56 protein-coding genes and 1 pseudogene (2 of these 57 running past the window's edge) are annotated in these 55,500 nt (G+C 71.0%); 31 read left to right on the top strand and 26 right to left on the bottom strand.

All coding sequences use genetic code 11. From position 1 onward, the window contains the following. Positions 1–1,816, bottom strand: partial view of a phosphoenolpyruvate carboxykinase (GTP) gene (locus OHS57_RS24545; RefSeq protein ID WP_443042957.1) — the 5' portion only. It extends 56 nt beyond the left edge of the window; only the first 1,816 of its 1,872 coding nucleotides appear in the window; the start codon lies at positions 1,814–1,816; its stop codon lies off the left edge, out of view. Positions 1,817–2,015: 199 nt separating this feature from the next. Between OHS57_RS24545 and trhA the strand changes: the two genes are divergently transcribed. The 3 genes from trhA (at position 2,016) to OHS57_RS24530 (ending at position 5,115) form a co-directional block, all read left to right on the top strand. Then, entirely contained in the window at positions 2,016–2,729 is a 714-nt protein-coding gene (trhA, locus tag OHS57_RS24540) for a PAQR family membrane homeostasis protein TrhA (protein WP_041985126.1), read from the top strand. A gap of 128 nt (positions 2,730–2,857) precedes the next feature. Next, on the top strand, positions 2,858–4,480 hold the full coding sequence (locus OHS57_RS24535; RefSeq protein ID WP_328583358.1) for a DHA2 family efflux MFS transporter permease subunit: 1,623 nt from the start codon (positions 2,858–2,860) through the stop codon (positions 4,478–4,480). A gap of 5 nt (positions 4,481–4,485) precedes the next feature. Then, complete coding sequence (locus OHS57_RS24530) at positions 4,486–5,115, top strand: TetR/AcrR family transcriptional regulator (protein ID WP_328583357.1); 630 nt, start codon at positions 4,486–4,488, stop codon at positions 5,113–5,115. 69 nt (positions 5,116–5,184) lie between these two features. On the opposite strand, the gene OHS57_RS24525 is transcribed toward OHS57_RS24530, so the two are convergent. Further along, a complete protein-coding gene (locus tag OHS57_RS24525) occupies positions 5,185–7,224 on the bottom strand; it encodes a thioredoxin domain-containing protein (RefSeq protein WP_328583356.1) in 2,040 nt (679 codons plus the stop codon). Between the two features lie 49 nt (positions 7,225–7,273). Here OHS57_RS24525 and OHS57_RS24520 point away from each other — a divergent pair. Beyond that, positions 7,274–7,420 (top strand): annotated as a pseudogene (locus tag OHS57_RS24520) (Uma2 family endonuclease); the annotation flags it as partial. 139 nt (positions 7,421–7,559) lie between these two features. After that, the gene (locus tag OHS57_RS24515) at positions 7,560–8,582 is read left to right on the top strand and encodes a sodium:calcium antiporter (protein ID WP_328583355.1); all 1,023 of its coding nucleotides are present in this window, start codon (positions 7,560–7,562) and stop codon (positions 8,580–8,582) included. Between the two features lie 5 nt (positions 8,583–8,587). On the opposite strand, the gene OHS57_RS24510 is transcribed toward OHS57_RS24515, so the two are convergent. Then, positions 8,588–9,070 (bottom strand): MarR family winged helix-turn-helix transcriptional regulator, encoded by a 483-nt coding sequence (locus OHS57_RS24510; RefSeq protein ID WP_328583354.1) that lies wholly within the window; start codon positions 9,068–9,070, stop codon positions 8,588–8,590. A gap of 113 nt (positions 9,071–9,183) precedes the next feature. Between OHS57_RS24510 and OHS57_RS24505 the strand changes: the two genes are divergently transcribed. The 3 genes from OHS57_RS24505 to OHS57_RS24495 all read left to right on the top strand — a co-directional run bounded on the left by OHS57_RS24505 (position 9,184) and on the right by OHS57_RS24495 (position 14,292). Beyond that, positions 9,184–10,281: an epoxide hydrolase family protein gene (locus OHS57_RS24505; protein ID WP_328583353.1), complete on the top strand. Its 1,098-nt coding sequence runs from the start codon at positions 9,184–9,186 to the stop codon at positions 10,279–10,281. A gap of 84 nt (positions 10,282–10,365) precedes the next feature. Then, positions 10,366–10,902 (top strand): hypothetical protein, encoded by a 537-nt coding sequence (locus OHS57_RS24500; RefSeq protein WP_328583352.1) that lies wholly within the window; start codon positions 10,366–10,368, stop codon positions 10,900–10,902. A gap of 147 nt (positions 10,903–11,049) precedes the next feature. Then, entirely contained in the window at positions 11,050–14,292 is a 3,243-nt protein-coding gene (locus OHS57_RS24495; RefSeq protein ID WP_328583351.1) for a tetratricopeptide repeat protein, read from the top strand. Positions 14,293–14,433: 141 nt separating this feature from the next. On the opposite strand, the gene OHS57_RS24490 is transcribed toward OHS57_RS24495, so the two are convergent. Together OHS57_RS24490 and mca are read right to left on the bottom strand one after the other, a co-directional pair. Then, positions 14,434–14,706 (bottom strand): hypothetical protein, encoded by a 273-nt coding sequence (locus tag OHS57_RS24490; protein ID WP_328583350.1) that lies wholly within the window; start codon positions 14,704–14,706, stop codon positions 14,434–14,436. A 1-nt stretch (position 14,707) separates the two neighbouring features. Beyond that, positions 14,708–15,589: a mycothiol conjugate amidase Mca gene (gene mca, locus OHS57_RS24485; protein WP_041985153.1), complete on the bottom strand. Its 882-nt coding sequence runs from the start codon at positions 15,587–15,589 to the stop codon at positions 14,708–14,710. A gap of 98 nt (positions 15,590–15,687) precedes the next feature. On the opposite strand from mca, the gene OHS57_RS24480 reads away from it, so the two are divergent. Continuing rightward, positions 15,688–16,107 (top strand): DUF4307 domain-containing protein, encoded by a 420-nt coding sequence (locus OHS57_RS24480; protein ID WP_041985156.1) that lies wholly within the window; start codon positions 15,688–15,690, stop codon positions 16,105–16,107. A 188-nt stretch (positions 16,108–16,295) separates the two neighbouring features. Further along, positions 16,296–16,793 carry a transcription elongation factor GreA gene (gene greA, locus OHS57_RS24475; RefSeq protein WP_041985159.1) on the top strand — a complete coding sequence of 166 codons (498 nt, stop codon included), beginning with the start codon at positions 16,296–16,298 and terminating at the stop codon, positions 16,791–16,793. A 167-nt stretch (positions 16,794–16,960) separates the two neighbouring features. Here the strand turns inward: greA and OHS57_RS24470 are convergent, their stop codons facing one another. From OHS57_RS24470 to ilvA, 3 genes are all read right to left on the bottom strand, one after another. Continuing rightward, complete coding sequence (locus OHS57_RS24470) at positions 16,961–17,812, bottom strand: ABC transporter permease (RefSeq protein ID WP_041985162.1); 852 nt, start codon at positions 17,810–17,812, stop codon at positions 16,961–16,963. Then, positions 17,809–18,900: an ATP-binding cassette domain-containing protein gene (locus tag OHS57_RS24465; protein WP_328583349.1), complete on the bottom strand. Its 1,092-nt coding sequence runs from the start codon at positions 18,898–18,900 to the stop codon at positions 17,809–17,811. The genes OHS57_RS24470 and OHS57_RS24465 overlap by 4 nt, the downstream gene beginning before the upstream one ends. A gap of 226 nt (positions 18,901–19,126) precedes the next feature. Then, complete coding sequence (gene ilvA, locus OHS57_RS24460; RefSeq protein ID WP_328583348.1) at positions 19,127–20,356, bottom strand: threonine ammonia-lyase; 1,230 nt, start codon at positions 20,354–20,356, stop codon at positions 19,127–19,129. A gap of 270 nt (positions 20,357–20,626) precedes the next feature. Between ilvA and OHS57_RS24455 the strand changes: the two genes are divergently transcribed. From OHS57_RS24455 to OHS57_RS24445, 3 genes are read left to right on the top strand one after another with little or no spacing between them, the layout of a single operon-like run. Beyond that, complete coding sequence (locus tag OHS57_RS24455) at positions 20,627–21,268, top strand: MarR family winged helix-turn-helix transcriptional regulator (protein WP_078863445.1); 642 nt, start codon at positions 20,627–20,629, stop codon at positions 21,266–21,268. A gap of 50 nt (positions 21,269–21,318) precedes the next feature. After that, positions 21,319–21,849 carry a sigma factor-like helix-turn-helix DNA-binding protein gene (locus tag OHS57_RS24450; RefSeq protein WP_328583347.1) on the top strand — a complete coding sequence of 177 codons (531 nt, stop codon included), beginning with the start codon at positions 21,319–21,321 and terminating at the stop codon, positions 21,847–21,849. Continuing rightward, on the top strand, positions 21,846–22,097 hold the full coding sequence (locus tag OHS57_RS24445) for a hypothetical protein (protein WP_198533218.1): 252 nt from the start codon (positions 21,846–21,848) through the stop codon (positions 22,095–22,097). Before OHS57_RS24450 ends, OHS57_RS24445 begins: the two co-directional genes overlap by 4 nt. Before the next feature lie 84 nt (positions 22,098–22,181). Here the strand turns inward: OHS57_RS24445 and OHS57_RS24440 are convergent, their stop codons facing one another. Next, a complete protein-coding gene (locus OHS57_RS24440) occupies positions 22,182–23,345 on the bottom strand; it encodes a cystathionine gamma-synthase (RefSeq protein WP_041985173.1) in 1,164 nt (387 codons plus the stop codon). A 131-nt stretch (positions 23,346–23,476) separates the two neighbouring features. Here OHS57_RS24440 and OHS57_RS24435 point away from each other — a divergent pair, with 131 nt between their 5' ends. The 3 genes from OHS57_RS24435 (at position 23,477) to OHS57_RS24425 (ending at position 26,570) form a co-directional block, all read left to right on the top strand. Beyond that, positions 23,477–24,592 carry a hypothetical protein gene (locus tag OHS57_RS24435; protein ID WP_328583346.1) on the top strand — a complete coding sequence of 372 codons (1,116 nt, stop codon included), beginning with the start codon at positions 23,477–23,479 and terminating at the stop codon, positions 24,590–24,592. 68 nt (positions 24,593–24,660) lie between these two features. Further along, a complete protein-coding gene (locus tag OHS57_RS24430; RefSeq protein WP_328583345.1) occupies positions 24,661–25,596 on the top strand; it encodes a hypothetical protein in 936 nt (311 codons plus the stop codon). 5 nt (positions 25,597–25,601) lie between these two features. Continuing rightward, positions 25,602–26,570, top strand: coding sequence for a phosphotransferase family protein (locus tag OHS57_RS24425; protein ID WP_328583344.1), 969 nt, complete (start codon positions 25,602–25,604; stop codon positions 26,568–26,570). Positions 26,571–26,597: 27 nt separating this feature from the next. Here the strand turns inward: OHS57_RS24425 and OHS57_RS24420 are convergent, their stop codons facing one another. After that, positions 26,598–26,786 (bottom strand): hypothetical protein, encoded by a 189-nt coding sequence (locus OHS57_RS24420; RefSeq protein WP_328585157.1) that lies wholly within the window; start codon positions 26,784–26,786, stop codon positions 26,598–26,600. Between the two features lie 123 nt (positions 26,787–26,909). On the opposite strand from OHS57_RS24420, the gene OHS57_RS24415 reads away from it, so the two are divergent. After that, complete coding sequence (locus OHS57_RS24415; protein ID WP_328583343.1) at positions 26,910–27,833, top strand: phosphotransferase enzyme family protein; 924 nt, start codon at positions 26,910–26,912, stop codon at positions 27,831–27,833. A gap of 9 nt (positions 27,834–27,842) precedes the next feature. On the opposite strand, the gene OHS57_RS24410 is transcribed toward OHS57_RS24415, so the two are convergent. Beyond that, positions 27,843–29,216, bottom strand: a complete 1,374-nt coding sequence (locus OHS57_RS24410; protein WP_328583342.1) for a sporulation protein — start codon at positions 29,214–29,216, stop codon at positions 27,843–27,845. Positions 29,217–29,431: 215 nt separating this feature from the next. On the opposite strand from OHS57_RS24410, the gene OHS57_RS24405 reads away from it, so the two are divergent. Together OHS57_RS24405 and OHS57_RS24400 are read left to right on the top strand one after the other, a co-directional pair. Continuing rightward, entirely contained in the window at positions 29,432–30,013 is a 582-nt protein-coding gene (locus tag OHS57_RS24405) for an ATP-binding protein (protein ID WP_328583341.1), read from the top strand. 75 nt (positions 30,014–30,088) lie between these two features. Continuing rightward, complete coding sequence (locus tag OHS57_RS24400; protein WP_328583340.1) at positions 30,089–30,442, top strand: hypothetical protein; 354 nt, start codon at positions 30,089–30,091, stop codon at positions 30,440–30,442. On the opposite strand, the gene OHS57_RS24395 is transcribed toward OHS57_RS24400, so the two are convergent. Further along, positions 30,435–31,364, bottom strand: a complete 930-nt coding sequence (locus OHS57_RS24395; protein ID WP_328583339.1) for a zinc-binding dehydrogenase — start codon at positions 31,362–31,364, stop codon at positions 30,435–30,437. The genes OHS57_RS24400 and OHS57_RS24395 overlap by 8 nt on opposite strands. A gap of 97 nt (positions 31,365–31,461) precedes the next feature. Between OHS57_RS24395 and OHS57_RS24390 the strand changes: the two genes are divergently transcribed. The 3 genes from OHS57_RS24390 (at position 31,462) to OHS57_RS24380 (ending at position 33,461) form a co-directional block, all read left to right on the top strand. Then, on the top strand, positions 31,462–32,151 hold the full coding sequence (locus OHS57_RS24390) for a TetR/AcrR family transcriptional regulator (RefSeq protein ID WP_328583338.1): 690 nt from the start codon (positions 31,462–31,464) through the stop codon (positions 32,149–32,151). A 79-nt stretch (positions 32,152–32,230) separates the two neighbouring features. Further along, on the top strand, positions 32,231–32,854 hold the full coding sequence (locus tag OHS57_RS24385; RefSeq protein ID WP_041985183.1) for a ClpP family protease: 624 nt from the start codon (positions 32,231–32,233) through the stop codon (positions 32,852–32,854). A gap of 1 nt (position 32,855) precedes the next feature. After that, complete coding sequence (locus OHS57_RS24380; RefSeq protein ID WP_041985185.1) at positions 32,856–33,461, top strand: ClpP family protease; 606 nt, start codon at positions 32,856–32,858, stop codon at positions 33,459–33,461. Here the strand turns inward: OHS57_RS24380 and OHS57_RS24375 are convergent. Beyond that, positions 33,450–33,905, bottom strand: a complete 456-nt coding sequence (locus tag OHS57_RS24375) for a helix-turn-helix domain-containing protein (RefSeq protein WP_328583337.1) — start codon at positions 33,903–33,905, stop codon at positions 33,450–33,452. The two genes, OHS57_RS24380 and OHS57_RS24375, sit on opposite strands and share 12 nt — an antisense overlap. A gap of 316 nt (positions 33,906–34,221) precedes the next feature. Here OHS57_RS24375 and OHS57_RS24370 point away from each other — a divergent pair, with 316 nt between their 5' ends. Then, entirely contained in the window at positions 34,222–35,892 is a 1,671-nt protein-coding gene (locus tag OHS57_RS24370; protein ID WP_328585156.1) for a hypothetical protein, read from the top strand. A gap of 27 nt (positions 35,893–35,919) precedes the next feature. Here the strand turns inward: OHS57_RS24370 and OHS57_RS24365 are convergent, their stop codons facing one another. After that, on the bottom strand, positions 35,920–36,285 hold the full coding sequence (locus tag OHS57_RS24365) for a MerR family transcriptional regulator (protein WP_328583336.1): 366 nt from the start codon (positions 36,283–36,285) through the stop codon (positions 35,920–35,922). Positions 36,286–36,443: 158 nt separating this feature from the next. Here OHS57_RS24365 and OHS57_RS24360 point away from each other — a divergent pair, with 158 nt between their 5' ends. Beyond that, positions 36,444–37,349: an NADP-dependent oxidoreductase gene (locus OHS57_RS24360; protein ID WP_328583335.1), complete on the top strand. Its 906-nt coding sequence runs from the start codon at positions 36,444–36,446 to the stop codon at positions 37,347–37,349. Positions 37,350–37,413: 64 nt separating this feature from the next. On the opposite strand, the gene OHS57_RS24355 is transcribed toward OHS57_RS24360, so the two are convergent. The 5 genes from OHS57_RS24355 to OHS57_RS24335 form a co-directional block, all read right to left on the bottom strand. Next, entirely contained in the window at positions 37,414–38,397 is a 984-nt protein-coding gene (locus tag OHS57_RS24355; protein WP_052457026.1) for a GNAT family N-acetyltransferase, read from the bottom strand. 177 nt (positions 38,398–38,574) lie between these two features. After that, on the bottom strand, positions 38,575–39,258 hold the full coding sequence (locus OHS57_RS24350) for an ABC transporter ATP-binding protein (protein WP_328583334.1): 684 nt from the start codon (positions 39,256–39,258) through the stop codon (positions 38,575–38,577). Positions 39,259–39,319: 61 nt separating this feature from the next. After that, positions 39,320–40,810: an ABC transporter permease gene (locus tag OHS57_RS24345; RefSeq protein WP_328583333.1), complete on the bottom strand. Its 1,491-nt coding sequence runs from the start codon at positions 40,808–40,810 to the stop codon at positions 39,320–39,322. A gap of 129 nt (positions 40,811–40,939) precedes the next feature. Further along, positions 40,940–42,217: a L,D-transpeptidase gene (locus OHS57_RS24340; protein WP_041985194.1), complete on the bottom strand. Its 1,278-nt coding sequence runs from the start codon at positions 42,215–42,217 to the stop codon at positions 40,940–40,942. Between the two features lie 165 nt (positions 42,218–42,382). Beyond that, positions 42,383–42,715 carry a hypothetical protein gene (locus tag OHS57_RS24335; RefSeq protein ID WP_041985196.1) on the bottom strand — a complete coding sequence of 111 codons (333 nt, stop codon included), beginning with the start codon at positions 42,713–42,715 and terminating at the stop codon, positions 42,383–42,385. 109 nt (positions 42,716–42,824) lie between these two features. On the opposite strand from OHS57_RS24335, the gene OHS57_RS24330 reads away from it, so the two are divergent. Beyond that, a complete protein-coding gene (locus OHS57_RS24330; RefSeq protein ID WP_041985199.1) occupies positions 42,825–43,097 on the top strand; it encodes a hypothetical protein in 273 nt (90 codons plus the stop codon). Between the two features lie 17 nt (positions 43,098–43,114). Here OHS57_RS24330 and hutH read toward each other — a convergent pair whose 3' ends face one another. From hutH to OHS57_RS24305, 5 genes are all read right to left on the bottom strand, one after another. Next, positions 43,115–44,662: a histidine ammonia-lyase gene (gene hutH, locus OHS57_RS24325; protein ID WP_328583332.1), complete on the bottom strand. Its 1,548-nt coding sequence runs from the start codon at positions 44,660–44,662 to the stop codon at positions 43,115–43,117. A gap of 589 nt (positions 44,663–45,251) precedes the next feature. Next, a complete protein-coding gene (locus OHS57_RS24320) occupies positions 45,252–46,388 on the bottom strand; it encodes a diguanylate cyclase domain-containing protein (protein ID WP_443042954.1) in 1,137 nt (378 codons plus the stop codon). Between the two features lie 62 nt (positions 46,389–46,450). Continuing rightward, positions 46,451–47,260: an enoyl-CoA hydratase/isomerase family protein gene (locus OHS57_RS24315; protein ID WP_328583330.1), complete on the bottom strand. Its 810-nt coding sequence runs from the start codon at positions 47,258–47,260 to the stop codon at positions 46,451–46,453. Positions 47,261–47,315: 55 nt separating this feature from the next. Then, complete coding sequence (locus tag OHS57_RS24310; RefSeq protein ID WP_328583329.1) at positions 47,316–48,470, bottom strand: adenylate/guanylate cyclase domain-containing protein; 1,155 nt, start codon at positions 48,468–48,470, stop codon at positions 47,316–47,318. Between the two features lie 250 nt (positions 48,471–48,720). Beyond that, positions 48,721–49,581, bottom strand: coding sequence for a biotin--[acetyl-CoA-carboxylase] ligase (locus tag OHS57_RS24305; RefSeq protein WP_041985209.1), 861 nt, complete (start codon positions 49,579–49,581; stop codon positions 48,721–48,723). A 128-nt stretch (positions 49,582–49,709) separates the two neighbouring features. On the opposite strand from OHS57_RS24305, the gene OHS57_RS24300 reads away from it, so the two are divergent. From OHS57_RS24300 to OHS57_RS24285, 4 genes are all read left to right on the top strand, one after another. Then, a complete protein-coding gene (locus tag OHS57_RS24300) occupies positions 49,710–51,323 on the top strand; it encodes an acyl-CoA carboxylase subunit beta (RefSeq protein WP_328583328.1) in 1,614 nt (537 codons plus the stop codon). 14 nt (positions 51,324–51,337) lie between these two features. After that, a complete protein-coding gene (locus tag OHS57_RS24295) occupies positions 51,338–51,541 on the top strand; it encodes an acyl-CoA carboxylase epsilon subunit (protein ID WP_041985212.1) in 204 nt (67 codons plus the stop codon). 94 nt (positions 51,542–51,635) lie between these two features. Further along, positions 51,636–51,764, top strand: coding sequence for a morphogenic membrane protein MmpB (mmpB, locus tag OHS57_RS24290; protein ID WP_277816749.1), 129 nt, complete (start codon positions 51,636–51,638; stop codon positions 51,762–51,764). A gap of 41 nt (positions 51,765–51,805) precedes the next feature. Then, entirely contained in the window at positions 51,806–52,408 is a 603-nt protein-coding gene (locus OHS57_RS24285; protein WP_328583327.1) for a Maf family protein, read from the top strand. 10 nt (positions 52,409–52,418) lie between these two features. Here OHS57_RS24285 and OHS57_RS24280 read toward each other — a convergent pair whose 3' ends face one another. Then, on the bottom strand, positions 52,419–52,841 hold the full coding sequence (locus tag OHS57_RS24280; RefSeq protein ID WP_041985214.1) for a hypothetical protein: 423 nt from the start codon (positions 52,839–52,841) through the stop codon (positions 52,419–52,421). A gap of 349 nt (positions 52,842–53,190) precedes the next feature. Between OHS57_RS24280 and OHS57_RS24275 the strand changes: the two genes are divergently transcribed. Continuing rightward, positions 53,191–54,945, top strand: coding sequence for an acetyl/propionyl/methylcrotonyl-CoA carboxylase subunit alpha (locus OHS57_RS24275; protein WP_328583326.1), 1,755 nt, complete (start codon positions 53,191–53,193; stop codon positions 54,943–54,945). Here OHS57_RS24275 and OHS57_RS24270 read toward each other — a convergent pair. Further along, positions 54,935–55,348, bottom strand: a complete 414-nt coding sequence (locus tag OHS57_RS24270) for a hypothetical protein (RefSeq protein WP_328583325.1) — start codon at positions 55,346–55,348, stop codon at positions 54,935–54,937. The genes OHS57_RS24275 and OHS57_RS24270 overlap by 11 nt on opposite strands. A gap of 70 nt (positions 55,349–55,418) precedes the next feature. Between OHS57_RS24270 and OHS57_RS24265 the strand changes: the two genes are divergently transcribed. Beyond that, positions 55,419–55,500, top strand: partial view of a hypothetical protein gene (locus OHS57_RS24265; RefSeq protein WP_328583324.1) — the beginning only. Its footprint extends 101 nt past the window's final position; only the first 82 of its 183 coding nucleotides appear in the window; it begins with the start codon at positions 55,419–55,421; the stop codon falls past the right edge of the window.

Here is a 55,500-nt window from a genome sequence, read left to right as displayed (position 1 = left end):
GGTCACCGAAGGTGTTGAGGTGCTCGGGGATCAGTGAAGCCTCCTCGCGCCAGACCTCCTTGTCGACGGAGAGCAGGAAGTCCAGCTCGCCGTCGGAGAGTCCGAGCCCTTCGGTGTCGAGGGACGCGCGGGTCGGCAGGATGCCGATGGGCGTCTCGACGCCGTCGGCCGTGCCGTCGAGCCGTTCCACGATCCACTTCAGGACGCGGCTGTTCTCGCCGAAGCCCGGCCACACGAACGTGCCCGCCTCGTCCTTGCGGAACCAGTTCACGTAGTAGATCTTCGGCAGCTTGCTCTGGTCCTTGTCGGCGCCGACACCGACCCAATGGCCCATGTAGTCGCCCATGTTGTAGCCGCAGAACGGCAGCATGGCGAACGGGTCGCGGCGCAGCTCACCGACCTTGCCCTCGGCCGCCGCGGTCTTCTCGGAGGCGACGTTGGCCCCCAGGAAGACGCCGTGCTGCCAGGTGAAGGACTCGGTGACCAGCGGTACGGCCGAGGCGCGCCGGCCGCCGAAGAGGATCGCCGAGATCGGCACCCCCTTGGGGTCCTCCCACTCGGGGGCGATGATCGGGCACTGTCCGGCGGGCACGGTGAAGCGGGCGTTGGGGTGGGCGGCGGGCGTACCGGACTGCGGTGTCCAGTCGTTGCCCTTCCAGTCGGTGAGGTGCGCGGGCGGCTCCTCCGTCATGCCCTCCCACCAGACGTCGTTGTCGTCGGTGAGCGCGACGTTCGTGAAGACGGAGTTGCCCCACATGGTCTTCATTGCGTTGGCGTTGGTGTGCTCGCCCGTACCGGGCGCGACACCGAAGAAACCGGCCTCGGGGTTGATCGCGTAGAGCCGGCCGTCCTCGCCGAACCGCATCCAGGCGATGTCGTCGCCGATGGTCTCGACGCTCCATCCCGCGACGGTGGGCTCCAGCATGGCGAGGTTGGTCTTGCCGCAGGCCGAGGGGAAGGCGGCGGCGACGTACCTCGACTCGCCGCGCGGCGGGGTGAGTTTGAGGATCAGCATGTGCTCGGCGAGCCAGCCCTCGTCGCGCGCCATCACCGAGGCGATGCGCAGCGCGTAGCACTTCTTGCCGAGCAGGGCGTTGCCGCCGTACCCGGATCCGTACGACCAGATCTCCCGGTCCTCGGGGAAGTGCGAGATGTACTTGGTGGAGTTGCAGGGCCACGGCACGTCCGCCTGGCCGGTGGCGAGCGGCGCGCCGAGGGTGTGGACGGCCTTGACGAAGAAGCCGTCCTCGCCCAGCTCGTCCAGGACGGGCTGTCCCATCCGGGTCATGGTGCGCATCGACGCCGCGACGTACGCGGAGTCGGTGATCTCGACGCCGATCGCGGACAGCGGTGAGCCGAGGGGGCCCATGCAGAACGGGACGACGTACATGGTCCTGCCGCGCATCGCACCGCGGAAGACGCCCTGGTCGCCGGTGAAGATGTCACGCATCTCCGCCGGTGCCTTCCAGTGGTTGGTGGGGCCGGCGTCCTCCTCCCGCTCGGAGCAGATGAAGGTGCGGTCCTCGACGCGCGCCACGTCGGACGGGTCGGAGGCGGCGTAGTACGAATTCGGCCGGGTGACCGGGTCCAGTTTCTTGAACGTGCCCTTGGCGACGAGCTCCTCGCACAGGCGCTCGTACTCGCTCTCCGAACCGTCGCACCAGACGACCCGGTCGGGCAGGGTCAGGGCCGCGATCTCGTCGACCCAGGCGGCCAGCCGGCGGTGCCGGGTGGGGGCGGTGGTGGTCTCGGTAGGGGTATCGAAGATGGTCTCGATGGTGGTTTCGGTGGTGGGAGCCGCGATGTCGCGCGCCACGATCGCTCCTTGATGAGGGGTTTTGTTGGGTTGTGCCCCTTGGGGGCTGCGACCCGGACGCTTCGTAGCCCGCTCATCCGGTGCCGCCCGCACTCATTTGATGATCCGATGCTCGCGCCCATATGTCCAGGGGGCCTCACACGTGAGCATGGCCACTGCGTTTCAGCCGAGGGCGGCACGGCGTCGGTAGCATGAACGCATGAATCGCCCCGGGCCCGAAGCGACCGAGATTTCCCCGTCACCCGAAGGGGGGCCGGTCGAGATCGACTTGCCGAGCCCGGTCAAGCCGAAGATGCGCGGCTGGCTGCACGCGGGGATGTTTCCCGCCGTCCTGATCGCCGGAGTGGCGCTCATCGCCCTCACCGACTCCACCCGCGCCCGGGTCGCCTGCTCGATCTACGTAGTGACGGCCTGCCTGCTCTTCGGGGTCAGCGCCATTTACCACCGGGGCACCTGGGGCCCGCGCGGCGAAGCCATCCTGCGCAGGCTCGATCACGCCAACATCTTCCTGATCATCGCCGGTACCTACACCCCACTGACCCTGCTCCTGCTGCCCGACTCGACGAGCGAGACCCTGCTCTGGGCCGTGTGGGCGGCGGCCGCAGCCGGTATCGCCTTCCGGGTCTTCTGGGTCGGCGCGCCGCGCTGGCTCTACACGCCGTGCTACATCGCGATGGGCTGGGCCGCGGTCTTCTACCTGCCGGACTTCATGCGCACCGGCGGCATCGCCGTGCTCGTACTCGTCGTGGTCGGCGGCCTGCTCTACAGCGCGGGCGGCGTGATCTACGGACTGAAGCGCCCCAACCCGTCACCGCGCTGGTTCGGCTTCCACGAGGTGTTCCACTCCTTCACGCTCGCCGCCTTCGTAGCGCACTTCGTCGGCATCTCGCTGGTGGCGTACCAGTACTCGTAGCGGTACCGACCGCTGCCCGTAGCGCCACCGACCACCCCCACGACCCGTAGGGCCACAACCGAAAACTTGACGCCCCCAATCTTTTGAGAGTTACTGTCATTTGACATTAACTCTCGAAGGAGATCGTGATGACCCGTCGATGGTGGGCGCTGGGCGCCTTGGTCGCGAGCATGCTCGTGCTGGGCTTCGACACGACGATCCTGAACGTGGCACTGCCGTCCATGGCCGCGCAGCTCGGTGCGACCACCGGCGAACAGCAGTGGATGGCGGACATCTACATCGTCGTCTTCGCCGCCCTGATGCTCCCCGCCGGACTCCTCGGCGACCGGTTCGGCCGCCGCCGGATGCTCGTCGCCGGGCTCGGGATCTTTCTCGCGGGCTCGGTCGTCGGCTCGCTCGTCCACAGCGTCGACCTGGTCATCACGGCCCGCGCGATCATGGGTGTGGGCGCCGCGCTGATCATGCCGCTCGCCATGTCCGTACTGCCGTCCCTCTTCGGCGCGCCCGAGGACCGGGTGAAGGCCGTCGGCATCATCTCGGCGGCGTCGGCGCTCGGGCTGCCGCTCGGCCCGATCATCGGCGGCTGGCTGCTCGAACACTTCTGGTGGGGTTCGATCTTCGTCCTCAACATCCCGATGGTCGCGATCGGGATAGCCGCCTGTGTCTTCCTGCTGCCGGAGACGGCCGACCCCTCGTCGCCCCGGGTCGACCCGCTCTCCACGGCGCTCACCGCGCTCGGTCTCGGCGCGCTCGTCTACGGCGTCATCGAGGCGCCCGAGCGCGGCTGGGGCAGTCCGCTGGTCATCGGCATGCTGGTGGGCGGGGCCGTCCTGCTCGCCGCTCTCGTGCTGCGCGAGCGGCGCATGGCGCGCCCCATGCTCGATCTGACGCTGCTGCACCACCGGGGCTTCCTGCTCAACACGCTGGCGGCGACGCTGGTGATGTTCGTCCTGTCCGGGCTGCTGTTCCTGCTGCCCGGCTATCTCCAGGCCGTACGCGGCAACGACGCGCTCGGCACCGGGGTGCGGATGCTGCCGATGATGGGCGGCCTGATGGTGACGTCCCGGCTCAGCGGCCCGCTCGGCCGGCGGTTCGGCCCCCGCGCGGTGATCTGCGCCGGCCTGGTCGTGCTCGCCTTCGCCGCGCTGCTCGGCAGCCGTACCACCGTGGACAGCGAATACTGGTTCACCGCGCTGTGGCTGACGATCACCGGCGCCGGCTTCGGACTCGCGGTCGTCCCCGCCATGGACGGCGCGCTCGGCGCGCTGCCCGCCGACCGGGCGGGCAGCGGCTCCGGGCTGCTGCTGACCGTGCGGCAGACGGGCGGCGCCATCGGCATCGCCCTGCTGGGCTCGCTGCTCGCCGCCGCCTACACCGACAGGCTCGACACGTCGGGGCTGCCCGCGAGCGCCGCGGACACGGCGGGCGACTCGGTGGTCGGCGCGCATGTCGTCGCGGCGAAGCTCGGCCTGCCGGACCTCGCCCACTCGGCGGACGTCGCGTACCTGCACGGACTGAGCCTGGCCCTGGTGGTCTGCGCGGTGACGGCGCTGGTGTCGGCGGCACTGGTGGCGGCGCTGCTGCCGAACCCGAAGCCCGAGCCGAAGCGCGAGCCGGCCGACGGGGCGGCCGGCGGGACGGCCGGCGGTGACAGCGCCCGGGAAGCCGAGGCCGTTGCCGAGGGTGCCGAAGCGGGCGCGGACGGCGACGGCAGCGAGGTGGCCCCGGCTGCGGCGGATGCCCGACAATAGCCAGCATGGCCGCCTCCCCACAGCCCTCCGCACTCGAACAGCAGCCCCACCTCGGCCTGCGCGAACGCAAGAAGCTCAAGACCCGCATCGCGATCCGCCGGGCCACCTACCGGCTGATCGACGAACAGGGCTACGAGGCGACCACCATCGAGCAGATCGCGGAGGCGGCGGAGGTCTCGGCCTCCACCGTCTTCCGCTACTTCCCCACCAAAGAGGACATCGTCCTCACCGACGAGTACGACCCGCTCATGGCCGAGGTGCTGCGCGGCAGGCCGGCCGACGAGCCGCCGCTGGAGTCGATCCGCTTCATCGTGATGCACCAACTGGGCGGCGTCTTCGCGAACGAGGACGAACTCGCCGAGATGAGGCAGCGGACCCGGCTCATGGTCGAGATCCCGGCCGTTCGCGCCCGGATGAGCGAGTCCATGTCGGTGACGTCGAAGCTGCTCACCGGCGTCCTCGCGGAGCGCACCGGCCGCGAGGAGAACGACCTCCAGCTGCGGATCTTCACCGCGGCCGTGATGGGCGCGCTGCGCGAGGTGACCCTCTACTGGGGCGAGCACGGCAACAAGGACGACCTGTTCGCCCTGATCGACGGCGCGCTCAACTCCCTTGCGGGCGGCCTGCGCCTGTAGGGTCTGTCGTTTGGATCTTGCCGGGCTCGCGGGCGCTGGTGCCGCGCCTCGCGGCGGCCGCCCCGGGGATCACTCGGCGACCCCCAACTCGGCGGCCAACTGGTCGACTTCGGTGGTGGGCGCGGCACACACGAAGTGCCGGCAGACGTACGCGGCCGCCTTCCCCTCGACCAGCGGCCGGTCCCGCAGCAGCGGGAACTCCTCGCCGCCCGCCGCCCCTGCGGCGACCACAGCGCCGGGCGCGGTGCCGAGCAGCGCCGTACGGTGCAGGGCGCGCGTCGCCGCGTCGCCCACGGCCCCGACGACCGCCACCTCGCGCGGCCCGTCGAGCAGCGCCTCCGACACCGCGAGCCCCCAGCCGATGAACCGGGGCGCCCGCGGACCGAGCGTCCGCACCACGCCCAACGCCCCCTCGGCAGCGGTCCGGTGGGCCTCGGAACCGGTGTGCGCCGCGTACGACAGCAGCGCGCCGGCCGCGGCCGACCAGCCGGAAGGCGCGGCGTTGTCCGTCGGGTCCTGCGGGCGGCGGATCAACTGCTCGGCGTCGTCGGCCGTGTCGTACAGCGCGCCGTCCTCGCCCTCGGCGACGAACTGGTCGAGCACGGTGTCCAGCAGCAGCCCGGCGAACTCCAGCCAGGCACCTTCGCCGGTCACCGCGGCGAGCGCCAGGAACCCCTCGGCGACATCGGCGTAGTCCTCCAGCACCCCCGCGTTGGCCCCGGCCCTGCCGTCCTTGGAGGTACGGGCGAGCCGCCCCACGTCGTCCATGTGCAGCCGTACCAGCAGATCGGCGGCCTCCGTGGCCCGTTCGACCAGGTCGGGCCGGTCGAAGTACGCGCCGGTCTCGGCCAGCGCGGCGACGGCCAGCCCGTTCCACGCGGCGACCACCTTGTCGTCCCGCCCCGGCCTGTGCCGCGTCTCGCGCGCCGCGAACAGCCTGCCCCGTACGGACTCGACGCGCGCCGCGTCCACATCCCCGCCGTGGTCGGGGAGTTGGAGCACCGACGCACCCTTCTCGAAGGTGCCGTCGAGCGTGACCCCGAAGTGCCGGGCAGCGAACTCCCCGTCGTCGTCGCCCAGCAGCTCCCGCAGCTGCGCCGGCGTCCACGCGTAGAACGCGCCCTCGACGTGCTTGCCCGTACCGTCGTCACTGTCCGCGTCCAGGGCCGAGGCGAACCCGCCCTCGGCCGTGCGCAGTTCACGCACGAGGAAGTCGGCGGTCTCCACCGCGACCCGCCGGGCGAGCTCCGATCCCGTGGCCCGCCACAGATGCGCGTACACCCGGCAGAGCAGGGCGTTGTCGTACAGCATCTTCTCGAAGTGCGGCACGACCCAGGCCCGGTCCACCGAATACCGCGCGAACCCGCCGCCCAACTGGTCGTAGATCCCGCCGCGCGCCATCGCCACACACGTGTCGGCCGCCATCTGCAGCGCACCCTCGGCGCCGGTACGGGCGTGGTGGCGCAGCAGGAACTCCAGCACCATCGACGGCGGAAACTTCGGCGCACCCCCGAACCCGCCGTGCCGCTCGTCGTACTCCCTGGTCAGCCCGAGCAGCGCCTGCGCCAGCTCCTCCTCGGCCGGCACGCCCTCGCCCCCACCGTGCGCGAGCGACCGCCCGGCCAGCTCCCCCACAATCCGCCCGGCCACCTCGGCGACCTCGTCCCGCCGATCGGTCCAGGCGGAGGTGACCCCCTCCAGCACCTGCGGAAAGGACGCCATGCCGTGCCGGGGCGCGGGCGGAAAGTACGTACCGAAGTAGAACGGCTCGCCGTCGGCGGTCAGAAACACCGTCATCGGCCACCCACCCTGCCCGGTGGCAGCCTGCACGGCCTCCATATAAACGGCGTCCACATCCGGCCGCTCCTCGCGGTCGACCTTGATGTTGACGAAGTGCGCGTTCATGTACGCGGCGGTCGTCGCGTCCTCGAAACTCTCCGACGCCATGACATGACACCAGTGACACGCGGAGTAGCCGACAGAGAGCAGAACGGGTACGTCGCGCCGCCGTGCCTCTTCGAAAGCTTCCGGCTCCCAGGGCCACCAATCGACCGGGTTGTCAGCATGCTGAAGCAAGTAAGGCGAGGTCACACCAGCCAGCCGGTTCATGCGCCCCAGCCTCTCACAATGCCCGCCCCCGCCCCGAGAGGCCACCGTAATCGAACCGGCCGTCACCGGTGTCCCCATCGTCTACACCTACGTCCTCGACCCCGCCACCAAGGCCTACAGGGACGGCGAGATGTTCACCGGCACGATCAAGGCTGCCGCACCCTTCTCCGTCACCGTGGACCTGGGTTCCATCTGACAGCGCTGGAATGTCCTGACCTCCATCTCTTTTCCTCTCTTTGCCGACCGGGCGATTGTCGGTGTGGCTACGGCTCGGGGCGGGGGCGCGCGGGCAGAATCTGGCGGGCGGGTGGGGCCTTCGGTGCTGGGCGGTCGGTGTGATCCATTACGTTTTGCTGCTCGTGTGCGCGGTGGCGATCTATCTCTCGTGCGAGTGGTTCGTCAACGCCGTCGAATGGCTCGGCCTGCGGCTGAACGTCGGGAAGATGGCCGTCGGCACGATCCTCGCCGCTTTCGGCACCGCGCTGCCCGAGTCCGTGGTGACCCTCGTCGCGGTGACCACCGGCAGCACCGAGAAGGCCAAGGACATCGGTGTCGGCGCCGCGATGGGCGGGCCGCTGGCGCTGTCGACCATCGCTTACGGGGTCACCGGCGCCATACTGCTGCGCAAGCGACGTAGGGAGCGGGCCGAGGACGGCGGGCCGGCCGGTGAGGCGCTGGGCGATGCGAAGGACATGCGGCGCCTCGCCAAGGACCAGAAGTGGTTCCTGCCGATCTTCGTCGTCAAGGTCGCCCTGGGTCTGGTCGCCTTCGCCTACAAACCGGTCCTGGGGCTGCTGTTCTTCGCCGCCTACGGCGTCTACTTCTGGCGGGAGATCCGCGGCGGGGGCGACGGGGACGCGGACGACGAGGAGTTGGAGCCGCTGAAGCTCCAGCCCAGAGCGGCCTCCCCGGCCACCTGGGCCGTCGTGGTGCAGACGCTGGCCACGCTGCTGGTGATCTTCTTCGCCTCCCAGCTCTTCGTGAAGCAACTCGACGCCATCGGGCCGATGCTGGGCCTGCCCACGGCCGTCACCGCCCTGCTCCTGTCACCGGTCGCGACCGAGCTGCCCGAGGTCATGAACGCGATCATCTGGGTGCGCCAGGGCAAGACGAAACTCGCCCTCGCCAACATCTCCGGCGCCATGATGATCCAGGCCACCGTCCCCAGCGGCCTCGGACTGCTCTTCACCACCTGGAAGTTCGACAGCGCCCTCATCTGGGCCGGGCTCATCACCATGGCCGCGATCGTCTACCTGCTGCTGACCATGCGCGCGCACCGGCTCACCCCCGCCCGCCTCACCGTCACGGCCGGGTTCTACGTCGTCTTCGGCATCGGGCTGGTCCCGATCCTGAGCTGAGCCGGTCAGTGCTGCGGCGCCTCGGGCGTGCCCGTGCGCCCGTTGTGGTGGTCCAGCAGCCTGGACAGCAGCTCGGTGAACCGCCGGCGCTCCTCCGCCGACAGCGGGGCCAGCAGCGCCTCCTGGCTCTCGGCCAACGGCTTCTCCAGCCGCCGCAGTTGCCGCTTGCCGGCGGCGGTGAGCGTGACGATGTTGCGCCGCCGGTCGTCGGGGTCGGGGGCGCGCTCGACCAGTCCCCGTTCGGCTAGTTCGTTGACCGTCGCCACCATGTCGCTGACATGGATGCCGCTGCGGCGGCCGAGCGTGGCCTGACTGGCGGGTCCCGAGTCCTCCAGCGTCGCCAGCAGCCGGTAGTGGTAGCCGCGGGCACCGGCGGACGCGAACCCGTCGGCCACCAGACGCGCCGCGTGGTGGGCGGTCTGGCTGAGCAGCCAGCTGGGCATCCGCTCCCACCTGGCGGGCTGCGTCTCCTCGTACGGGTTCTCCATGGGGCGAGTCTACCGAATCGTTGGCCGCACCTATGATTATGCTATCGTTGGTGCATCAAACGTTTACATGGCAAACGTTAATCGCTCGAACGAATTCCCATGGAGTCGAGACCATGATCAAGCCGTTCCGCGTCGACATCCCCCAGGCCGACCTCGACGACCTCACCGACCGGCTCACCCGCACCCGTTGGCCCAACGAGGTCGCCGACGCCGGCTGGGACTACGGATTCCCGCTGGCGCGCCTCAAGGAGCTGGCCGAGTACTGGCGTACCGGCTACGACTGGCGCGAGCACGAAGCCGCGCTCAACAAACTCCCGCACTTCACCACCGAGATCGACGGCCAGAACATCCACTTCGTACACGTCCGGTCGGCCAAACCGGACGCGCTCGCGCTGGTCCTCACCCACGGCTGGCCCGGCTCGTTCCTGGAGTTTCTCGACGTGATCGAGCCGTTGTCGCGCGACTTCCACCTGGTGATCCCGTCCATCCCCGGCTACGGCTTCTCCGGGGCGACCCATGAGCGCGGTTGGGACATCACCCGGATCGCCCGCGCCTGGGCCGAGTTGATGCGCCGGCTCGGGTACGAGCGGTACGGCGCCCAGGGCGGCGACTTCGGCTCCGGCATCTCGACCGCGCTCGGCGCGGCGGCCCCCGAACGGGTCGTCGGCGTGCACGTCAACTACCTGCCGACCAGGCCGGATCCGGACGCCGGCCTCGAACTGTCCGCGACGGACGAGGCCCGGCTCGACAAGATCAGGCACCTGATGGCGAACCGCCCGCCGTACCAGGCACTGCAGGCGGCGACCCCGCAGACCCTCGGCTACGCGCTCACCGACTCACCCGTCGGCCAACTGGCCTGGATAGCCGAGCGGTTCGCCCGGTGGACCGACCCGCAGTCACCCGTCAGCGACGAGCGGATCCTCACCGACGTGTCGCTGTACTGGCTGACCGCCACCGCCGCCTCCTCCGCACGGCTGCACCACGACACCCCGCGCCGGACCGAGCCGTGCCCGGTACCGCTCGGCGTCGCCGTCTTCGCGTACGACATCACGCAGTCGGTACGGCCGCTGGCCGAGCGCCTGTACGACATCAGGCACTGGTCGGAGTTCGAACGCGGCGGCCACTTCGCGGCGATGGAGGTCCCCGAACTGCTCGCCGGGGACGTCCGGGACTTCTTCACCCACCTCGCGGGGTCGGCACAGGAAAGGTGATAAACCGGCGGTCGTCATCTCATGGGCCGTTTACTGTACGGACACGCCGCGCCTGCCCGTGGCAGCCGTCCGAGGAGGAACCCCGTGTCATCGCCCTACGGCCCCCAGCACTCCCCCGTCGGCGACGTGGGCGCGGCCCTCATGATGATCGACTCCCGGCTCAAAGGCATTCACGACGGCAGGACCGAGGCCGACCCCGAACAACAGTCGCTGATCGACCAGTTCACCGCGTCGCTGGGCCCCAAGGGCGCCAACGACCTCTTGGACGGCGCCTGCATGCTCATCTACATGTTCATGACCTGGCTGCGGAAGGCCCACGAGGACCACGACAAGGACGTCATCGAGTACGTGGTGCCTTCCCTGGTCGCCTCACTGCGCATGATGCCCAAGAGCATCCGCCCCGAGGCCATCCCCACGATGGCCGGCCTGGTCATCGCAGCGGGCACAGGGCTGAGCCCCAACCTGTGGCGCAAACAGTACGGAAGCTGGATCGAGGAGGAGATGACTCCCCTGGAGGCGACCACCTTCCTGCTGGCGGAACACATCAACCGCATCACGGAGGACCCCGACTTCGCCACCCGCCTGATCAGCGAGGCCCTGACGAACGCGGACGAAGACTGACGACCCGCGCACTTCGGCGCCGATCCCGGCACCGGCCGGCGCCTCCGCGCTGGTCTCGGCGTCTCCTCGTCCGGCGAGCGGTCTCGCGCTTGTGGCCTTCACGAAGGACACTGTTCGCTCACCCAAGGCTCTCGGAGGGGGACTTACATGCGAGACAGCCACCGGGCCGATGCGGAGCGGCTGTTGGTTCGCGCGGTGGAGGAAGAGGTTCGGCGCAGCGGGGGGCGCAGTGACGGGGGTGCTCTGCTGGCGCGTGGGCGGGGTGCTCTGGACGCGCTCGCCGAGGGGGCCGGGGAGGAGTACGCCGCGTATGTCGCCGCGCTGGACGCGGCGCAGGCCGAGGAGCGGCCGCTGGGCGAGCGGTTCAGCCGGCAGGCGATCGGAACGCCCGTGCTGGTCACGGCCGTTGCCGCCGTCGCCGCCGTGTGCGCCGACGCCGCCTTCGGAACGGCCGCCGGCACGGCGCTCGGCGCGGGGGCCGTGGTGGCCGTCGCCGGTGCGGCGGCGACCGTCGGGAAGGTGACCGCTTCCCACTGGCCGGCCGCGCACCGCAGGGCGGGCGCCGCGGGGCAGCCCGGCGGCGTCGAGCAGCTGCGGTTGCAGTGGCTGACGGCCCTGGACGTACGGGGCATCCGGCCCTTCCTCGACCAGCAGCGGGTACTGACGTCAGCGACCCAGCGCCGTACGAAGAAGCCGGCGACGACCCCGCAGCTGCGCGGCGGCGACCGCAGCGCGGCGGCGCGCAGGCGCTCCGTACTGGAGCAGTCTTTCGGCCATCTTCCGCAGCCGGAGGGGCCGTTCGCCGGGCGGCGCGGCGAACTCGCGCAGATCGCGCAGTGGGTGCACGCGGCGCGGGCCTCGACGGAGACGAAGCCGACGGTGGTGGTGCTGTACGGCGAGCCCGGCTCGGGCCGGACCACCCTCGCCGTACGGGCGGCGCACCAGTTGCGGGACCAGTTCCGGGGCGCGTGCGTCGTGGACATGCGGGGCGGCGGCGCGCTCGGCGAGGCGCCGCTGTCGACGCGCGACGCGCTGCTGCATCTGCTGAACCGGCTCGGCGCTCCGCGCGAGCAACTCCTGTTCCGTGAAGGGTCGTCGACCGATCAGCAGGTACGGCGGCTCGGCGAGCTGTACCACAAGCATCTGACCGGCCTGCCGGTCACGGTCGTCTTGGACGACGCGGCCGACGCCGAGCAGGTGCGCACCCTCGTACCCGAACGATCCGACAGTCTCGTGCTGGTGACGGCACGTCAGCGAATCGATCTGCCGGCCGACATCCCGGCCTGGGTGCACCAACTGCCGGTGGACGCCCTGGACGCGGCCGGCGCAGAGGAGCTGCTGCGGGAGGCGGCCGAGACGCCCGTGCAGGGCGCCGACGGGCCGTACGACGCGCAGTCCGTCGACCGGGTGGCCGAGCTGTGCGGCGGGCTGCCGCTGGCGCTGCGCGTCGCCGGGTCCTCGCTCGGTGCCCGCAGCGCGCACCAACTCGCCGCCGATCTCGCGGCGTACGGCCCGGTCGAGCCGGTGGAGCGCGCGCTGTGGCTGCGCTACACCGACCAGAGTGACCAGAGCCGCCGGCTGCTGCGCAGACTGGCGCTGGCGGGCCGTGCCTCGCTGGGCGTCGCCGCCGCGGCGGCGCTGCTCGCCACGGACGAGCAGGAGGCGGGGCGGCTGCTGACGGCCCTGTCCCGGGCGGGCCTCATCGATCACGTACGGGGCAGGCGCTACCGACTGCACGACGTCGTCCGCACGTTCGCGCTCGCGCGGCTGCTCGACGAGGAGCCGACGGCGGAGCGTACGGCGGCGCAGGAGCGGCTGATCCGTAACTACGGCGAACTGGCCGACTCCGTGATCCGGCTCGTCGACGGCAACACCTCGACCCGCGCCGACCTGTTCAGGACGGCGGCAGGCGCGCACGGCTTCAACTCGCCCGACGCGGCCCTGCGTTGGCTGGACGAGGAGTCCAGCTTCATCACGGCCGCCCTGCGCCACGCCGAGGGCGTCGACCAGGAGACCGTACTCAACCTGCTGGGCGCGCTGTGCGACTACTGCCTGCTGCGTGGGGACCTCTACCGGCTCGGTGAGATAAGCGAGTTGTCCCAGGCCGTCGGGCAGGGACTGCTGGCCCGCTCCGTCCAGTGGCGTACCGGTATCGCGGCCCGTCAGCTCGGCGAGCTGGACAAGGCCCGTACGACACTGACGTCAGTGGTCGACCTGTACCGCGAGGCACAGCACGAGGCGGGCACCGCACGCGCGCTCTGCTCCCTCGGCATCACCCTGCACCACCAGGGCAATCTGACCGAGGCATCGGCCAAGCTCCGCGAGGCGATGGCGCTCCAGTCCGGTTTCGAGCTGTCGGCCGACCGCGCCTGGACCCTGCACGCCCTGGCGGCGGTCGAGCGGGACCGCGGCCAGATCGCCGAGGCACTCACCCTGCTCGCCGACGCGCTGGACCTGCACCGTACGAGCGGGTCCGTGCACGGCGAGGCCTGGTCGCACTTCCAGCTCGGCCAGGTGTGCCTGCGGATGGGCGACGTGCCGCGCGCCGAGGACGAACTGCGGGCCGCGCTGGCCCTGTACGACACGACGCGCGACAACCGCGGCGAGGCGTGGGCGCTGACCCAGCTGGCGCGGGCCCGGCTGGTGGCGGGCGACCCGGAGCCCGCCGTCGACCAGCTCCGGCAGGCGCTGGCCAGGCACCGGGAGAACGAGGACGCGCGCGGCGAGGCCTGGACACGCTACTACCTCGGCCAGGCCCTGGAGGAGGGCGGCGACCGCGACCAGGCGGTACGCGAACTGGAGCGCGCCCGCACGATGTTCTCCCGGATGCGCGACGTGTACGGCCTGGCCTGCGCCCGGCACCACTCGGGCCGGGTCACCCGCGACCAGCGGGCGGCCCAGACGGGCAATCTGCGCAACTCCGGTTTCGCCCGTCAGCTGCTGGTCGACGCCCGCGCCGACTTCCACCGGATCGGGGTGTCGCACGGCGAGGGCTGGACGTGTCTGGAACTCGCCATCATCGACGCGGGCAACAGCCGGGCCGCGCAGGCGCTGCGGCTGTGCGACGAGGCGACGGCGCTGTTCCTGTCGTACGACGACCTGCGCGGCGCCGACTGGGCCCGCTTCCTGCGCTGCACGCTGCTGCCGTACGCCTCGCCCGGCGGTACGGAGGTGGGCGCCGTGGTCGCGGAACAGGAACTGGCGGAGCTGGTCAGGGCCGGGCACGGCACCCGGGACGGCAAGGTGGCCGACTGCGCCGAGACGCTGACCGTGATCCTCCAGCGCGGCGTCACGCTGGAGGACGGCTGGCAGGCGTGGCGGCTCGGCCTGGTGCCGGACCGGCACGCGCGCGAGGTGATGGGCGTACCGGTGGCGGCGACCTCGGCGTAAGCGCCCGGGAGGCCGTCACCGGCCCGAGAGCCGTCAGCCGGCCGCGACCAACGCGTAACCACGCAGCCAACAGCGCCGCCGACAGCGCCACCCCAGGACCCCGCCGTGCGGGCTCCTGGGGTCAGGCGCGACGCGTCCGCGCTACTCGCCGTGCGGCGTCCTGACCGGCTCCTGCTGCGCGGGAATCGCGGAGGCGGACTCCGACGACTCCCCACGCGCGGACGACTCCCCGCGCGCGGGCGCTTCCTTGAAGTCCACCTTGCCCATGTGCCGGTTCATCGACTTCATCAGCATCCACACGCCCACCGCCATCACCGCGAAGACGACGAAGCCGAGGACGCCGGGCGTCACCTTGTTCTCGTCGAGATCGGCGGCGAGAGGAACGAGATGCGTCACTGCCTGGTTCGCATACATATCAGGCATTGTCGCGGATGCCCGCGAAGAGGTCGCTCTCGGGGATGGATGTATCGACGAGCGACTTGCTGAGCTCGTACTCCTCCGTCGGCCAGACCTCCCGCTGGACGTCCATCGGCACGCGGAACCAGCCGCCGTCCGGGTCGATCTGCGTGGCGTGCGCGAGCAGCGCCTTGTCGCGGATCTCGTAGAAGTCGGCGCACGGCACGTGCGTGGTCAGCGTCCGCTCCTCGCGCTCGGACTCCTTCCAGCGCTCCAGCCACTCCGCGTACGGCGACTCCAGCCCCCGGGCGAGCAGCGCCTCGTGCAGCGCGACCGTGCGCTGCCGGTTGAAGCCCTGGTTGTAGTAGAGCTTCAGCGGCTGCCAGACGGGCCCGAACTCGTCCTCGGGGTACTTCTCCTTGTCGGCGGCTCCGTCGAAGGCGACCACCGAGATCTTGTGGGTCATGATGTGGTCCGGGTGCGGGTAGCCGCCGTTCTCGTCGTACGTCGTGACGACCTGCGGCCGGAACGCCCGGATCGACCGGACGAGCCGGCCTGCCGCCTCGTCCACGTCGGCGAGGGCGAAGCAGCCCTCGGGCAGCGGCGGCAGCGGGTCGCCCTCGGGCAGCCCCGAGTCGACGTAGCCGAGCCACTCCTGCTTGACGCCGAGGATCTCGCGCGCCTCGTCCATCTCTTTTCTACGGACCTCGTGGATGTTCGCCTCGATGTAGGCGTCACCCTGGAGTTTGGGGTTGAGGATGGAGCCGCGCTCGCCCCCCGTGCAGGTCACGACCACCACGTCCACCCCCTCGGACACGTACTTGGCCATCGTGGCCGCACCCTTGCTCGACTCGTCGTCGGGGTGGGCATGTACGGCCATCAGTCGCAGCTGGTCAGTCAAGACTCGGTCCTCAGTGATTCGTCGCATCGGGCGGCTTCTATAGTGACGGATATCGGGGGCGGTAAAATTCCGGCTGCCCGACTCCGAGAGGAACGATCATGGCTGTGGCGCGTGCGGAGGCCCCCCGGGCCCCTCAGCCCCCCCAGGGCCGCTACGGTCGCTCGCCGGACGCGCGGGCCGACCGCAAGCTCAAGATCGCGGGTGCGGTGCTCGGTGCCGTCGCCCTCGCCGTGATCGCCTGGTTCGGGTACCACTCCCTGGCAGATCAGAGTGTCGCCGGGGAAATCATCAAGTACAAGCGCGTTTCGGCCGCCGAGATCCAGATCCACCTCGAAGTGCGCAAGGGCGCGGACACCACCGGCTCCTGCACCGTGCGCGCCCTGGACGTCGACCACGAAGAGGTCGGCCGTAAGGACGTCCGTTTCGAGGGGAAGAAGACCCGGATCGACGAGATCGTCGAGCTGCGGACCACGGGTGAGGCGACGGCGACCGAGCTGGTGGGCTGCTCAAACGACTGAACCCCGGCCGACCCACGGCTGAACCCGCCGTAGGGCACCGCGCTGACCTGCGCCGACGTAGTTCTGACGGCATTCGTCCTCCCTCTTGCGCCACGAAATTGTTAGGCTCGTGGTTTCGCCCACCCGAGAAGGCACAATCTTCTGGGTAGGGCGTTGCTTTGTATTCCCAGTACCTACGAGGAGCACCTGTGACCCAGACCAGCGAGAACGTCACCTGGCTCACCCAGGAGTCGTACAACCAGCTGAAGGCCGAGCTGGATCACCTGTCTGGTCCCGCCCGCACCGAGATCGCGAAGAAGATCGAGGCGGCTCGCGAGGAGGGCGACCTGCGCGAGAACGGCGGGTACCACGCGGCCAAGGAGGAACAGGGCAAGCAGGAGCTCCGGGTCCGTCAGCTGACCCAGCTCCTGGAGAACGCGAAGGTCGGCGAGGCCCCCGCGGACACCGGCGTGGTCGGCCCCGGCATGGTCGTCACGATCGCGTTCGACGGTGACGAGGACGACACCCTGTCCTTCCTGATGGCGTCGCGCGAATACGCGAGCACGGACATCGAGACGTACTCCCCGCAGTCGCCGCTCGGCTCGGGCGTGAACGGCAAGAAGGTCGGCGAGAACGCGGAGTACGAGCTGCCGAACGGCAACAAGGCCTCGGTGAAGATCCTTGCGGCCAAGCCGTACACGGCCTGACCCTCCGGATCCGCAGCAGACGGCGAGACCGCGGCAAACGGCGCGTCTGCGGCAGACAGCGAACAGGGGCCGTACCGCGCCAGGATGCGACTGACGCGGTACGACCCCTGTCGTACGTTCGTACGGTGCGGCCTACGTTCAGGCGTTTGTACGGTCCCGCCGTGGCGTCAGGCTGTCGCCGAGCGGTACTTGCGCACCGCCAGCGTCCGGAACACCGTGATGATCACGACGGACCAGATCACCGACGCCCACACCGGATGCTCCATCGGCCAGGCGCTGGACTGCGAGACCCCCGGATTGCCGAACAGCACCCTGCTGGCCTGCACCGTCGCACTGAACGGATTCCACTCGGCGACCGGCTGCAGCCAGCCCGGCAGATTGCTGGAGTCCACGAAGGCGTTCGAGATGAACGTGACGGGGAACAGCCAGATCAGCCCGCCCGACGTGGCGGCCTCCGGGGTCCGTACGGACAACCCGATCAGCGCGCCGATCCAGGAGAACGCGTAGCCGAGGAAGAGCAGCAGCGCGAAGGCGCCGAGCGCCTTCGGCACACCGTTGTGGATGCGCCAGCCGACGAGCAGTGCCACGCCCGCGAGGACGATGACGGTGAGTGTCGTCTGGACGAGGTCGGCGAGGGTACGTCCGGTCAGGACGGCGCCCCGGGCCATCGGCAGTGAACGGAACCTGTCGATCAGGCCCTTGTGCATGTCGTCGGCGATGCCGGCGCCGGCGCCGGCGGTGGCGAAGGTGACCGTCTGGGCGAAGATGCCGGCCATCAGGAAGTTGCGGTAGACGGTCGGGCTGATGGTGTTGCCGACCTGGAGCGAGCCGCCGAAGACGTAGCTGAACAGCACGACGAACATGATCGGCTGGATCAGCCCGAAGAGGATGATCTCCGGGATCCTGGTCATCCGGATCAGATTGCGCTGGGCGACGACCAGCGAGTCCCTGACGGACTGGAAGATCCGGCCGCGCTGGGCGGGGGGTGCGAGCCGTGGGGTGTCGGTGGTGGCGCTCATTCCCCGCCCTCCTTGCTGTCGTTGCTGTCGTTCCTGTCGTTGCTGTCGTTCCTGGTTTCGTCCGAGCCGGACTTCGCCGTGCCCGCCCCGGCGGTCTCTTCCCGCTTCCGCTCCTCGGCTTCTTCTTTGTCCCGCTCCTCCTCGGCCGCATGGCCCGTCAGCGAGATGAAGACGTCGTCCAGGGTCGGCCTGCGCAGCCCGATGTCGTCGATCTCGACGCCACGCGTGTCGAGTTCCCTGATCACCTCGGCCAGCAGCTTCGCGCCGCCGGAGACCGGGACCGTCAGCTTGCGGGTGTGCTCGGACACGGCGACCGACTCCACACCGCCCTTGCCGAAGCCGCCCAGCACCGTACGGGCCGTCTCGACCCTGTCGCGGTCGTGGACGACGACCTCGACGCGCTCGCCGCCGGTCTGCGCCTTCAACTGGTCGGCGGTGCCACGGGCGATGACCTTGCCCCGGTCGACGACGCAGATGTCGTGGGCGAGATGGTCGGCCTCTTCCAGGTACTGCGTGGTCAGCAGCAGGGTCGTACCGCCCGCGACCAGCTCCTGGATGATCCCCCAGAGCTGCTGCCGGTTGCGCGGGTCGAGCCCCGTCGTCGGCTCGTCCATGAACATCACCGGCGGTGAGACGACCAGTGCCGCCGCCAGGTCGAGCCTGCGGCGCATACCGCCGGAGTACGTCTTGGCGGGGCGGTCGGCCGCGTCGGTGAGATGGAACCGCTCCAGCAGCTCCACCGCGCGCGCCTTCGCGTCCCGCGCCTTCATCTGGTAGAGCTGGCCGACCATCTTGAGGTTCTCGCGGCCGGTCAGATACTCGTCGACCGCCGCGAACTGCCCGGAGAGGCCGATCGAGCGGCGGACCTCGTTGGGGTACTTCAGTACGTCGATCCCCGCGACGACGGCCTTGCCGCTGTCGGGCTGGAGCAGGGTCGTCAGTACGCGTACGGCTGTCGTCTTGCCCGCCCCGTTGGGACCGAGAAGCCCCAGGACCGTTCCTTCTGGGACATCTAGATCAACGCCGTCCAGAGCCCTTACGTCGCCGAAGGTCTTCACCAGACCCTCGGCGTAGATGGCGCCCGGCATGTGGGTTCTCCCGTTATTGGCGATTTTGGCGAATTCGTCTCAAGCCACTTACGCAGAGCTTAGATTCGGCGGTTCTTCCCGCGTCACTCATTTCCCCCGACAACTCGCACCAGGGGCCGGAGAGGACGGCACAGTATCGCGATACATCGCGACCTACAAGCGGTTAACGCGTGAGCGGCCGGCCGCCGGTTGACCCGGGCTGCCAACCGCCGGTTGACCCGGGTGGCTACCCGAGGATCGTGTAGCCCGCCGTCCGCAGCGCCGTGGCGACCTCCGTGCAGTGCTCGGGGCCCTTCGTCTCCAGATGGACCTCGACGTCGGCCTCGCCGAGACCCAGCCGCGGATCGGTCCGTACGTGACTGACGTCCAGGACGTTCGCGTCGGCCACCGACAGCACCCCGAGCATCGTCGCGAGCGCGCCCGGCCGGTCGGTCACGCGCAGCCGCAAGCTCAGATAGCGGCCGGCCGCCGCCATGCCGTGCCGCAGGATCCGCTGCATCAGCAGGGGGTCGACGTTGCCGCCCGACAGCACGGCGACCACCGGGCCCTTGAACGCCTTCGGGTCGCTCAGCAGCGCGGCCACCGGGCTGGCGCCCGCCGGTTCCACCACGAGTTTCATCCGTTCGAGACAGAGCAGCAGCGCCCGCGACAGCGCGTCCTCGGAGACCGTACGGACCTCGTCGACCAGCTCCTGGACGATCTGGAACGGTACGTCCCCCGGCCGGCCCACCTTGATGCCGTCCGCCATCGTCTGCGGCGCGTCGATCGCCATCGGCCGGCCCGCCCTGAGCGACGGCGGATAGGCGGCGGCGCCCTGCGCCTGCACGCCGATCAGCTTCACATCGGGGCGCAGCGCCTTCAGCGCGACCGCGATGCCCGCGGCGAGACCACCGCCGCCGATCCCGACGACCACGGTCTTCACCTCCGGGCACTGCTCCAGGATCTCCAGTCCGACAGTGCCCTGACCTGCGATGATGTCCAGGTGGTCGAAGGGGTGGATAAAGACGGCGCCGGTGTCGCGCGCGTACTCCTGCGCCGCCGCCAGGGTCTCGTCCACCACCTGACCCGCCAGCCGCACCTCGGCGCCGTACTCACGGGTCGCGGCCACCTTGGGCAGCGGCGCGCCCATCGGCATGAACACCGTGGACCGGACGCCGAGGAGGGTGGAGGCGAGCGCCACCCCCTGCGCGTGGTTGCCCGCGCTCGCCGCGACGACGCCCGCCGCGCGCTCCTCGGGCGAAAGCCCGGCGATACGCACGTAGGCGCCGCGCAGCTTGAACGAACCGGTGCGCTGAAGGTTCTCGCACTTCAGATGGACGGGGGCACCGACGAGCGCGGTCAGGTGCCGGCTCCCCTCCATGGCGGTCATCCGGGCCACGCCGGAGAGCATCTTCTGCGCCCCCCTGATGTCATCGAGGATCAAGGGACTGGCGTGGCTGGACGTACCGAAGCTCATGACGGCCAGTCTCGCAGCTCGCCGCGGGGTCGGCCGCTTGTCGGCCTCCCGTAGCCCGCTTGTCGGAAAGGCGGCTGGTCCGACATCGGACAAGAGACTGGTCGGACATCAGGTAAAGAGATTGATCTCCTGTCGGGAAAGAGACTGATCCGATGTCGGAAAGTAGGGTGGTCCGAACTTCGCGGGTTTGTCCCGGGCCGGTACGCCCACGGCCCGCGCCGCGTACTCTGTCCCCCACCAGTCGACCACCGGACGAGAGAGCCCCCAGCCATGCCCCCCATTCAGGACATGACTTCCGCTGCTTCGGCCTCCGACGAGGCCGCAGCGGGACCCTCTGGCGCACCGGGTGAAGACGGCCTCCTCGATGCCCTCCAGCATCAGGTCGCCGTATTCGCGCGCCGCGCAGAACAGACCCGGCTAGGCGGGATCGGCCAGCTCCGCAACTCGATGGACCGGGCGGCCTATCTGCTGCTCAACCGCCTCGACAACGAAGGCCCCATGGGCGTCAAGGCCCTCGCCGCCGGCATGGGCATCGACTCGTCGACCGTCACACGCCAGGTCGCCCCGCTCGTGGACACCGGCCTGGTGAAGCGCACCTCGCACCCGGAGGACGGCCGTGCCGTCGTGCTCCAGCTGTCGGAGCGCGGTCACGTCCGGCTCGACGAGGTACGGGCGTCGCGGCGCGAGCTGATGGCGCAGGTCACCAACGGCTGGGCGGAGGAGGAGCGGGAGGCGTTCACGGCCCTGCTCACCAAGTTCAACGGGGCGCTGTCGGCCCGGCAGGCGCGGCTCAGCCCCGCCGAGGGCGGCCCCGAGCCGGTCGATCCGGCCGCCGGTCCCGCGGGCGAACCGACCGGTGGGGCCGACGCGTCCGACGACACCCGCACCACCTCGGGCGCCTCGGACGAGTGACAGAGGTACGCCCTCTTGACCCCGGCCCGTAGCGGGCCTCATATGAAGGCGTGGGAGAGCGTCGGACGGCCCTGGACAGCCGTCGCGCCCGGGAGTTCGAATCGTTCCTGGCGGGTGCGGCCGGCCGGCTGCTGCATGCGGCGCATCTGCTCACCGGTGAGCCGCCCGACGCCGCGCCGCACGCCCAGCGGCTGCTGACGGCCGCGCTGGCCGCCACGTACGCGGACTGGGACCGGCTGCGCGGCGAGGACCCGTACGTACGGGCCCGGCAGGAGCTCGCCACCCGCTTCGCCCGCAGCCTATGGCCCGTACGGTCCGGCCGGTCGGGCCGCGCCGGGGTGCTGGGGCCGCTCGGCCGGCAGGAGCGGGTCGTCCTGGTGCTCCGGGTCTACGAGGGCATCGGCGAGGAGCAGACGGCGGCGATGATCGGGCTGTCGGTGGAGCGGGTGCGGGTCATCTGCGCGCGGGCCGTGGCCACGATGCGCAAGGCGGCACGCGACGGGTCGCAGAACGCGGCCCGGCAGGGCGTGCAGCCCGCCCCCGGGGCTGCGGGGGCCGGGGCTGCGGGGGCCGTCTCGTGATCAACTCCGAGCGCAAAGAGGCCGAGGTCCGCCGGATGCTGGACCTGCCGCATCCGGCCGTCCCCACCGATCTGCTCCTGCGCGCCACCGCGCGCGGCGCCCGGATGCTGCACAGGCGCCGTACGCTGCGCCGGGTGCTGTGGACGCTGCTGCTGGCGGCGGCGGTGGTCTTCGTCGTCTGGGCGGCGGCCACGTATCCGTGGGAGCCGCAGCCGACGGAGATGACTCCGCCGCCGTTCGGCTTCTGACGGGACGCCTTCCGGCGACAGCGCGACGACATGACGGCGCGGGCCGCACCGGCCCGCACCACCACCACCACCGAACAGAACGGACTACTTGCCGAGGGCCTGCGTCAGGTCCGCGAGCAGGTCGTCGCCCGACTCGATCCCGACCGACAGCCTGATCAGGTCGGACGGCACCTCCAGCAGCGAACCCGCCGTCGAGGCGTGCGTCATCCGGCCGGGGTGCTCGATCAGGGACTCGACGCCGCCCAGGGACTCCCCGAGCGTGAACAGCTTCGCGCGGTTGCAGACCTCGACCGCCGCCGTCTCACCGTCGGCGATCTGGAACGACACCATGCCGCCGAAGCCCGTCATCTGCTTGGCGGCGACCTCGTGGCCCGGGTGCTCGGGCAGACCCGGGTAGAGGACCTTCGAGACCCGGGGGTGGGTGGTGAGCATCTCGGCGATGCGGGCGGCGTTGGCGCTGTGCCGGTCCATCCGCACGGCGAGCGTCTTCACGCCGCGCAGCACGAGCCAGGAGTCGAAGGGGCCGGCGATCGCGCCCATCGCGTTCTGGTGGTAGGCCAGTTCGTCGGCCAGCGCGTCGTCGTTGACGACGAGCGCGCCGCCGACGACGTCCGAGTGCCCGCCCATGTACTTCGTCGTCGAGTGGACGACGACGTCCGCGCCCAGCTCCAGCGGCTGCTGGAGGTACGGGCTGGCGAAGGTGTTGTCGACGACCAGCGTCACCCCCGCGGCGTGCGCGACGCCGGACAGGGCGGCGATGTCGGTGATGCTCAGCAGCGGGTTCGAGGGGGTCTCGACCCAGATCGCCTTCGTGCGCGGCGTGATGGCGTCCCGCACGGCGGCGGGGTCGGAGGTGTCGGCGACCGACCATTCGACGCCCCACCGGGAGACGACCTTCGCGAACAGCCGGAAGGTGCCGCCGTAGGCGTCGTTCGGGATGACGACGTGGTCGCCGGGCGACAGCAGCGTACGCAGCAGGCAGTCCTCGGCCGCGAGACCCGAGGCGAAGGCGAGTCCGCGCCTGCCGCCTTCCAGGGCCGCCAGGTTCTCCTCGAGCGCGGTGCGGGTCGGGTTGGCGCTGCGGCTGTACTCGTAACCGCCGCGCAGACCGCCGACGCCGTCCTGCTTGTACGTGGACACCTGGTAGATCGGGGGGACGACAGCGCCGGTGACGGGGTCGGCCGTGTTGCCCGCGTGGATGGCACGGGTCTCGAAGTTGTACTGACCGGTGGGGTGCTGGTGGCTCATGAGCCCCGAGCGTAGTCCCGGACGGGCCCTGCTTGTCGCCGGTGACCGCGGCGCGGGCGGCGATCAGGGGGCGGTACGGCACACACGGTGACGACTTCGTGGCCGCGGCGGGCGTCCGGGACAATGGAGCCATGGAGATTCTCTGGTTCCTGATGGCGATGGCCCTGCTGGCCGCGATCATCGTCCCGTACGTACGCCGCAGGCGCGGCGGAATCGCCGGCGGCTTCCGCCAGGTCGCGCCCGGTTCGCCGTACGCCGCCGACCCGGCGGCGTACGGGTTCCTGCGGCAGGAGGAGCTGGACATCCGGCTGCCGGGGCCGGACCAGGACCTCCTCGACGTACTGGACGTCGTCCAGCACACCCAGGACTGGCACGCGGCGTCCCAGCTGCTCGCCGCCACCGGCAAGGACGACGAGATCCGCTGGCAGCGGGTGCAGGCGTTCGCGGGCGCGGCCTCGCTGGAGTTGCAGCAGCGGCCCGGCGTGGGCGGTTCGTGGCTACGGTCCTGGCGGGCGCAGTCGCCGAAGGACGCGGGCGGGGCCGCCGTGCACGCCGAGTTCCTGGTGCAGCAGGCGTGGCGTTCGTCGGCGGCCGGCAGCGACGACTTCCGGATCATCCTGGAGGAGGCGCGTACGGTCTGCGGCGACGCGGCCCTGCTGGCGCCGGGTGACCCCGTGCCGTACATCGTGGAGCTGGCCGTGGCGCGCGGGCTCGGCTATCCGCACGAGCAGTTCGACGAGCTGTGGGCGAAGGTCATCGACCGGGCGCCCGCGCACATGGGCGCGCATCTGGCGGCGCTGCACTACTGGTGCGAGAAGTGGCACGGCTCACGCGAGGAGGCGGACCACTTCGCGACGACGGCGGCCGCGCGCGCCCCGCGTGGCTCGCTGCTGGCGGCGCTGCCGCTGTTCGCGGTGTACGAGCACCTGCCGGAGGTCAATCTGGTGCGGAGCTTCTACCAGAGCGAAGTGGTGACGAAGGCGATGGGCGGCGCGCTCCACGCGGTGCACGCGGCGCGCGAGAACGACCCGCTGCTGCCGCACGTACGGCACCTGCTGATTCTCTTTCTCGTACGCTCGGAGCGGTGGTCGGAGGCGATGAACCAGCTGGTACGGGTCGACGGCCACGTCGGGGCGCTGCCGTGGACGTACGGCGGGGACCCGGCGGCGGCGTACGCCGTGTACCGGGCGCTGGCGGTGGCGGGCTACGAGGCGAGCGGCGGAAGCCCGGCGAGCCTGCCGAGATGACGGCGAAAGCCCCCTTCGAGTCCCCCGCCCCCCTCCCCCCTCGCCCCCTCCCAGGAACCCAGGTAACCGTGTCCCGCATCATCCCGCTGATCCTGATAGTGATCTGTGTCTTCCTCTGGTACCGGTCGCGGCGCAGCACCGACCGGGTGCTCGCCTCGATGGTCCCGGCGGCGCCGGGCGAGCAGTCGGCGCGCTCGCGCGAACTCGGCCTGCTGCCGCCGGACGAGCTGGACACCACTCGCGCCGCCCCGCAGGCACCGGAACTGTCGCAGGCCCTGACCGCGGCGGGAACGGGCGACTGGCACCAGGCCGCCGCGCTGCTCGGTTCGACGGCGGCCGACCATGAGCTGCGCTGGCTGTACGTCCAGGAGCTGGCCACGGCAGCCGCCGCTGACGACGCCTGGCTGAGCGCCTGGGAGAAGGCCGAGGACAAGAGCGCGGACGCGGCGGTCGTCCGTGCGGCGACGACCCGCGCGGACGCGGACATCGCCCGCGCCAAGGAACTGGACCCGGCCGACCCCACGCCGTACGTCGTGGAACTGGGCACGGCGGACGCGGACGTGGACGGCATCTGGCCGGAGCTACGAGCCCGCGCCCCGCACCACTTCGGCGCCCACCTGGCCGCGCCGGGCTACACACCGGCCGCCCACGAGGCGGCGCAGGCCCCGCCCGGCACGCTGATGTCGGCGTTCCCGCTGCTCGCCTGGTACGAGGAACACCAGGACGCACCGGCGGACACCGAGGAGCTGCGCTCCCTCACGGACCACGCCCTGATGGACGCGGCAGCGGCCCCCACCACCCACCCACACCTGCCCGAACTGCGCCACCTGCTGGCGTACTTCCTCTACCGCCAGTCCAGGTACGACGCGGCGCTGGAACAGTTCCGCCTGGTCGACGGCCACGTGAACGCCCTCCCCTGGAACAACGGCAACACCCTCCGCCGCTACCTGACGGCCCGAGAGGAAACGGTCCAGAAGGCCCACACGACATCCCCGGCCGCCTGACGGTCATGGGTTCCGACGAGGGCGACGGGAGCGACGGCTGGAGCGCCACGCGTGCCTGGGTAGAGAAGCGGCAGCTCAGCTCCGCCTCGGAACGTATCGACAACGTGAGCCGGTTGTCCGGCGGGTGGACGTCCGTGATGCGACGTCTGGACATCACCGGGCCGGACGGCAGCCGCTCGGTGGTACTCCGATCCTTCGTCAGGCCGTTCTTCGTGCGGCATGCGGAGGGTCTGCTGACACGGGAGGCCGACGTGCTGCGGCTGCTCGCCGACACGGATGTCCCCGCCGCCGTGCTCCTGGACGTGGACGCGACGGCGGAGTTCTGCGACCGCCCCTCGCTGCTGATGTCGCTGCTCCCGGGAAGCGTTCGCCTGGACGACGACGACGCTGATCGACGCGGCGACCTGCTGGCACGCCAACTGGCTGCCGTCCACCGAGTACGGGTGGCCTCGGAAGGCCGGCCGCGTAGCTATCAGGCGTGGACCGCGCCCGACCGGGTCAGCCCGCCGGCGGCCACGGAGCGGCCGGAGTTGTGGCAGTGGGCCGTGGACGTCATCCGCCGTGAGCCACCGAGCTATGTGCCGTGCTTTCTGCACAGGGACTACCACCCCGGCAACGTCCTCTTCGAAGGCGCGGGCACCGATCTGCGGATCGGCGGGGTCGTCGACTGGGTGGAGACCTCCTGGGGCCCGGCCGACCTGGACGTCGCCCATTGCTCAACTGCTCTGGCTCTGCTGCACGGTGTCCCGACGGGTATGCGCTTCGCCGACCAATACATCGTCGCGGGCGGCAGCTTGACGAACGACCCGGCAGCGCACCTGTACTGGCGATTGCTGGACGCACTCGCTTTCGCCCCGGACGCCGAAAAGGTAGCCGTCCCCTGGCGGGACCTGGGCCGCACCGACCTGACCCCCGCCGTCCTGGCGAACAGGTTGGAGGACTACATTGAGGCCCTCCTCACCCGCTACGCGTGACACCGGCCACAGCGGCACCGGCCGCGCCTATCGCTTGCGCGCTCTGCAGCGCTTCATCAACGCGGTGATCCGCGCCGGGTCGGCGTGGCCGTTGAGTTCGCCGAGAAGATCGTCGGGACACAACTCGTACAGATCGCCCCACCAACGGCGCCCACGGTTGTCCCAAATCCAGTAGCCACCGGGGACACCCCGGGCGACGTAGCGTCTACGGCTCAGTGCCCCCACCCCCGCCAACACTGTGTCATGCGTGACCATACGTATGGCGGGGGCGTCAGGCGAGGCAATACTGCGGCTGCACACACGTCTGCAGTTCCATGAGCCTTGGGGAGTGGTTGCGGTATGCCGTCGTCGGAGACTGCGCATGGGGGACCCGAGCGGTTCACGTCGGTCCGTGCGTACGAGGTGATGGCCGAGGCGTGCCGTGCGGCCGGGCTGGAAGACGACGGGGCGCGGCTGCTCAGGCTCGGTGAGAACGCGCTCTTCCGGCTTGGGCGGCATCCGATGGTCGTGCGGATCGCCCGGTCGGCGGAATACCTGGACGCCGCACGGACGGAGGTGCGCGTCTCGCGGTGGCTGGAGACGGAGGGCTTTCCCGCCTCGCGGGTGGTTGCGGACATCGAGCAGGCGCTCCTGGTATCCGGCCACCCGGTGACTTTCTGGCATCTGATCGAGGAGAGCGACAGGAAGCCGACGTACGGCGAACTCGGCGGCGTACTGCACGACTTGCACGCGCTCCACCTGCCGGCGGGGCTGGACCTCCCTCCGTACGACGCTCTTCGACGGTCGGACCTGCGCATCGAGAAGGCCAAGGGCATACCGGACGACGACCGCGAATTCCTGCGCAAGCGTGGCCGTGAACTGCGGGAGCGAATCGCGGAGTTGCGGTTCGAGTCGCCGCGCGGCCCGGTCCACGGGGACGCGCACGTGCAGAACCTCATGGTGAACCGCCGCGATCAGGCCGTCCTGATCGACTTCGAGGTCTTCTGTCATGACCACCCCGAGTGGGACCTGATGGTCACGGCGACCGAACACGACAGCCTGGGGTGGCAGACGGCCGAGCAGTACGCCGCGTTCACGCGCGCGTACGGCCGCGATCTGCGCGACTGGCACGGCTTTCCGACACTGCGCGCGACGCAGGAGTTCAAGATGACCACCTGGCTGATGCAGAACATCGGCGAGAGCGACGAGATCGCCCGCGAGTACGCCCGGCGGATTGCGTCGCTCCGCGACGACAGGGCGCCTCGCGACTGGCAGCCGGGCTGACCGAATCCGCTACTCGTCGTCGAGACCGGCGAGGGCAACCCGCACGAGTTCGTTGAACTGCCGCACGGCTGGGTTCGTCGCATGCGGAGCGACCTCGCGCCGAAAGTCCGTGACATAGCGCTGGAAGCGCGCCGACTGGAGTGCGTCCCCCTGCGCCATCGCCGACCCGGCGGTCGTGACAGCAGCCTCCAGCTGGCCGTCGCGGAGCAGGCTCTGCGCGAGCACCAACCGGCAGAAGCCCAGGGTGCGGGCGTACTTGGGGTCGGTCAGCCTGACGGCCCGCTCGGCGTACGAGACGGCGAGCGCCGATTCGCCGAGGTCGCGGAAACAGTGGCTGAACTCGCCGGCCAGTTCGGCCTCGTCCACGTACGCCAACCAGGCGGGATCGTCGGCTGTCTCCGCGCGGTCGAAGTAGCTCTCTGCCTCGCGCATCGCCCGCCGGGCGCCTCCGGGGTTCAGTCCTGTGGCCAGCGCGCGGGCCTCGTGCGCGGCGAACAGCGCCATGGCACGGGGCGTCGCGCGGCCGTGTCCACCACCTTCGACCGCGGCGCGAGCCAATCGTGTGGCCCTCGGCGCTTGGCCCAGGTAGTTGGCCTGGTGACTCATGTTGGCGAGGATGCGCGAGCCCGTCATGCGGTCGCCCGTGACCTGCGTGAGCCGGAGCGTGGACAACAGGTATCGGGCCGCGAGGTGGTGGTTACCGCTGTCGTAGGCGGTCCATGCGAGCAGTTGTGCGCTCTCGGCGGCAGCACTGAAAAGAGCCGTGCCGACACGCTCGCTGTAACCACCGCTGAGCAGGGGCAGTACCTCATGCCGGAAGTAGTGGCGCAGCGCCCTGTGCCCGTGGCCACCGCCGTAGAGGAAGTCCAGCCGCATGAACATCTCGGCGGCCGTGCGGACCGCGGCGACGTCGCGCATACCGACACGCCGGGAGCCGCCGCCGTCGGCCGGTAAGCCGTCCGGGCGCGAGACGAGCCACGACAGTACGGCCGTGTTGATCTCGCCGTCGTGCGGCAACTCGGTGACGGACGAGGAGTCCTCCGGTCGAAGCTGCGTCAGACCGTCGAGTACACCGAGGGCTTCGGCGAGCGACGTGGCATAGCTGGCCCCGGTGGCGGCGGGGCGGACGGTCGCTTCAGGGAAGCCGAGATCGCGCGGTGTGATCCGGCGTCCCAGCTTCTCGGCCAGCGCCTCGGCCAGGTACGCCGCTGTCTCCGCCTGAATGCCGCTGCCGTCGAGCCACCGCTGCACGGCCACATGCGTCGTTCCGACATGCGCGCCGTGACGCGAGGCCACCCCCTGCACCCGTCGGGCCAGGCCCTTGTTGGAGGCTCCGGCCTCGGCCATGAGCGCGGCCAGTCGGTGATTCGGCTCCCTGCCCACGATCCCCCCTGTTACGGGTCGATTACGGCAAGTGTTCATCGTGCCACGCCATTTCGGCCATGTACCGGGGGTTCACGAACGAACCCCCCCGACTCGTCGTGAACCCCCGTGGTCACACGGACCCCGCTGTGGACGCTGCCGGTCGGTCACAACTCGCCGTTGACTTGCCCGCACACGGCGGCGCTCCTGGCTGCCGACGAACGGAGGACAATGCGATGACTTCGCGAGAGAACCATCGCCGGCCCTTGCGTACGGCGCATCTCGCGGCTCTGGAGCCGGCCGACATCGCCGGATCGGAACGCAGCCGCGCGGTGACCCTAGACGCGGAAGCCCCCGATACGGGGGCAGTGGTCCGCCGCCTGGCCTTCGATGCCCTGCATGACTGGGATCTCCACCGACTGGTGGACGACGTCAGTCTGTGTCTGTCCGAACTCGTCGGCAACGCCGTGCATCACGCCGTCCCGGACGGGTGGCAGACAGCGGCGGTCAGCGGTGAGAGCAGCGGCGGCCGAAAGATCGCCGTGACCGTCCGGGCCTGGCCCACGTGCCTGTTCCTGGAGGTCGCCGACGAGGACTCGACACCCCCGATGCTTCCGGCAGGTGACCTGCTCGCCGGTGACGACCCGGACATGCCTTCGGACGCGCTGCTCGCCGACAACGGCCGGGGCCTGCTGATCATCCAGTCGCTGTCCGACGCGGCATGGTGGGCACCACGCGAAGAAGGTGGCAAGAGCGTCTTCTGCCGCTTCGACCTGGACGACGGGACTGCGTCCACATCTCCGCCGCTCCCCTACTGACAAACTCGATGAAGCAACCGTCCCCCATGCGAGATCGTGTGCGAGGGCCTAGAAGACTCGGGGGGGGATCGCGTGATGACGACAACCGGTGAGGTGCCGTCGGCAGGTGTGAAGGGGACGCTCGACGCGCTGCTCGACGGGGGTGGTTCGGTGCGGGCCGCGTTGCGGGCGCAAGTGGGGTTCGTGCGGGTCGTCGGTAGGTGCGCCTGCGGGTGCGCGAGCGTCGATCTGGCCGTGGATCGTGCGGCCGTGGCGCCCGCTCCGGTGCACGGGAACCCAGCGGCGGACGCCTGGTACGTCGAGCCGGCCGACGCGGGCGTGATGGTGTTCACGCGGGACGGCTATCTCTCGCTGTTGGAGATCTACTCGTCCGCCGCCGCGCCGGTCACCGACTGGCCGGAGCCGCGCTTCGTGGCGCCCCTCACGTGATGTCGAGTACCGCCTTGCCGTGGAGGCGGCCTTCGAGCATTGCCGTGACTGCTTCGGCGGACTCGTTCCAGCTGCCTCGCCAGGAGATTCCCGGGTTCAGGGTTCCGGCCGTGACCTGGTCCGCCAGCCAGGTCAGGGCCGGGGTCAGGTCGGGGCTGGACAGGAGGAAGAAGCTGACGATCGCGCGGTTGTGGCGGCCCTGGTCGCCGAAGAGGGCGCCGTAGGGGAAGTGTTCGGGTTCGCCCGCGCTGTGGCCCAGGGCGACCAGCGTGCCGTTCTCCGTCAACTTGTCGTAGGACTGGACCAGTTGCTCGCCGCCCACCATGTCCAGCACCGCGTCCACCGGGCCGGCCAGGCGGGCGGGGGCCGCGATTACCTCGTGGGCTCCCAGGGTGCGCAGTTCTTCGCCGTGCGTGTCCGGGTCTCCGGTGGAGGCGATGACGTACGCGCCGCTCTGGCGGGCGAGTTGGACCGCGTAGCGGCCGACGCCGCCCGTGGCGCCGGTGATCAGGATTCGGCGGCCGAGCAAGGGGCCCGTTCTGCGGAGGGCGAGCAGGGCGCTGGTGGCTGCCACCGGGATGGTGCTGATCGCGCCGAGGTCGGCGGACGGCTGGACCGCGCCGAGCAAGTCCGTGTCCACGGCGCGCAGTTCGGCCCAGGCGCCGTCGGCGCCGAGCGTGACCACAGGGGTTCCGGCGGCCGGGCCCGAGCCGTCGGCTGCCGCGCGTTCAACCACGCCCGCCGCGTCCCAGCCGAGCACGGCGCCGTCGGGGGCCGCGCTGACGCCGTGCTTGACCTCGCCCTGGTTGAGCGAGGTGGCGACCACCCTGACCAGCGCCTCGTGCGGACCAGGGAGCGGGTCGGGGGCCTCGCCGAGGCGGATACCCGCGGGGGCGGTGCGGTCGACGAGCAGGGCGCGCATGGTGAACACCTTTCGGTCAGTGGCGTGGCCTCCATCGTAATGCTACTCAGTGGCATACGCCTACGCATGGCATTCGCTCCGGCGGTACGATCGGTCCGTGACCAGCTCCGAGACCGTGCCGCGCCCCTCGCTGCGCGAGCGCAAGAAGCAGCGCACCCGCCAAGCGCTCATCGACTCCGCCCTTGAGCTGTTCGGCGAGCGCGGATTCGGCGGCGTCACGCTCGACGAGCTGTGCGACACGGTCGACGTCTCCAAGCGCACCTTCTTCCGCACCTTCAGCAGCAAGGAGGACGTCGCCTCCGCCCCTACCCAGGACATCTGGCTGACGTTCCTGACCGAGCTGGAGGCCCCCGGCGGCCCCGCTGCCGCAGTCGAGGATCCGCCGCTGCTGGAGCTGATGCGTGACGCGCTCCTCGCCGCACTCACGCGCGTCCTGGCCGACGACGGCGCCGAGCGGCGCATCCTGCTCAGCAGGCAACTGGCCGGGCAGACCCCCTCCATGGACGCCCACGGCCTGGAGTTCTGCGCGCGCACCACGGAGCGCGCGCTGGAGATCCTGCGCCGCAGGTTCGACCTGCCGGAACGCGACGACCCGCGCCCCCGCCTCGCCGTCGACGTGCTGCTCGCCGCGTTCCACCTCGCGCTCGCCGGCTGGGCGGCGCAGCCGGCCCGTACCGACCTCGGCGGACTGTTCCGCGAGACCGTCGCCGCGCTCCCCGGCAGCCTGACGCTCACCGCTGCGCCGCGCTCTGCCCTCGGCGAATCTGCCGCGGGCCGAGAACGCTGACCTGGCGGGGCCGACGCACGGATGGTGGAGGGGTCTCAGCGCCCGGGCCGGCCGGCCCAGGTGCGGCGAAGGAGGACCCATGTACGTACGTGCCGCCGGCGACGGCGATACGCCCGCCACCCAGTTCGACGACCATCTGGCAGCGCAACTGCTCACGCAGCGGATCATCGTCCTCGGCACCCAGGTCGACGACGTGTCGGCCAACCGCGTCTGTGCCCAACTGCTCCTGCTGTCGGCCGAGGACCCGAAGACCGACATCAGCCTCTACATCAACAGCCCCGGCGGATCGGTGACGGCCGGGCTCGCGATCTACGACACGATGCGGCTCGTCCCGAACGACGTGTCGACGCTCGCCATGGGATTCGCCGCCAGCATGGGCCAGTTCCTGCTCTGCGTCGGACAGCACGGCAAGCGCCACGCCCTGCCGAACGCGCGGATCATGATGCATCAGCCGTCGGCCGGGATCGGCGGTACGGCGGCGGACATCGCGATCCAGGCCGAGAACCTCGACTTCACCAAGAAGGCGATCGAGCGGATCACCGCCGAACACACGGGGCAGAGCGCGGAGACCGTCTCCCGCGACGGGGACCGCGACCGGTGGTTCACGGCCGAACAGGCCAGGGAGTACGGGATGATCGACCGCGTCGTCGAGTCGCTTGACGACGTACGGCCCGCGGGGTCGCGGCGACGGGCGGGGCTGTGACATGAGCCAGTACACGATTCCGACCGTCGTCCAGCGCACCCCGCAGGGCGAGCGGGCGTACGACATCTACAGCCGGCTGCTCTCCGAGCGGGTCATCTTCCTCGGTACGGAACTGGACGACGGCGTCGCGAACGTCGTCATCGCCCAGCTCTTCCATCTGGAGTTCTCCGACCCGGAACGGGAGATCTCGATCTACATCAACTCCCCCGGCGGCTCGTTCACTTCGCTCATGGCGATCTACGACACGATGAGCTACGTGAGCGCGCCCGTCTCGACGTACTGCGTCGGCCAGGCCGCGTCAACGGCCGCCGTCCTGCTGGCCGGTGGCGCGCCGGGGCGGCGGTTCATCCTCGAACACTCGCGGGTGCTGCTGGGGCAGCCGGCCAGCGGCGGGCAGCAGGGGACCGTGTCGGACCTCAGCCTCCGGGCCAAGGAGGTGCTGCGGATCCGCTCGGAGGTCGAGGAGGTGCTGTCCCGGCACACGCCGCACGACGTCGCGACGCTGCGGGCCGACATGGACCGCGACAAGGTGTTCACGGCGCGCGAGGCCGTGGCGTACGGGCTCGCCGACGAAGTGCTCAGCCGGCGCCGGGTGTCAGGCGGCTAGCGAGAGCACCTGGCCCTGGCCCGGGCGGGTGACGGAGGTGCCGGTACGCCGGGACGTCACCGACGTTACGGAGGTGACGGACGTCGCCGAGGTCACCGAGCTGACCGACCTCGCCGCGTCAGGCCCGACCCGGTCCACGGCGGTCAGCCGGATCAACTCGACCCGGGCCAGGCCCAGCAGATCGGCGAGCCGCAGCCCGAGCGCGTGCGCGGCGGCGGCGAGGACTTCGGACGAGGCCTCCTTGCGGCCGCGCTCCAGCTCGGACAGATACGGCAGGGAGATCCTCGCCGCCTCGGCCACCTGCTTGAGCGTGCGCTCCTGCGCGAGCCGTTCACGGCGCAGCACATCACCGACGACATCGCGCCACAACGGCTCTCTGACCGCGCGGGCGGCGGCCGGGCGCAGCGGGATGACGCGGGCGTCGTTCGGCACATGACTGGTCACCCCTCCAGAGTAGGAGGCACGCGCCGGGCCGGCAGCCGTGTTCCGCCGCCGGCGAAATCAACTGGCCGACAGCGTGCGCTCCGGCCACCCGGCGGCGGACGTTCTCGGCGTCCTCGGCGCACGGCCGTACCCGGATGTGATCCTGCGCACCCACACCCCCGCGAGCAGCTGTCTCGGGGAGATCCTGATCAGGCAGGTACGCCAGGACGTCCCGGTTGCGGAAGGGGGCGTTCTGGATACGTGACCCTTACCTTCGCCTAGGCTCGGTGCCGTGCGGACGATCGAAGAGAAGACAGGGAGCGGGCGAGGCGACCCCATGGCCCGGCGCAAGGCCGTCGCGCGGCGCGCCGTTCACCGGCTGCGGGTGCCGCTGATCGCGACGGCCGTCGTCGTACCGCTGTACGCGGTATGGGCCGTCCTCCTCGCGACGGGCGGCGGCGACCTGGCGGCGCAGTTCGCCTGGGCCGGGTTCATGCGCCGGCACCCGGCGACCCCCTACGACCTGTCCTGGTACGGCGGCACGCACACCGCCAACTACAGCCTGCTGGCGCCCGCGCTGATGGCCGTCCTCGGCGTCAAGGCGGTCTCGGTGGCCGCCGGGCTCGCCGGGAGCTGGGGCATGGCGCTGCTCTTCGTACGGGCCGGGGTACGGCGGCCGTTGTGGCCCGCGGTGCTCGCCGCGCTGGTCCTGTGGTGCAACGTCGCGTCCGGGCGTACGACGTTCGCGCTCGGGGTGGCGATCGGCCTGTTCACCCTGCTGTACGTCCGGCGGACGGTGCTCGCTGTGCTGCTCGCCACGCTCACCGCCGCGGCGAGCCCGGTGGCCGGGCTCTTCCTGGTGGTGGCGGGCGCGGCGTATCTGCTGGACCGCCGGTGGACGCAGGCGGCCGTACTGGTCGTACCGCCGGCGTTCGTGGTGGGCACGGTCTCGGTCCTCTTCCCCTTCCAGGGCGAACAGCCCATGGGCCCCGGCAAGTTGGTGATGCCGCTCATCGCCTGCGCGGCCCTCGGCCTGACCGCGCCGCGCACCTGGCGGCTCGTCCGGTTCGGCACCGCCGTGTACGCGGCGGGGGTCGTGCTGACGTACGCCGTCACCTCACCGATCGGTACGAACGTGGAGCGGCTGGTGGGGCTCGCGGGGCCGCCCCTGCTGCTCGCGGCGCTGCTGACGCGCGGTGTCAGCCGGGCCCACTTCATGTCCTTCGTGCGCTCACCGAGCCTGCGCCGCGCGGTGCCACGGGCCGTGCTGGTGGCGGCTGTTCTGGTGAACACCGGCTGGGTGATCAACAAGACGGACGACGACCTGCGGGTCTCCAACACCGTGCCCGCCTGGGCGGAGCGCAGCGCGGGCGTGGCGGCGGCGCTGCGGCGGCTCGGCGCCGAGCGCACCCGGGTCGAGGTCGTCCCGGCGCGCGACCACCGGGAGGCGGCGATCCTCGCCCCGCACATCAACATGGCGCGCGGCTGGAACCGTCAACTGGACGTGGTGCGCGGCCGGGTCTTCTACGAGGGCCCGCTCACCGCCGAGACGTACCGCGGCTGGCTGGACCGCTGGGCGGTCGGCCTGGTCGTCCTGCCGCACGGCACCCCCGACGGCCCCGCCGAGTCCGAGGCCGCCGTCGTCCGCTCGGAGCCGGACTGGCTGGAGCCGGTGTGGCAGGACAGCGGGTGGACGGTCTACCGGGTACGCGACGCCGTCCCGCTGGTCTCACCGCCGGGCTCCGTAGCGCGGAGCAGCGAGGCGGACCTGCTGGTCCGGATGCCGGTGGCGGGTTCGGTGACGGTACGGATCGCGTACTCGCCGTGGCTGCGGGCGAAGGGCGCGTGCGTGGCACGCGACGGCCACTGGACCCGGCTGACGGTCCCCGAGGCCGGCGACTACCGGCTGAGTTCGACCTACCGGCTGCCGAGGGACGGCGGCTGCACGGCGAAGCCCCCGAGGGCCACGGCGTGGACGACCGCGACCCTGACCCGGCCGGCCCTGTGACCGGGCCGGATCACTGATCCGCGGTTCTCACCGCAGGTGAGGGCAGTCGGCGTCCGGGTCCCGGGTGAGGGTGATCACGTCGTCGAGCCGGTCGCGCACAGCCAGCAGGTCGGTGATCCGCTCGTCGATGCGGACCCGTTCCGCCTCCATCTGGTCCAGGAGTTTCGGGGACGCCTCACCCGAGTCCACGCACGGCAGCACGTCGCGGACCACCCGGCTCGGGAGGCCCGCGGCGTACAGCTGCTGGATCAGCCGGACCCGGCTGACGGCGGTGTCGGGGTAGTGCCGGTGGCCACCGGGGCTGCGGCACGCCTGGAGCAGATCCTGCTGCTCGTAGTAGCGCAGCGCCCGTACGCTCACTCCCGCCTGGTCGGCGACCTCACCGATGCGCACCTGTCCTCCTCCGGCCGGTCCGCCGGACGGTGGGCCCGTCCGACTTGCAACTGACGTCAGTGTCAGGTTTTAGCGTAGTGAACGTCGGCGTCCGCCGGACATTCGCCCCACTGATCTCACGTACGGCCGGTGCAGGCCGTGTGGAAAGGCAGTACGTCATGCGCGCAGTCCGCTATCACGAGTACGGCGGTGTGGAGACCCTGGTGGTCGAGCAGGCGCCGGATCCGCATCCCGGGCCCGGCGAGATCCGCGTCCGCGTCGCGGCGGCCGGTGTCAATCCCGTCGACTGGAAGGTGCGCTCCGGTGCGGCGCGCGAGGTGCTTCCCGTGGATCTGCCGGCGATTCCCGGCCGTGACGCCGTCGGCATCGTTGACGAGACCGGTGAGGGCGTGCGGGGGGTGAGCGTCGGCGACCGGGTCTTCGGGCTGGGCGGTGTCACCGGTGCGACGGCGGAGCTGGCCGTCTTCTCGGCCTGGGCCCACGCGCCCACCACGTGGACCGACGAGGAGGCCGCGGGCGCCGGGCTTGCGTCCGTGACCGCGCTGGGCGGGCTGAAGGCGCTCGGTCCCCTCCAGGGGCGCACCCTGCTCGTCGAGGGCGCCTCCGGAGGCGTGGGCAGTGCCGCGGTGGAGATCGCGGTGGCTCAGGGCGCCACCGTGATCGGGACGGCGAGCGAGCGCAACCACGCGTTCCTCACGTCACTCGGAGCCGTTCCCACCACCTACGGCGCGGGCCTCGCCGAGCGCCTGGCCGCCCTGGCCCCTGGCGGTGTCGACCTCGCGCTCGACACCGTGGCCTCCGGGTCGCTGGCCGATCTCGTCGCGATCGTGGGCGACCCCGCCCGTGTGTCGACGGTCGCCGACCACACCAACGCGCAGCTTCTGGGCGTACATGTGGCCAACGCGGTGAACGACTCGGCCCTCCTCACCGAAGCGGCCGAACTCGGCCGGCAGGGCCGCTACATGCCGCGCATCGAGCGGACGTACCCGCTCGACCGGATCGCGGAGGCGCACGCGTACTCCGAGCGCGGGCACGTGCGGGGGAAGATCGTGGTCCGCGTCTGAGCCGCCTGCTCAGCCGCCTGTCCGGCCGCCTGCTCAGCCGCCTGCTCCGGCGCCCGTGCGGCCGCTACAGCTTCGCCTCGAACAGACCCGCCGGGCGTTCGCGCCGGTAGCCCAGCGACTCGTTCACCGCCAGCATCGAGGTGTTCTCGTCGGCGACGGTCGTGCTGATCTCCCGTACCCCCGGGTGCCGTTCGTGCAGTCCCGCCAGCAGATGGCGTTTGACCGCGCGGCCGAGGCCGCGGCCCCGGTGGCGCGGGACGACGACCGTCGCGTGCTGCAGAGCGCGGGCGTCCGTCGGGGCTTTCAGTACGACCTCGGTGTACGCGGCCACGGCGTCGTCCGCTTCGGGTTCGAGCACCGCCGAGGTGAGGACGACTCCGCCGCGCTGCTCGATCAGCCGGGCCACGGCTTTCGCTCTCGCCACGTCCCGGTCCAGTTGGTGGGTGACCGGCGCCTCGCCGAAGGCGTCGCGTTCCGTGCCGCGGGCGCGGGCGAAGGCCTCGGCCCACTCGTCGGGGACGCTGCCCGTCCAGTCGGCGAAGCGCAGCCCCTCGGGCAGCGGGGGTTCCGGTATCTCTTCGAGTGCCTGGCCGACCTTCTGCACGTACCAGCCGAGCGGCTGCACGTTGGTGAAGCCCAGGCTGTCGACGAACGCCTCGCCCGCGCCGCCCAGTTCGAGCACGGTGGTGATGGACGTCCGTCCGTCGGCGGCGAGTTCGGCCCGTATCGCGGTCCAGAGCTTCGCGCCTATGCCGTGCCGCCTGGCCTTCGGGTGCACCACCAGCGGGTCGAGCAGCGCGGTGTGCCGCAGGTGTTCGTCCGAGAACAGCAGGAGCGAGGCGACGCCGTCGTACGAGCCGTCGGCGGCGGTCGAGGCGAGATGGACGTTGCGCCCGCCGACCGGCGGCAGGCTCAGCTTCCCCGCCGTCTCCGCCTTGCTGGGCTCGGGCACTGCGGCCGGCAGGTCGCGCACGTGCGCGGCGCTGACCACCGCGTGCCAGGCGGCTGTCTCGGTGGCCGTGGGCGGGCTTCCCAGAGTGATCAGCATGGACCGAACCTACGCGTACGAGGGTGGTGACGCCCCCGAGTTGCCGGGACGTCCGGGCGGTCGGGCGGTGGGCGGTCTGGCGGAACAGCGCGGACGGAGACGTACAGCACGGGTCGAACAGGACGAGCGGTGTTCCCGCCCCCGGCACCGGGCCGGGGACGGGAACACCGCGAGGACTCAGGCCGCCGCGTTCTCGGTGACCGTGACGCGTCCCTTGCGGATCGTCGCCAGCCGCGGCGCGCGGCGGGCGATGGAGCTGTCGTGAGTGACCATGATGAAGGTCAGGCCGTGCTCTTTCCAGAGCCCCTCAAGCAGTTCCATGATTTCGTCACGCATGGATTCGTCGAGATTTCCGGTCGGTTCGTCGGCCAGCAGCACCTTCGGCCGCTTGACCAGCGCACGGGCGATGGCGACCCGTTGCTGCTGGCCGCCGGACAACTCGCCCGGCAGATGGCCGAATCGCTCGCCGAGTCCGACGGATTCCAGCGCCTGCGCGGCTTGTTCACGCCTGGCCGCCCCCTTGAGGCCGAGCGGCACCAGGGCCGTCTCGACGTTCTCCTGCGCCGTGAGCGTCGGAATGAGGTTGAAGCTCTGGAAGACGAAGCCGATGTTCTCGGCCCTGACCCTGGTCAGCCGGGCCTCGGGCAGCTTCGCCAGGTTCACCCCGTCGAACTCGACGGTGCCCTCGGTCGGCCGGTCGAGGCCGCCGAGCATCTGCAGCAGCGTCGACTTGCCGCCGCCCGTGGGTCCTTGGATGACGAGTCTGCCGCCGTCCTCGATGGTCAGGTCGACGCCCGCGAGGGCGTCGACGGTCTTCTTGCCTCGCTGATAGCGCTTGGTGACGCCGGTGAGCTGGTACACGGTGCAACTCCTGCGGTACGGGTCTGCGTGGGGGCCGGAAGACCCCGGGGACGGGGGACGGTCACTCGACGCGGCGCAGCGCGTCGGCCGGCCGCAGCCGGGAGGCGCGCCAGCCGCCGAACCCGCCGGCGATCAGACCGCCGGCGACCGCGAGACCGACCGCGAGGGCGATGGTGGCCAGGGAGACGGGCGCCGACAGCGCCACATCGACGACTTTGGACGTGGACTGCCGGGCGAACCCGCCGCCGCCCCCGCCGCCGCCGAAGCCGCCGGGACCGCCGCCCGCGGGGCCGCCCGCGCCACCGCCACCGCTACCGCCGAGCTGCGCGGTGAGCGAGGGGCTGACGGCGGTGACGGCGTACGCGCCCGCGAGACCCACGGCGATGCCGAGCACCCCGCCGATCAGGCCGTTGACGACGGCCTCACCGACCACCTGCCGGGTGACCCGGCCGCTCTTCCAGCCGAGCGCCTTGAGCGTGCCGAACTCCCGCACCCGGCGGCTGACCGCCGACGAGGTGAGCAGTCCCGCCACCACGAAGGCGGCGATCAGCACCACCAGCGAGAGCCACTTGCCGACGTTCGACGCCAAGTCCGATGCGGTGGACAGCGATCCGGAGACGGTGTCGGCGAGATCGGCCGACGTGGTGACCGTCGTACCCGGCACGTTCTTCTGCACGGCCGACTTGACGCCGTCGATCCGCTGCGAGTCGGTGGCCTTCACATAGACCGTGGTGACCTTGTTCTTGGCGTCGGCCAGGGTCTGCGCCTGGGTCAGCGGCAGATACACGTTGGCGGCCGGATCGCCGCTGTCCGCCGTCGCTATTCCGACAACCTGGAACTTCGTGCCGGAGACGGTGACCGTCGAACCGGCCTTCAGCTTCTTCTGCTTGGCGTAGGCGCTGTCGACGACGGCGACCTTCGCGTTCGTCTCGGACGCCTTGAACGTACGGCCCGACGTGAGCTTCGACGAGGTCAGCGGGCCGAGCGCCAGGTGCGCCACGTCGGTCCCGTACACACTGAACGAGTCGACGTCGAAGTTGGCACCGCCGCCCTCGACCCGGCCCTGGGTCCTGCCGCCGCCGCCCTGACCGGGTCCCGCGCCGCCGCCCTGCTGCTCGTCCTGCTTGAACTGCCCCCTGGTGAACTGGCCGTTGACCTTCAGTACGGTCAGATTGAGACCGCCGACCGCCGAGGCCACGCCGTCCTGCGCCGCGACCTTGGTGACGGTGGACGAGGCGAGGGTCTGGAAACCCTGCACCATGACCCGGTCGCTGCTCTGCTTCGAGGTGTCACCCTCGCCCTTGGCACCGAACTTGAAGCTGGGGCGCTGCCCGCCACTGGTCGAACTCGGCGGCGGTGCGGCCTTGGTGACCGTCATGTCCGTGCCGAGGCCGTAGAGGGACTGCAGGACCTTGTCCTGCGCCTTGCCCATCCCCGCGGAGACCGAGCTGACGACAATCACCAGCGCAATGCCGAGGGCGAGCCCGGAGGCGACGACGAGCGCCGCCTTTCTGCGTCGGCGCAGCTCGCGCCGGAGGTAGATGAAGAACATGTGGCGAAGCTAGGCCCGGCTCGTGACGAAGACTTGAGGCCACCGTGAGAGCTGGATGAGAACGGAGAAGGCGGCGGCACCGAAAGGTGCCGCCGCCTTCTCCGACCGCTCAGAAACCGCCCGGCCGGATCAGACCGCCGAACCGGCCTTCCAGTCCGCCCAGTTCATGTTCCAGCCGTTGAGGCCGTTGTCCGGGGCGATGGTCTTGTCGTTGGAGTTCTTGACGACGACCACGTCACCGATGAGCGAGTGGCTGAAGAACCAGTGCGCCGGCATGTTCGGGTCGCCCGCGCCCTTCACGTCCTGCAGGCCCACACAGCCGTGGCTGGTGTTGGCGCTGCCGAAGACCGAGGGGGCACCCCAGTAGTTGCCGTGCACGAACGTGCCCGAGCTGGACAGCCGCATGGCGTCGGGGACGTCCTTGATGTCGTACTCGCCCTTGCCGTCGGAGTCCGTGAAGCCGACCGTCGCACCGTCCATGCGGGTCTTCTTGTACTTCTCGGAGATCACCATCTGGCCGTTGTACGTGGTGTTCTCGGGCGAGCCGGCCGAGATCGGGATGGTCTTGATCGTCTTGCCGTTCTGCTGCACCTTCATGGTGTGCGCCTTGGCGTCGACGGTGCTGACCTGGTTACGGCCGATGGTGAAGCTGACGGTCTTCTGCTGGACGCCGTAGAGACCCTTCGCGCCCTGCACACCGTCCAGTTGCAGCTTCAGCGTGACCTTGGAGCCGGCCTGCCAGTACTGGTCGGGCCGGAAGTCGAGACGCTGCGAGTTGAACCAGTGCCCGACGACCTCCTGGCCACTGCTCGACGAGACCTGGATCCCCGTCTGCACGGCCTTCTTGTCCGTGATGGCCTTGTCGAAGTTGATCGACACGGGCATCCCGACGCCGACGGTCGAACCGTCCTCGGGGGTGAAGTTGCCGATGAAGCTGTTCGCGGGCGAGACGGTGGTGAAGGAGGAGTTCTCGTTGGCCGAGCGGCCCTTCGAGTCCTTCGCCGTCGCGGCGATCTTGTACGAGGTGGAGCGGTCGAGCTGGCCGTCCGGCTTCCAGCTCGTACCGTCGGCGGACAGCGAGCCCTTGACCGGGTCGCCGGCGGCGGTCGTCATCGTGACCTCGGTCAGCTTGCCCTTACTGACCGTGACCTTCGCGTCGTCGTTGATGCCCGCGTTGTTGGCGCCGTTCTTCGGGAGGATGGCTATCTGGGCCTCGGAGGTGTCCTTGGCCGCCGCCTCGTCCACCTGGGCCTGTGAGGATGACTTGGTCGGGTCCCCGGCGCCGCTGGTGTCGTCCTTGCCGTCACCACCGCTACAGGCCGAGAGCACCAGAACACCGCCAAGCAGTGCGGACGCGGCCGTGAGGCCCTTGCGCCGCTTGCTTTTCGTCATCACACGCTTCTCCATACATCGCCGATTGCAGTGCCGATAACCTTTAAGAACACCCGGTCCGGTTCGTCCGGTTCCACTTCGGCCGAAGATGTGGCGCAAGCCACTCGCCCGGTCCGTGGCGCGGCCCCGGTCCCACGTCTGCCGTCGGACCGGGGCCTTCCAGGGTGTCACGCCCGCGCGCTACTCCCGACCACCGTCGTTCTCGTCGTCCTCGTCGGGGTCCCACTCCAACGAGTCGGGGTCGTAGTCGATCAGCTCGCTCGTCCACGACGCCTGGGTCAGCTCGACCCCCGGGATGTCGCTGATCAGGTCGACGGGCTCCACGAGATACGCCAGCGCCTCGGCGCCGTCCTCCCGCGCGGCGAGCCGGGCGAGCGTGCGCTCGTCCTCCGGCATCGATTCGTCGGTCCCGATCCGCGTGAGCGCCGCTCCGCTCAGCACATCGTGGTCCTCGATCTCCAGTACCAATTCCACCCGTAGCCGTACATACCGTGATGTCTCAGAAGTGGTCATACGACGGAGCGTAGAGCTGATGCCCGCTACGGCTTTCCTCCGACCCGCTGCTTTCACTAGCATCAGCGCACCCCGCCATTCAGGCGTCCTCATGAGGGGGGATCGTTACGTGTCTGTCGCACGCCGACCGCTGCTGACGGCGGCCGCCGCCGGAATCCTGCTCTGCGCCCTCTGGTTCGTCCCTTCCGCCAGAGGCGGCGACGACCACAGCACCCCGCACCAGCAGTCCACCGGCTACTCCCGGGGCTCCGGCTCCCAGCAGCTCGCCCTCGGCGGCACGGACGGCGTCGACGCGACGCCCTACCTGATCGCCGGCGCCGCCGTCCTCGCCGCGGCCGCGGGCTACGGCGTCCACGTGGTCCGCCGCGCCCGCCCCGCGTAGGCCTCGCCGCCCGCGCCTTACGCCAGCGGCCCGGTCACCGCTTCGACCGCCGCCACCAGCTGTCCCTCCCGTACGAACGCGTCCGCCGCCGCCAGGTCCGGCGCGAGGAAGCGGTCAGGCCCCGGGCCCGCGACCCCGGCCGCCCGCAGCGCGTCGATCGCCGCCTGCGAGGCGGGCGCCGGCGTCAGCCCCGTACGCAGCTCGATCGCCCGGGTCGCCGCGTACAGCTCGACGGCGATGATCCGCGACAGGTTGTCGACGGCGGTCCGCAGCTTGCGCGCCGCCGACCAGCCCATCGACACGTGGTCCTCCTGCATCGCCGACGACGGGATCGAGTCGACCGACGCCGGGACCGCGAGCCGCTTCATCTCGCTGACCAGCGCCGCCTGCGTGTACTGGGCGATCATCAGCCCCGAGTCGACGCCCGGGTCACCGGCGAGGAACGGCGGCAGCCCGTGCGACCGGTTCTTGTCGAGCAGCCGGTCCGTACGGCGCTCGGCGATCGACCCCAGGTCGGCGGCGGCGATGGCCAGGAAGTCCAGTACGTACGCGACGGGCGCGCCGTGGAAGTTGCCGTTCGACTCGACCCGCCCGTCGGGCAGCACCACCGGGTTGTCGACGGCGGCGGCCAGCTCCCGGTCCGCCACCAGCCGCGCGTACCCGAGCGTGTCCCGCCCGGCCCCGGCCACCTGCGGCGCGCACCGCACCGAGTACGCGTCCTGCACGCGCGGCGCCGCGTCCTCCTGGAAGTGCCCGGTCAGCCCGGACCCGGCGAGCACCCGCAGCATGTTGTCGGCGCTGGCCCCCTGCCCGGGGTGCGGCCGGATCGCGTGCAGCTCGGGCGCGAGCACCTTGGCCGTGCCCAGCAGGGCCTCCAGGCTCAGCGCCGCCGTGATGTCGGCGGAGGTGTAGAGCCGGTGCAGATCGGCGAGGGCCATGACCAGCATGCCGAGCATGCCGTCGGTCCCGTTCAGCAGCGCGAGCCCCTCCTTCTCCCGCAGCTCGACCGGCGCGATGCCGTGCGCGGCGAGCAGCTCGCCGGCCGGCCGTACGACACCGTCGGGGCCCTCGGCGTCACCCTCGCCCATGAGCGTCAGGGCGCAGTGCGACAGCGGCGCGAGGTCGCCTGAGCAGCCGAGGGAACCGAACTCGTGGACCACGGGCGTGATCCCCGCGTTCAGTACGTCCGCCATGGTCTGCGCGACCTCGGGCCGTACGCCGGTGTGGCCCGAAGCGACGGTCTTGAGCCGCAGGAACATCAGCGCGCGCACGACGTCCCGCTCGACGGCCGGGCCCATGCCCGCGGCATGGCTGCGCACGATGTTGCGCTGCAACTGCGCGCGCAGGTCCGGGCTGATGTGCCGCGTGGCGAGCGCCCCGAACCCGGTGGAGACCCCGTACACCGGCTCGGGCTTGGCGGCGAGCGCGTCGACGATCTCCCGGGCGGCGGCGAGCGCGTCGAGCGCGGAGCCGTCGAGCTGAACTTTCGCGCGGCCGCGGGCGACGGCGATGACATCCTCGGCGGTGGTCCCGGCGGTGCCGACCACGACGGTGTGCATATTCATATTCACGAGCGTACGGATTGAATCCACGCGTGTCACCGTCGGGGGTTTCGCCGTCCGGCGCGGTTCGCTTGGCGGTCTGGGTTGCGGTGGTCGCCGGGGGCGGTGCCGCCGTCCGGCGCGGTGTCGCCGTCCGGCGCGGTGTCGCCGTCCGGCGCGGTTCGGGGTTGCGGGTCTTGGTTGCGGTGGTTGCCGGGTGTCGTTCCGGGGTCGTGTCCTGCGCTGCATGATTTACGGCGCGTACTCCCGAGACGCGGAGCCACCGCCGAGATGCGCCACAAATCACGCTCTACGCTCCGGACACCACCCCTGCACGACCCCCTTCAGCCCCCGCCCCATCGGGACGGCTACCCGGACCCGCTGCCCGCAGGGCACCGCTCACCCGCGCTGACGCGGACGGGTGTGGCTGACCGCCGGGGGGAGGGGGCCGGGGCCGGAGGAGGGGGGTGTCCGGACGTAAAGCGAAGGAGCTCATGCGACAAGCAGTCCGGACACCCCCCTCCGCAGGACCCGGACACCGCCACGTGTGCCAACAACCGCAACCGAGACCCGCACCCCCCGCCGGAAGGCGACACCGCGCAGGACACGACCGTCACCCCGGCGGAGGCGCGTCCCGGAACACGCGGCGGGACTCGCCCCTCGGCGGCGCGTCCGCCAGGCGGATCACCGCGCCGTCCCGCCCCGCCACCACCGGCAGCGGCGCGCGCGCCGCCTTCGCGCGGTATTGCGCCGCGTCCGCCAGCCGGAACAAGCGTCGCGCCGACGTGACGTTCCCGATCGGGTCGCCCGTCGAGGCGACCCCGCACGCCACGCCCTCCCCCATCTCCAGCGACGCCGAGCGCTCGCACAGCTCCGTCGCGACCGCGATCACCTCGTCCGCCGAAGGGCCCGCCGTCAGCAGGCAGAACTCGTCGCCGCCCAGCCGCGCCGCCAGCGCGCCGGGGAGTTTCGCGCCGCACAGGGACAGCAGCGAGGCGAATCGTTCCAGCAGGCGGTCGCCCACCGCGTGGCCGTGGGTGTCGTTGACCTTCTTCAGGCCGTTGAGGTCGCAGACGACGAGGCTGACGACCGAGCCGTCCGCACGATGGCCCGCGATGGCCTCGTCGAGGCGCATGTCGACCGCGCGCCGGTTCGCGAGGCCGGTGAGCGGGTCGGTGAAGGCCAAGCGGCGCACCTCTTCGAGGCGTTCCGTCTGGGCGAGACCCGCCGCGACGACCGCGGCGATGACGGTCGCGAAGTCCGCCTCGTCCTCGCCGAAGGGCGCGGCGCCGAGCGGGCGGGCCACGTACAGCTCACCCCAGGCGCGCCCGTGCAGGATGATCGGCGCGACGACACAGCAGCCTCGCCCCCGGCGGCGCAGCGCGGCGACGCGCTGGTGGCAGTAGCCGGGGTCGCCGCCGGTCGGGCCGTCCGAGGTCTCGACCCAGGCGTGGGGACCGCCGCCGCCCGCCCACTTCTCGTGCAGGAACTCGGCGATCTCGGGGAACTGGTGGACGGGGTACGTCTCGTCCTCGGGGAACTCGTCCTCGTCCGGTGTCCGCTCCCCCGCGTTGACGAGGACCTTCAGCCGGCCGAGGTCGCGTTCCCAGACCGACAGCGCGCCGAAGCTCCCGCCGAGCGCTTCGCGGGCGCCCTGCGCCGCGGCCAGCCAGGACTCGCGGGGTGTGTGGGCCGCCGCCATGGCCTGGGCCAGCGCCACGACGGCCCGCAATCGCACATCCACTCCCATCACCCCACCCTAGAGGGGTTCGGGTGTTTGATCACTCGGAGCGATCGACAGTTACTCTGCGTTCACTCGCCCGGCCATTGCGGTGCGCGTTTCTCGTTGAAGGCGGCCACTCCCTCGGCCCGGTCGCCGGAGAACGCGACCGAGCGCCAGGCCGCGTCCTCGACGTCGAGGCCGGCGCGCAGGTCGAGCCCCTGGCCCAGGCGCAGCGCGCGTTTGGCCGCGCGCAGGCCGAGCGGGGAGTTCTGGGCGATGCGGGCGGCGAGGGCGAGGGCTTCGTCGCGGTCGGTGCCGGCGTCCACGAGGTGGTCGACCAGGCCCAGCTCGGCCGCTTCGGCCGCCTCGACGCGGCGCGCGGTGAGGATCAGCTCGGCGGCGCGGGCGGAGCCGACGCGGCGCGGCAGCAGTTGCGTACCGCCCCCGCCGGGGATGACGCCGACCGACACCTCGGGGAGCCCGACGACGGCCGTGCGGTCGGCGACGATCAGGTCGCAGGAGAGCGCCAGCTCGAAGCCGCCGCCGAGGGCGAAGCCGTGCACGGCCGCGACGACGGGCATGGGCAGTTCGAGTACGCCGGTGTAGGCGGCGCGGGTGACGGGCCGCTGCCGCATGAGGTCGGCGTCGCTGAAGGAGTTGCGCTCCTTGAGGTCGGCGCCGACGCAGAAGGCCCGGGGGTGGGTGGAGGTCAGCGCCGTGACCCGTACGGACGGGTCGGCGGCCAGCGCCTCGCAGGCCGCGGCGATGGACCGGGCCATTTCCGTCGACACGGCGTTCATCGCCGCCGGCCGGTCGAGGACCAGCTCGGCGACATGGTCGTAGCGCCGTACGCCCACGAACTCCCCGAACCGCAGCTCGGCCTCTTCGGTCTCCGCCATGGCCCCACCCTCTCGGTTAACGATGGTTCACCGGCAGATGTTAGACCGCGTCGCGTCAGCCGGGACGGCGGGCCAGCAGCCAGGGCTCCACGACGCCGAGGCCGCGCACCGGACGCTGCCACATCGGCTGGAGCGCGAAGCGGTACGAGGGGGCGGCCTCGCCCTCCTTCTCGGCCTTCGCCGTCGCCTCGGCCGCCTGCGACTCGGAGGCCGGGGCCTCACCCGTACGGATCAGCCCTTCCGCGAACGCGCCGTCCACCAGGACGGTGTCCTTGGGAGCTATCGACGTCAGCCTGCTGGCGAGATTGACGGTCGTGCCGAAGACGTCGCCCATGCGGGTGGTGACCGTGCCGAAGGCGATGCCGACGCGCAGCGCGGGCATCGTCTCGTCGTGGGTCATGGTCTCGATGAGCCGCAGGGCGATCTCGGCGGCCGTGCCCGCGTCGTCGGCGGCGAACAGCACCTCGTCGCCGAGGGTCTTGATCAGCCGGCCGCCGTGCGCGGCGACCAGGTCGGCCGACGTCGTCTCGAACGCCTCGACCAGCTCGCCCAGTTCCTCCTCTTCGAGGCGCCGGGTCAGCCGGGTGAATCCGACGAGGTCGGCGAAGCCGACGGCGAGCCGGCGGTCGACCATCTCCTCGTCGTCGGCGGCCTGCACGACGCGTCCGGTGGCTGCTGCGAGCTGACGCCGCCACACGTAGACCAGGAACTCCTCCAGCTCGGGCAGGAGCAGCTCCACCAGGGGGTACGTGACCTCGGTGCGCGTCATGCCGGGCTCGGGCGGCTCGGTGAGGCCTTCCAGGAACGAGTCGATCTGCCACTCGGCGAGCCGGGCGGTGGTCTGTCCGGTGGACCTGGCGACCTGGATCGCCATGGGCTCGCTGAGCAGCCCGGCCTCCACGAGACCCGCGAGGCGGCGCAGCGCCAGCACGTCGGCCTCGGTCAGCGCCTTGGCCTGGCCGATGTCGGCGAAGCCCATGGCGCGCCAGAAGCGCGAGGCGAGATCCATGGAGACGCCGGCGGTACGGGCGGCCTGGAAGGGGGTGTACTGCCGGTCGGCGCCGAGGATCAGCTGTTCGAGCCTGATCGCCAGCGGGTCGTCGGTCGGCTCCGCGGTGTGATCGACGACGTGGTGCGGTGTGTGGTGGGCCGATGAGTCCGACGGCGGCGGTGTGTCGTCCGCGCCGGACGTCGTGTCGTCGACGGTCACCGGCCGCCTCCTGCCCGTTCCCTGCGCACTGCCCTGCCGATCTGTCCGACTTCCCCGAACGGGCTCAACGATACGGCAGATGTGCCCTGGCTCACGTCCCGGTGGCGCCGTACGGCCGCGCGGCGTCCTGGCGGGCCGGCCGGGGACGGCCGCTTGCGTACGTCATGTCACGCGACGCGCGCCCGGCACGGCGGGTCGCCGCGTCACGTCCCGCGCCGCGCGCTGTGACGAACCGCCCGGCCGGTTGCGCTCAGCCCGTCGGCCGGACGTGCACGATGTCGCCCGCCGCCACCGCCTGCCTGCCGCCCTGCTCCGTGGCGATGACCAGGCGTCCCTCGCCGTCGATGGCGACGGCCTCGCCGACCAGGTCGGCGCCGCCGGGCAGCTCGGCGCGTACCGGGCGGCCCAGGGTCGAGCAGCCCGCCGCGTACGCCTCCTGGAGCCGGGAGGTCGCGGGGTCGCCGCCGGCCGCGCGCCAGTCGCCGTACCACTGGTCGAGCGAGCGCAGCACGGCACGCAGCAGCGTCTCGCGGTCGAGGGAGACGGCGTTCGCCAGGGCGAGCGAGCCGGCGGTCGGTACGGGCAGTTCCTCGGCGCGCAGCGACACGTTGAGGCCGATGCCGATGATCACCGTGTCCTGCGCGGTGCGCTCGGCGAGGATCCCGCCGGCCTTGCGTTCGGCGCCGTCCACGGTCACCAGCAGGTCGTTGGGCCATTTGAGTGCGGTGTCGACCCCGGCGGCCCTGCTGAGCCCGGAGGCGACGGCCACCCCGGCGAGCAGCGGGAGCCAGGACCAGTGCTGTACGGGTACGTCGTCGCCGGGCCGCAGCAGTACGGAGAAGAAGAGCCCGGAGCGGGCGGGCGCCGACCACGCGCGGTCCAGCCTGCCCCGGCCCGCCGTCTGCTCCTCGGCGACGAGCACGGCGCCCTCCACCGGCCCGGTGGCGGCCCGCGCCGCCAGGTCGGAGTTGGTGGATCCGGTCGAGGCGACCACGTCGAGCGAGGTCCACAGGCTGCCGGGTCGCACCAGGGCGCGGCGCAGGCCGTCCTCGTTCAGCGGCGGACGTTCGAGGTCGGACCAGCGGCTCGCTGGGGTATTCGGCTCCATCATGCAAGCCACCCTAGGTGTGGCAAACACCGCACTGCCGAACGGTATCCGCGCCGATACCCTACGGATCAGTAGCGCCCATCACGTTCACACGTTCACACCAGCTGACAACCGCAGGGAGCCGCACCCCGATGTCAGATCCGGAAACCGTCCCCGCCCCCGCCGACGACAGCGCAGCACACACCACTGCGGGCAGGATCGCCGATCTTCAGCGCCGCATCGAGGAAGCCACCCACGCGGGGTCCGCGCGCGCCGTGGAGAAGCAGCACGCCAAGGGCAAGCTGACGGCGCGCGAGCGGATCGGTCTGCTGCTCGACGAGGGGTCGTTCGTCGAGCTGGACGAGTTCGCCAGGCACCGCTCGACCAGCTTCGGCATCGAGAACAACCGCCCGTACGGGGACGGTGTGATCACCGGCTACGGCACGGTCGACGGCCGCCCGGTCTGTGTCTACTCGCAGGACTTCACGATCTTCGGCGGGTCGCTGGGCGAGGTCTACGGCGAGAAGATCGTCAAGGTCATGGACCTGGCGATGAAGACCGGCTGTCCCGTCATCGGCATCAACGACGGCGGCGGTGCGCGGATCCAGGAGGGCGTGGTCGCGCTCGGCCTGTTCGCCGAGATCTTCCGCCGCAACGTGCACGCGTCGGGGGTGGTCCTGCAGATCAGCCTGATCGTCGGCCCGTGCGCGGGCGGCGCCGTCTACTCGCCCGCGATCACCGACTTCACGGTGATGGTGGACCAGACGTCGCACATGTTCATCACGGGCCCCGACGTGATCAAGACGGTCACCGGCGAGGACGTGGGCTTCGAGGAGCTGGGCGGCGCCCGTACGCACAACACGACGTCGGGCGTGGCGCACCACATGGCGGGGGACGAGAAGGACGCCGTCGAGTACATCAAGTCCCTGCTGTCGTACCTGCCGTCGAACAACCTCTCCGAGCCGCCGGCCTTCCCCGAGGAGGCGACGCTGGAGACGACGGACGAGGACCGCGAGCTGGACACGCTGATCCCGGACTCGGCGAACCAGCCGTACGACATGCACACCGCGATCGAGCACGTCCTGGACGACGCCGAATTCCTGGAGACGCAGGCGCTGTTCGCGCCGAACATCATCACCGGCTTCGGCCGGATCGAGGGCCGGCCCGTCGGGGTCGTCGCCAACCAGCCGATGCAGTTCGCTGGTTGTCTGGACATCAACGCCTCGGAGAAGGCGGCGCGTTTCGTCCGTACGTGTGACGCGTTCAACGTCCCCGTGCTGACGTTCGTCGATGTGCCGGGCTTCCTGCCGGGTGTCGACCAGGAGTACGGCGGCATCATCCGCAGGGGCGCGAAGCTGATCTACGCGTACGCGGAGGCGACGGTCCCGCTGATCACGGTGATCACCCGCAAGGCGTTCGGCGGCGCGTACGACGTGATGGGCTCCAAGCACCTGGGCGCCGACCTGAACGTGGCGTGGCCGACGGCGCAGATCGCGGTGATGGGCGCGCAGGGCGCGGTCAACATCCTGCACCGCCGCACGATCGCGGCGGCGGGCGACGAGGCGGCGCAGGAGCAGACCCGCGCCACCCTGATCCAGGAGTACGAGGACGCGCTGCTCAACCCGTACGCCGCCGCGGAGCGCGGGTACGTGGACGCGGTGATCATGCCGTCCGACACCAGGGCGCACATCATCAAGGGGCTGCGCCAACTGCGTACGAAGCGGGAGACGCTGCCGCCGAAGAAGCACGGCAACATCCCGCTCTAGGAAGGGAGCTGACGATGATCAAGGTCGTACGGGGCAACCCGACCAGGGAGGAACTGGCCGCCGCGCTCGCGGTGGTCCAGGCGACGGCGGCGGCCAAGGCGGGCACCGAACCGCCGGCCCCCGAACCCCCCACGGAGTGGTCGGCCCCGACCCGCATAGCCCGCACCCACCTCCCCCAACCGGGCCCCGAAGCCTGGGCCCGCACGTACTGGCCGTAACCGGTGCCGGGCCCCTGCCGGGTGGAGCGGTTCACCGTGAGTTGAGTACACGTACTCAGGCGCTTCACCCGGGGGCGGTCGCAGGATCGGACGTATGTTGTGGTCCGATCCCGAGAACGAGCCGCCCAAGGAGATGCGCGAGACGCAGGCCATGGTGCGGCGAGCCGGTGTGCTCATCGCGTTGGTGGTCGTTGTGCTGACGATCGCCCTCGGGGTTCGCTGACCGGCGTTCGCCGTGTGCCGTTCGTTGATTACTGTTTCCGCATGACCGATCAGCGCCGTCTCGTCCTGGCCTCCCAGTCGCCCGCCCGTCTCGGACTGCTCCGTCAGGCCGGGCTCGCCCCCGAGGTGATCGTCAGCGGGGTCGACGAGGACGCCGTCTCCGCGCCGACGCCCGCCGAACTCGCCCTCGTGCTCGCACGGGCGAAGGCCGAGGCCGTGGCCGCGCGGCCCGAGGCCGCGGGGGCGCTCGTCGTCGGGTGTGACTCCGTGCTCGAACTCGACGGGCAGGCCTACGGGAAGCCCGCCGACGCCGAAGAGGCCACCGCGCGCTGGAAGTCGATGCGGGGCCGGGCCGGCGTCCTGCAGACCGGGCACTGCGTGATCGACACCGCGAGCGGCGCGCGGGCCGCCAGGACCGCGTCGACCACCGTCCGCTTCGGCAGCCCCTCGGACGCCGAGATCGCCGCGTACGTGGCCAGCGGCGAACCGTTGCACGTCGCCGGCGCCTTCACCCTCGACGGCCGGTCCGCGCCGTTCGTCGACGCGATCGAAGGCAACCACGGCAACGTCATCGGTCTGTCGCTGTCGCTGCTGCGTGAGCTGCTGGCCGAGCTGGGCGTCGCGATCACGGACCTCTGGGTCTGACCGGTCCGGGTCAGGCCGGGGTCGCGTTCTCCTGCGGCGCCGGCTTCGGCGCGTACCCCACCAGCACCAGGACCAGCAGCGCCAGCACCACCATCATGAAGGCGAAGGCGGCCCAGCCGATCAGCCCCACGGTCAGGGCGCCCAGCACCCCGTGCACGACCGCGCAGACGATCAGGGTGATCCTGCCGACCCGGCCGGGGGCGCTGTCCCTGACGGCCGTCCGCAGCAGTATCACCGCGCACACCACCAGATACAGCGCGGCTATCGCGCCCATCACCCACGCGCCCAGCGACATCGCGCCCGGGTCGACGCCCGCGAGCGACATCTGCTGGTTGTCGACGACCGTCGCCAGCAGGGCGTTGACGAGTACGACACCCAGCGCCTCCGCCAGCAGCACCGCCGCCGCCACCCAGGCCACCGGTTTACGCGACACCGCCCCACCCTCTTCCGTCTGTTACCGCCAGTACGTTGCCACCCGGCACGCTACTCACGGGTAAACGCCCGGACAAGAGCTGGGGCCGCAGCAAAGAATCATTCGGCCATTCGTAGGGACTCCACAAAGAAACGGGATCCCTCACGGCGCACCGGCACAGAGATCGGGGCCACATCCAGGCATTGCTGTGCCGGGCTGAATCGCGGCGTACCTTGGTGCAACTAGGGATTTCGCAGTCTGAACGAGCCTCGAATCACTCTCCGTATGGACAAGTTCACCATTTGGGGCGCGTCGGAGGACCGTGTCGGCAGTCCCTAAACTCAGCTTGTTTATTTCGGAGGGAGCCATCGTGCGCAAGGTGCTCATCGCCAACCGTGGCGAAATCGCTGTCCGCGTCGCCCGTGCCTGCCGGGATGCCGGGATCGTGAGCGTAGCCGTCTACGCCGACCCGGACCGGGACGCCCTGCATGTCCGCGCGGCCGACGAGGCTTTCGCCCTGGGCGGTGACACCCCGGCCACCAGCTATCTGGACATCGCCAAGGTGCTCCAGGCGGCGAAGGACTCGGGCGCCGACGCCATTCATCCCGGCTACGGATTCCTGTCGGAGAACGCCGAGTTCGCCCAGGCCGTCCTCGACGCGGGGCTGACCTGGATCGGTCCGCCGCCGCAGGCGATCCGCGACCTCGGCGACAAGGTCGCCGCCCGGCACATCGCGCAGCGCGCGGGCGCCCCCCTGGTCGCCGGCACGCCCGACCCGGTCAGCGGCTCGGACGAGGTCGTCACCTTCGCCGAGCAGAACGGTCTGCCGATCGCCATCAAGGCGGCGTTCGGCGGCGGCGGCCGCGGCCTCAAGGTCGCCCGCACGATCGAGGAGATCCCGGAGCTGTACGACTCGGCCGTACGCGAGGCCGTCGCGGCCTTCGGCCGTGGCGAGTGCTTCGTGGAGCGCTACCTCGACAAGCCCCGGCACGTCGAGACCCAGTGCCTCGCCGACTCGCACGGCAATGTCGTCGTGGTCTCCACCCGTGACTGCTCGCTCCAGCGCCGCCACCAGAAGCTGGTCGAGGAGGCGCCCGCGCCGTTCCTCTCCGCCGAGCAGACCGCGGAGCTGTACGCGGCGTCCAAGGCGATCCTGAAGGAAGCCGGCTATGTCGGCGCCGGCACGGTCGAGTTCCTGGTCGGCGCGGACGGCACCATCTCGTTCCTTGAGGTCAACACCCGCCTCCAGGTGGAACACCCGGTCACCGAAGAGGTCACCGGCATCGACCTGGTCCGGGAGATGTTCCGGATCGCCGACGGCGAGAAGCTGGGCTACGACGACCCGCAGATGCGCGGCCACTCCTTCGAGTTCCGCATCAACGGCGAGGACCCGGGCCGTGGCTTCCTGCCCGCTCCCGGCACGGTGACGTTGTTCGCCCCGCCGAGCGGCCCCGGCGTACGGCTCGACGCGGGCGTCGAGTCCGGCAGCGTCATCGGCCCCGCCTGGGACTCCCTGCTCGCCAAGCTGATCATCACCGGCGCCACCCGCGAACAGGCCCTCCAGCGCGCGGCGCGCGCCCTGGCCGAGTTCAACGTCGAGGGCATGGCGACCGCCATCCCCTTCCACCGCGCCGTCGTCGCCGACCCGGCCTTCACCAGTGACCCGTTCACGATCCACACCCGGTGGATCGAGACGGAGTTCAACAACACCATCCCGGCGTTCGCCCCGCCCGGCGCGGACGACGACGAGGACGAGGCGGGCCGCGAGACCATCGTCGTCGAGGTCGGCGGCAAGCGCCTCGAAGTCTCGCTGCCGTCCCAGCTCGGCATGACGCTGGCCCGCACCGGCCTGGCGGCCGGCGCCCGCCCGAAGCGCCGCGCGGCGAAGAAGTCCAGCGTCGCGGCATCGGGCGACACCCTCGCCTCGCCGATGCAGGGCACGATCGTCAAGGTCGCGGTCGAGGAGGGCCAGGAGGTCAAGGAGGGCGATCTGATCGTCGTCCTGGAGGCCATGAAGATGGAACAGCCCCTGAACGCCCACCGCTCAGGCACGGTCGTGGACCTGGCGGCGACGGTAGGCGCTTCGCTGACGTCGGGCGCGAAGATCTGCGAGATCAAGGACTGAGGGATTCAGCCCTTCCACCGAAGGCCCCGGGCATCGCGCCCGGGGCCTTCGCGTGAGCGGGGCACGGGTCGGCGAGTTGGTACGTGTGACCACCTTGATGGCCGACGAACTCGCTGCACGGCTCGTGCGTGACCTGGTCCGTGGCCGGGCAGTCGGGAAGCACCTTCAGGACAAACCGCGAGGGCGCCCCGGCCTCCCAGCGGGCCCAGACGGCGCCGGTCTCGGCACCGGAAAGCTCCAGTACGAACGCGTGGTGCGCGTCGGATCCATGGCTCTGGAGACAGCAGCGCAGATACCGCTCCGCCTCCTCCGCTGCCGCACCGCCGTGCGGCGCGGCCAGGGCGACGGCCTGCTGGACGAGCGAAGAGGGGAGGACGGCCGTCGCGCCGCAGACCGGCGGCAAGGGCTCGGATCGGTGCGCCGCATCGCGGCGACGCGTTTGGCTTCCGGGGGCGGCGGTCGGGGTTCTGTGCGTGACCGACGACGAGGTGACGCGGGACGGGCATGATCCCAAGAGCGGTGGCCCGCTCGTCCTGGAGCAGACGATCAAGGCCA

Origin of the sequence: Streptomyces sp. NBC_00370, from assembly GCF_036084755.1 — a bacterium.
GTDB lineage: Bacteria > Actinomycetota > Actinomycetes > Streptomycetales > Streptomycetaceae > Streptomyces.
Note: the sequence above shows the minus strand (reverse complement) of the source record. Positions and strands in the feature narration are given on the sequence as shown.

Excerpts from the sequence above, each read along its gene's own strand:
- trhA (WP_041985126.1), top strand. The coding sequence starts at position 2,016 with ATGAATCGCCCCGGGCCCGAAGCGACCGAGATTTCCCCGTCACCCGAA.
- OHS57_RS24535 (WP_328583358.1), top strand. The coding sequence starts at position 2,858 with ATGACCCGTCGATGGTGGGCGCTGGGCGCCTTGGTCGCGAGCATGCTC.
- OHS57_RS24530 (WP_328583357.1), top strand. The coding sequence starts at position 4,486 with ATGGCCGCCTCCCCACAGCCCTCCGCACTCGAACAGCAGCCCCACCTC.
- OHS57_RS24525 (WP_328583356.1), bottom strand. The coding sequence starts at position 7,224 with ATGAACCGGCTGGCTGGTGTGACCTCGCCTTACTTGCTTCAGCATGCT.
- OHS57_RS24510 (WP_328583354.1), bottom strand. The coding sequence starts at position 9,070 with ATGGAGAACCCGTACGAGGAGACGCAGCCCGCCAGGTGGGAGCGGATG.
- OHS57_RS24505 (WP_328583353.1), top strand. The coding sequence starts at position 9,184 with ATGATCAAGCCGTTCCGCGTCGACATCCCCCAGGCCGACCTCGACGAC.
- OHS57_RS24495 (WP_328583351.1), top strand. The coding sequence starts at position 11,050 with ATGCGAGACAGCCACCGGGCCGATGCGGAGCGGCTGTTGGTTCGCGCG.
- OHS57_RS24490 (WP_328583350.1), bottom strand. The coding sequence starts at position 14,706 with ATGTATGCGAACCAGGCAGTGACGCATCTCGTTCCTCTCGCCGCCGAT.
- OHS57_RS24480 (WP_041985156.1), top strand. The coding sequence starts at position 15,688 with ATGGCTGTGGCGCGTGCGGAGGCCCCCCGGGCCCCTCAGCCCCCCCAG.
- OHS57_RS24470 (WP_041985162.1), bottom strand. The coding sequence starts at position 17,812 with ATGAGCGCCACCACCGACACCCCACGGCTCGCACCCCCCGCCCAGCGC.
- OHS57_RS24465 (WP_328583349.1), bottom strand. The coding sequence starts at position 18,900 with ATGCCGGGCGCCATCTACGCCGAGGGTCTGGTGAAGACCTTCGGCGAC.
- ilvA (WP_328583348.1), bottom strand. The coding sequence starts at position 20,356 with ATGAGCTTCGGTACGTCCAGCCACGCCAGTCCCTTGATCCTCGATGAC.
- OHS57_RS24455 (WP_078863445.1), top strand. The coding sequence starts at position 20,627 with ATGCCCCCCATTCAGGACATGACTTCCGCTGCTTCGGCCTCCGACGAG.
- OHS57_RS24440 (WP_041985173.1), bottom strand. The coding sequence starts at position 23,345 with ATGAGCCACCAGCACCCCACCGGTCAGTACAACTTCGAGACCCGTGCC.
- OHS57_RS24435 (WP_328583346.1), top strand. The coding sequence starts at position 23,477 with ATGGAGATTCTCTGGTTCCTGATGGCGATGGCCCTGCTGGCCGCGATC.
- OHS57_RS24425 (WP_328583344.1), top strand. The coding sequence starts at position 25,602 with ATGGGTTCCGACGAGGGCGACGGGAGCGACGGCTGGAGCGCCACGCGT.
- OHS57_RS24415 (WP_328583343.1), top strand. The coding sequence starts at position 26,910 with ATGCCGTCGTCGGAGACTGCGCATGGGGGACCCGAGCGGTTCACGTCG.
- OHS57_RS24405 (WP_328583341.1), top strand. The coding sequence starts at position 29,432 with ATGACTTCGCGAGAGAACCATCGCCGGCCCTTGCGTACGGCGCATCTC.
- OHS57_RS24400 (WP_328583340.1), top strand. The coding sequence starts at position 30,089 with ATGACGACAACCGGTGAGGTGCCGTCGGCAGGTGTGAAGGGGACGCTC.
- OHS57_RS24395 (WP_328583339.1), bottom strand. The coding sequence starts at position 31,364 with ATGCGCGCCCTGCTCGTCGACCGCACCGCCCCCGCGGGTATCCGCCTC.
- OHS57_RS24385 (WP_041985183.1), top strand. The coding sequence starts at position 32,231 with ATGTACGTACGTGCCGCCGGCGACGGCGATACGCCCGCCACCCAGTTC.
- OHS57_RS24380 (WP_041985185.1), top strand. The coding sequence starts at position 32,856 with ATGAGCCAGTACACGATTCCGACCGTCGTCCAGCGCACCCCGCAGGGC.
- OHS57_RS24370 (WP_328585156.1), top strand. The coding sequence starts at position 34,222 with ATGGCCCGGCGCAAGGCCGTCGCGCGGCGCGCCGTTCACCGGCTGCGG.
- OHS57_RS24360 (WP_328583335.1), top strand. The coding sequence starts at position 36,444 with ATGCGCGCAGTCCGCTATCACGAGTACGGCGGTGTGGAGACCCTGGTG.
- OHS57_RS24355 (WP_052457026.1), bottom strand. The coding sequence starts at position 38,397 with ATGCTGATCACTCTGGGAAGCCCGCCCACGGCCACCGAGACAGCCGCC.
- OHS57_RS24345 (WP_328583333.1), bottom strand. The coding sequence starts at position 40,810 with ATGTTCTTCATCTACCTCCGGCGCGAGCTGCGCCGACGCAGAAAGGCG.
- OHS57_RS24340 (WP_041985194.1), bottom strand. The coding sequence starts at position 42,217 with ATGGAGAAGCGTGTGATGACGAAAAGCAAGCGGCGCAAGGGCCTCACG.
- OHS57_RS24335 (WP_041985196.1), bottom strand. The coding sequence starts at position 42,715 with ATGACCACTTCTGAGACATCACGGTATGTACGGCTACGGGTGGAATTG.
- hutH (WP_328583332.1), bottom strand. The coding sequence starts at position 44,662 with ATGAATATGCACACCGTCGTGGTCGGCACCGCCGGGACCACCGCCGAG.
- OHS57_RS24320 (WP_443042954.1), bottom strand. The coding sequence starts at position 46,388 with ATGGGAGTGGATGTGCGATTGCGGGCCGTCGTGGCGCTGGCCCAGGCC.
- OHS57_RS24315 (WP_328583330.1), bottom strand. The coding sequence starts at position 47,260 with ATGGCGGAGACCGAAGAGGCCGAGCTGCGGTTCGGGGAGTTCGTGGGC.
- OHS57_RS24305 (WP_041985209.1), bottom strand. The coding sequence starts at position 49,581 with ATGATGGAGCCGAATACCCCAGCGAGCCGCTGGTCCGACCTCGAACGT.
- OHS57_RS24300 (WP_328583328.1), top strand. The coding sequence starts at position 49,710 with ATGTCAGATCCGGAAACCGTCCCCGCCCCCGCCGACGACAGCGCAGCA.
- OHS57_RS24295 (WP_041985212.1), top strand. The coding sequence starts at position 51,338 with ATGATCAAGGTCGTACGGGGCAACCCGACCAGGGAGGAACTGGCCGCC.
- mmpB (WP_277816749.1), top strand. The coding sequence starts at position 51,636 with ATGTTGTGGTCCGATCCCGAGAACGAGCCGCCCAAGGAGATGCGCGAG.
- OHS57_RS24285 (WP_328583327.1), top strand. The coding sequence starts at position 51,806 with ATGACCGATCAGCGCCGTCTCGTCCTGGCCTCCCAGTCGCCCGCCCGT.